Genomic DNA, 56,021 nt, shown 5'->3' with positions numbered 1-56,021 from the left:
GCACATCGGTCAGCCAGGCCAGCAGCAGCTCGCGAGGGCAATCCGGGTGCCCCACGAGCGCGGCTATCAGATCCGCGGAGAGCGGGGTGGCGCGGTGCGCCGCCAGCAGCACGGACCAGGGCGGCTCCATGCCCTCGCTGAGGAGCCACTTCAGTCGCTCCTCCGGCCGGCTGCCCGGCCGGAGGACGAACGCCGCCAGCCGCTCCGGAGACGCTTCCTCGGTGAGCCGTGCCCGCAACCGCTCCAAGCCGTCGGGGACGTCCAACTCCCGCTCAGCCTGGCGGGAGAGGGCGGCCGGGAGACGGCCCATGGCCAGAATCTCCCGTACCGCCTCCGGTCCGCTGCGCTCCCACAGGGCGACCAGCAACCGCAGGCAGGAGGCGGGCAGATGCAGCTGGAGCCGGCCGACGACCCGGCGGGCCACGCTCAGGTCGCCGGATTCCAGGCCGGCTATCAGCTGGTCGCGGTCCTGGCTGACGATGACGTCGTCCAGTACGGCGAGCAGTTCCTGCGGGACCGGGCGGGTGCCGCCACTCCGCAACCGTCCGGCCAGCAACCGCTCCCGCTCGGCCCCGTCGAGGCGTGCGTTCCGGAGCAGCCGGGCGTCCACCGCCGGTTCGTCGAGGTCCAGGAGGTACTCCAGGGTGTCCTGGCCCGGGTTTCCCATGGCCATGGCCAACTGGGCGGGCCGGCCATGGGCGGCCACCACCGCATCGCGGATCCGCGGAGACGGGTTCCCCGCCACCAGGAACTGCTTGACGGCCAACCCGTCGAAGTGCGGGACGACGGCGATCTGCGCCTCCGGCGAGGCGCACCGGAACAGGGCGAGGAAAGCGGCCCGCGGGTCCCGGGAGGACGTGCCGGCCGGGGACTCGGCATCGCGCGGCTCAGGCCAGCTGGTGCAGCGCTTCTTGCGCGACCCCGGTTTGGTGACGTCCGCGATCAGCTCGGCGACGCTGCCGCGGGCACGCCGCATCCGGTCGTAGCACGTAAGCCAGTTGACGGGGTCCGTGCCGAGGGGAGCCACCAGCTCGGCCACCGCCTTGCGGGTCGGTTCGTGGTCGTACGGCAGCTCGCGCAACACGTCCTTCGCGGGCGTCACCTCGCTCAGGACCCGGTGTGGCGGCAGCCAGCCCTCGTCCATACCGCGTTGGAGGACGTTGCCCAGGTGGATGGCGCCCGCGCCGGGCCCCGTAAGGGCCTCGAAGGGCAGCTCGGTGGCGTGCCAGGCGGTTTCGTAGGGGTCGTCGTGGAAGCTCTGCATGACCAGGTCGGTGGGGCAGCCCTCCCACCGGATGAGCCGCTGCATCCCCGTGCATCGCCAGCCCCCTCCGCCACTGGACGAGCCGCCGACGGGCAGCCGTTCGTGCTCGCGCCGGATCAGATCCCAGTCGAGGCCGTCGGGCTTCGTGGCGGGGCCGTCTCCATAGCGGAGCTCCACCAGCGTGCGCACATGCTCCGGGTCGTCCCACTCTCCGGCGGGCCGGTGCTCTCTGAGGAAGGCTTCCGGATCGGGGGCGTCGACGGCCCGCCGCAACACGTCCGGCAGCCACTCATGTCCGGGATCCAGTTCCGGTAGCTCGTCGAGCAGCTTGAGGAAGCGGGTGAACGGTTCGGTGCCGCCCCAGATCTCCAGGAGGCCGAGACAGGCGTCCACGACGACCGGCGGCGGGAGGTGCACGGCGAACACCGCGAGGGCGCCGACGTCCAGTCCGGGGAACCCGCTGGTCAGGATGGGGACGAGACCGGGGCCGGCGGGCTCCTGGTAGAGGAGCGTGAACAGGCCGTCGTCCTCGTACCAGCGTGGATCCCCGAGGTCGGCGGCGTACAGCAGCGTGGTCAGGAGATCGGGAACGTTCTGCTTCGCGCGGTGTGTTCGGCCCGAGTCGTCGCAGTACTCGGCCTGCCACAGCGCCCGCCCGACCACCGGATCGCCGAGCTCCGCAGCGCCCAGGAGCCACTCCTCGGGGGCGATCGTCAGCGCGGCCCGCATCTGCACGGCATCGCCGCCCAACAGCTCCTCGACCATCTCCTCCGGGAGCCCGAACCGGTCGCCGAGGGCGCTCAGCAGCTCCGGCCGCAGCCGCTCGGCGAGCGCGTCGGCGGTGTCCGGACCGGCGAGGTCCAGCGCGGCGCGGAGCGCGAAGTGGCTGCGGTCGGTCATGGGCGGTTCCTTTCGCGGAGCGGCGGCCGGCCGTGAGGTGGCGTTCGCGGTGGTCGGCAGTCAGCCACCATCGATCGGCCCTACGCATTCGATCGTGGCACGCACCACTGACAATGCGCCGTGAGCATCTGAACAATGCGCCGTGAGCATCGAACGCGGCCCCGCGCGGTGGCACGCGCCGGTCGCCTCCGCCCCACCGGCCCCCTCCCACGGCACAGTGGAGGCATGAACGCAGACGACCGGAACACTCTGGCCCAGGGGCGCGTGGCGACCCGGCTTCCCACGCAGGACCTGGCGCGGGCGCGGCGGTTCTACGCCGAGCAGCTCGGGCTGGAGCCCGTCGACGAGCGGCCTGGTGGGCTGCTCTATCGGTGCGGCGGCGTGGAGTTCGTGCTGTTCCGGTCGACCGGGGCCTCGTCCGGTACGTTCACCCAGATGGCCTGGGAGGTCGACGACATCGAGGCGGTCGTGTCGGAGCTCAAGCGGCGCGGCGTGGTGTTCGAGGTCGTCGACCTGCCCGGCCTGCTGGGCGGCGGCCGAACGTCCGACGGGATCGCGGACATCGACGGGAACTACCCGAGCAAGGGCGCACGCGGCGAACGCGGTGCCTGGTTCCGCGACAGCGAGGGGAACATGCTGGGCATCGGTCAGCCGGTCTACTGAGCAGGGAAGTCGCCGAGGCCGATGTTGGCACGTGCGCTCCCGAGCGGTGGAAAAGCAGTGCCCGTCGCGGGGACGGGCGGCGAGGATGGGCGGATGAATCGGCTCTCACGTGCCCACTCGTTCAACACGGCCGCCGCACGCTACGCCGCGAACCGCCCGTCGTACCCGCCCGCGCTCTTCGACGCGGTCGAGGAGTTCACGGGACGTCCCCTCGCCGGGGCCCGTGTCGCCGACGTCGGAGCGGGTACCGGCATCGCCACCGTCCTGTTGCGCGAGCGCGGTGCCGAGGTGATCGCCGTCGAACCCGGCGACGGCATGGCGGCCCAGTTCCGCAGCGCCCTCCCCGACGTGCCCGTCGTCCGGGGCGACGGCAACGCCCTGCCCCTGGCCGATGCCTCCTGCGACCTCATCACCTATGCGCAGTCCTGGCACTGGACCGACACCGCCCGCTCGGTTCCGGAGGCGCTGCGCGTCCTGCGTCCGGATGGGGCCCTCGCCGTCTGGTGGAACACCCCGGCCTTCGACGTTCCGTGGATCTCCGCGCAGCACGCGCGCATTGCACAGTGCTCCGGAGTGAACACCCCCGCCGAGGTGCTCCCCGACGACAGCCGAGCCGTCCAGCTCGCCGGTCTCGCGGGTCTCCACGTCGCGCGCCGCCACCTGCGCTGGAGCCGGACCGTTCCGCTCGACACACATCTCGCCAACATCGGCAGCCACTCGGGGTTCCTCGTCCTCGGCGAGCCCGGTACCCGCGCCTTCCTGGCCGACGAGCGCGCCCGTCTGCGCGAGATCTTCCCCGACGAGAGGGTGGAGGAGACATATGTGGTCGACCTACTGGTCGCCACTCGTGCCGGAACCACGTGAACGACGGTCCGCATGACGCTGCCGGCGTGTCGTGCCGTGACGTCTCACGTCCTCACGCCGCTGCTGGTCCGATCGGGCCTACGCATTCAGACCAACGGACCATCCAAGCGGGCGTGGTCATCCGGGCAGCCGGTCGTGTCACGGGCGCGGAACACACGTCGATCACCGCGTCGATCACCGCACCGATCACTGTGGCGATGCCCATGCCGACCATTATGTCGATCACTATGGGCGGGTATGAGAAGACGCATCGATCACCTCTTGGAGCTGACATGACGACGACACCCGAACAGAACAAGGCACTGGTGCTGAAGGCGTTCGACACCCTCTTCGGCAAGCGCGACTACGTGGCCGCCGAGGAATTGTGGTCCGACCGTTACGTCCAGCACAGCAGACACATCCCGCCGGGGCGCGCAGGCCTCTTCGACCTCGTTCGCTCCCTGCCCGACACGCTGCGCTACGAGAACCAGTTCGTGACCGCCGAAGACGACTACGTCATCCTCTACGGCCGCTACTCCGGCACGGGCAGCCCCAAGGCTGCGGTGGTGGCCGACGTGGTGCGTATCGAAAACGGCAAGCTCGCCGAGCACTGGGACGTCTGGGAGGACGAGGCGACCCACGCCGAGTCCGCCAGCGGCCTGCCGATGTTCGGCGACCACTTCCCGCCGGACCACTGACCGGCATCGGTGCCGGGACGGCGGAGGGCGTCACAGGCCCCCTGGTCGTAGCGGTCCTCGGATGATGCGCAGGTGGATCGGGATCGCCGCACGGGCGGGCGTGATGTCGCGGCGGCCGGGCTCGGCCAAGTGGGATGGCCTGCACGGCAGTTGCTGGCGACCTCCGTTCCGGTCCCCGCGCTGCGCGCCCCGGTCGGGCATCGCTCACGTACGTCACGGCGGCGGGAAAGGGCCCCTTCACCACGGCCACATATGAACAGCCCCACCATGCGGGCGAGCCCGAAACGCGACTGGACGCGGGAAGTCACCTACGGGCCCAACGCCTACAACGAGCGTGTGGCCATGACTGAAAACCCCGTGACGCGATTGGCTGTTCGCAAGAGTGGGTCCCGGCGCCCGAGCCTGTGGCTCGGACACCGGGACCCATTTTCCGTTACTTGCCGGCGATGTTGTTGCAGCCCATGGACGAGCCCATCTTGGTCTGCTGCACACCGGGGGAGCCCTCGCCGCCGAGCACGTTGCCCAGCGCGCCGTTGAGGATCCCGACCGCACCGAGGACATCGACGTTCAGGTCGTGCGACCGGCACGACGTGCCCTGCCTGATGTCGAAGTGGCCGTTGCCCCTCCCGTCTTCCTTTCCGCCATCGGCGTAGGCGGTGCCGGCGCCGAGGAGACCGACACTGCCGAGGACGGCGACCACAACGACAGCCTTGCGAAGCATGCGCATTTCATCTCCGGGGATTGAGCGATACGATCTGCAATCGATCGAATTCGTGTAGTTATGGAAGTTAATGCGTAATTTGCCTATCTGCCCAGCGACGCGCCAGATCCATTAGATGGATCGGGTCGGCGTCCGTCGCGGCTGCATCCCCAACGGCCCCCACCCTCTGCCTTGTTGGGGTCGTGAATCGCGACGAAGCGGGTTACGCGGCAGCTGAGGCCTCCCCATTCCCGAGGCGGGCCTGGTGTGATCATCTTTCGAGAAGTGTGGTGCAGGGGAATGCGTGCCGATCGAGAGGGATTTCCGGGTCTCCGCGTCCAGAGGGAAGGTCGGGGAGTGGATTGGAAGCGGACTGGTCCGTATTGGGGCGGTATGTATTGGGTTGGCGTGTATGTCGGGAAGGGGTGGTGCGGAGCGTGACCCGTCGAGGTGTCCGCCCCTTCTCGCCGACCGCGTCGCCGAACACCCCGCTGCCGGGTTCGGAGCCGTCGGATACTACCGTCCGGCAGGGGGCTGAGTCGGCTCGTCCCGTGCGGGGCTGAAGGAGGGCGATCTGAATGGTTGGTCACGCTATGGTCGATATGTCGGCTGGGCAGCTGACAGCGCTGACCGTGGGGAGTTTGGTGTCCTCGTGGCAGCTGGACGTCCCCGCGCTGCTATTGGTCGTCGCCGCGGCCGCGCTCTACGGCTGGGGCGTGGTCCGGTTGCTCCGGCGGGGGAGTGCCTGGCCGCTCGTCCGCAGCGCCGCCTTCGTCCTGCTCGGACTGGGCGCGCTGGTGGTGGCCACGATGTCCGGACTCGCGGTGTACGACCATGCGGTGTTCTGGCCGGCCGCCGTGCAGAACGTCCTGCTCGACCTGGTCGCCCCGCTGGGCCTCGCCCTCGGCGATCCGCTGCGGCTCGCGGTCGAGGCGCTGCCGGAGAGCGCAGCGGGGCGGGTCCGGCGCGTGATGACGGGCCGGGTGGTGCGCGTGCTGACCTTCCCCCTGGTCAGTACGGCCTTGGTGCTCGCCACCGAGCTGACCGTCTACTTCACGCCGTACTTCGCGACCGCCCTGCGCGTGGGCTGGCTGCACGAGCTGATGTATCTGCACCTGTTGGCGGCCGGCTGCCTGTTCGTCGTGCCGGTGCTCACCCACGAACAGACGCTGCCCGCCTGGTGCACCCATCCGGTACGGGCCGGACTGGTGTTCCTGGACGGCATCGTGGACGCGGTTCCGGGCGTCGTCATCATGACGCACGGCACGTTGATCGCGGGCGCCTGGTACCTGCACCACGCTCCGTCCTGGGCGCCGGACGCGTACCACGACCAGCAGATCGGCGGCGGTGCGATGCTCAGCATCGCGGAGCTGGTGGCGTTGCCCTTCCTGTTGGCGATCCTCGTGCAGTGGGCCCGCGCCGAGCGCGTGCAGACCGCGGCCCTCGACCGCCGCCTCGATGCGGAACTCGTCGCCGTCAGCGCAGCGCCGACCCCAGAGCACGACCGAACGCCGTCCCCCGGCCTTGCCCCGACATCGTCCCCCGGTCTCGCTCCGACCTCGTCGCCCGCCCTTGATCCGGCAGCGTCCCCCGACCTCGTTCGTCCCTGGTGGGAGACCGAGCAGAACGAGGTGGCCGCCAGGGTCCGACGGCATTCACAGGACGACTGAGACGGCTGAGATGGCTGAGACGGCTGAGACGACTGAGACGACAGACCTGAGTCCGGGACCTGGGCGTATGGGAGGGTCCGTGAAGGGGCCTGTCGCTGAGCGTCTCGCTCCCGAGCGATCGACGGGCCCCTCCGAAGCTTCCGCCCGAGCCGTCACCGATGTCCCGGCCGGCTCAGATCGTCCAGCCGTCGGGGTTTCGACCACGACACGGCCGCTTGGCGCAGGAACGCCGCGGTGGTCGCCACGAAGCGGTCGGCGTCGTCGAGCCATGGGTAGTGCCCGGTTCCGGCTTGAACGACAAGCTCGGCGTGCGGAAAGAGAGCCGCGAACTCGGCCATCGTGCGCGGAGGGGCACCCAGGTCGACCTCTCCGGCCAGCAGTAGCACCGGCGGTGTGAAGTGGGCGAGTGCGGTGCGGGTGGTGTCCGGGTCGAATGCGCCTTGGGCGCCGAAGGCAGCCACGATCTGCATGTTCATCTGCTCGTCCCCAGCGGCCTGATGGACCTGGGCCGCCCCGTCCCAACGACCGTAGGAGAACGGGGCGATGGCCTGCCAGCAGTCGCCGGTCGCCCTGCCCGCGAGTATCGTCTCCAGGGCCGTGAACGCGACCGGGAACCACGGTTCGTCCCGGCGGAGCCGAGCCGTCTCACGCCGGAGGTCTCCGGTGATCGTGAGGCCGACGGCGTTGACGCTCGGTGTGATCAATGCCAGCTTGCTGACGCGTTCCGGATGGCGGTCCACGTACCGCGTGGCCAGATTCGCGCCGGCGCAATGCGCGAGCAGATCCATCCGTTCCAGGCCGAGGTGCTCGCGCAGCGCCTCCACGTCATCGATGAGGCGGTCACAGCGGTACGAGGCGGCGTCCTTCGGGATCGCCGAGCGGCCGGTGCCGCGAAGGTCCAGCCTGATCAACTGGTGGTGCGTGGAAAGGCCGCCGAGGTCTCCCAGGTATGCGGAGTCCGTCGGCCCTCCTGGCAGGCAGACCACCGGAGGGCCCGTCCCGGACACGTGGTAGGCGAGCTCGGTCCCGTCATGTGCGGCGAAGGCGGGCATGGCAAAGGTCCCTTCGGCGGGGCAGGTAGCGGATTTCAGGAGCGTTGTTGAGCCGGCGGATTTCAGACGACGGATTTCAGACAACGGATTGAGGCAGCGGTGTTCGGGCAGGCGTGGCGACGCGGTACGGCGACTGGGTCGACGCTGGTCGGTGGGAAGCGGAGGCGGTGAGCACGCGCGAGACACAGGCGTGAGGGCATCGACGTTCCGGGACGCCGTCCGACGTCGTCTCCGTGATGATGTGCACAGGTATGTGGCCTTTCTCGGGATGCCTGCGGGCGCTCCCTGGGCCACCTATGTCAGATGAACCGCACTGCCGCGCGGAAGGAGAGCACCCAGCCTGATACAGCGGTAATGGGTCTCACCTCCTCGGTTGATCATGTGCACGGCGACAGTAGCAGAATCGAGGATGTGGGAAGGGGGCAAGAACGGAGCCCGCCGGTACCACGTCCGCCAGCCGAGCCGGTAATACCGAGGACCAGCCTGGTCCTCCGGCCGGGTTGCCTGCCGTTTACCCGGGGCCGGGGTCCGGAAGGAATGCGACACCGTGCACGCTCCCTCCCGGACGGGTGATCGCGTTGTTCAGATCGAAGCGTTCTGCTGTCTACAAGGGCAGCTCGGACAAGGCGATCCGCCACCACTACGACTTCCTGGGGGACTTCTACAGCCTGGCGCTGGGTCCCGAGCTCGTCTACTCCCTCGCCCTGTGGGAAGAGGGGGACACGCTCGAATCCGCGCAACTGCGCAAGCTCGACTACCACGTCCGCGCGGCGCGTGCCGAGGGCGCAGGGCGGGTGCTCGATGTCGGCTGCGGATGGGGAAGCCTGATGCACCGCCTGGTCGAGACGCATCACGTCGGGCATGTGGTGGGGCTGAATGTGAGCGCCGCCCAGGTCGCATGGATTCGCCGACGAGGATGGCCGCAGTGCGAGGTGCTCCTGGAGAACTGGATCGACCACGAGCCGGCCGCCCCCTACGACGCGGTGTTCTCGATCGAGGTGATGGAGCATGTCGCGGGCAGCACCATCTGGAGGGCACGGCGGGTCGCCCGCTATCGGATGTTCTTCGAGCGCTGCCGTTCGTGGCTGCGGCCGGGCGGGCGGCTGGCGGTGCAGTCCAATGTGTGGAACGAGCGGGGGTGGCTGCCGTCCATGGTGCTGCCGGCGCGCATGCTCACCGGGCCGGGTGAGCCGAGCCGCGGCGGGCGGTTCGGTGTGCGGGACGCGCTGGGCGCGGTGCGGAACCTCCGGGAGGGGTTGCACTCGTCGCGCCGGGTGTTCCGCGAGTGCTTCGTGCCGACGCGGTCGGAGCTGATCGAGGCGAGCCGAGGCCTGTTCACCGTGGTGGAGCTCCGCGACGACGCGGAGGACGGGGCCCGGACGATGGAGTGCTGGCTGGAGCGGTGCCTGACGCACCGGGAGCGAGGTGCAGAACTCATCGGTCGAGACGCCGTGGACGACATCATCCGCGAGCAACGGGCGACGCTCCGCTTCATGCGGGAGCACAGATGCACCGTGCTGCGCATGGTCCTGGAGCGGACCGCCTGATCCGGCTTGAGCAAGCGGCTCGATGTGGCCCGCCCTCTCACGATTCCCGGTCTCTGCGGCCCAGCTGCACCGTGACGGGGTGCCGCCTGGTCCGCCCCGGTGTACGCCCGGGGCGCGATTGGCGCGATGCGCTCCAACTGCGTTCTGTGGACATGTAGTTGACTGGCGCCATCAACGGACTTCTTAGGTAATCTTCGAGTAAAGGACGGTCGCTGCGACCTGGTTGACCTCCGATGCCCGGACGCCGAGGAGTGCATGGTCCGCGACGCCCCGTATCGCCCGGACATCCATCCCAACACCGTAATCGACGCCGCTTTCAACGCCGCTTTCAACGCCGTTTTCCCATGGCGAATTCGATGCGAAATTCGGCGGTGGACTCAACGCTGACCTGACCGTACTGAGACCGAGGCACGCTCACGGACACAGGAGAAAGACCACCATGAAATCCTTGGTAGAGAACGCACGCTCCTTCGCCGAGCAAGTAACCGCACGTGCCGAGGAGTTCCGCGCCCTTGAGTCCGGCCAGCACCCGCTGGCCCTGTTCGTCACCTGCTCCGACTCGCGCGTGGTGCCCTCCTTGATAACGGGTGCACGGCCGGGTGAGCTGTTCGAACTGCGCACGGCCGGCAACATCGTTCCCGAGTACCGCGGCGACCGTCCCACCGGAGAGGCAGCCACCATCGAGTACGCCGTACGCGTGCTGCGCGTCCGCGACATCATCGTTTGCGGGCACTCCCACTGCGGTGCAGTCGGCGCACTGGTGCGGGACGACGACCTGTCCGGCGTACCGGACGTGCGCGACTGGCTCGAACAGGCCGTGCCCCGGCCCGAGATGGCGGCACCTCACGCCCCCGACCTGGCCGAGGCGGTACAGCGCCACGCGGTGACACAGGCCGAGCGGCTCCGCACCCACCCGTGCGTCGCCGAGCGGATCGGGGCCGGGGCGCTGTCCGTGCACGCCTGGTACTACGAGGTGCACACCGGCGCGGTCAGGGAGTACGGGGGCGACGACGGGTGGTTCAGGCCGCTGTGACCAGCAAGCGCCCTTTCCGTCGGTCATCCGGCCCTTTCCGACGGTCATCCGGCCCTTTCCGTTCGGACATCTGGCCCTTTCCGTCGGACATGAGGTCCCTTCCGTCGGCCGTCCAACCCCTTCCGTCCGCCGTCCGGCACTCCCTTCCCGTTCTGTGCCTGGGAATTCAGCCCTTCCCAGCGTGAGATACACAGTCTCAGGAGCCCATGATGTTCGGCCTCAGAGCAGAAGCGGAAATGCGGTTGTACTCGGAGAAGTTGGCCAAAGAACTCGCCGAAAGGCGGCGCCAGAAGACGGGGTGCGGCTCACGCGCCGAGGCCGACTGCGCCCGGCCAACCGTAACGAGCACCACCGCTTCGGATCCGCGGGAAACGCCGCAGGCGAACCGCTGACCGGTGGTGGGCCTCGGTGCCGTATACCAGGGCGCACCGCCCCGCGATCTCCGCGGCGGGGGACGCACAGCCCGTAGGGCCGGGGAGGGGGAGCGTCTGGTAGCGGGTACGGGCACGCCGTAAGTGCTCGGCTGCGCCCAGGCGTTCGCCATCCGGCTTCGGTCGGCGGCCTTGGCGCCACGTCGGCGCTGCCGAGACGGCCGGTGCCCATCTGCCCTCCAGGCCCGCCGCAGCCCTGACGGCTGCGTTGCAGCTGCACCGGTCAGCTGTGCCCCCTCATCCACCACGGGACACACTGATCATTTTCCTCATCGATTTTGATAATGTTCCGAACTGTTCTGCCTCACTCAGTGAGGATTCGGCGATCTGCTCTCGGCCATCCGGCCGATGACGGCGAGGCCGGTGACGAACAGGGCGGCACCGATGAGCCGGATGCTGCCGCCGAGGCGTTCGGTCGGAGCCGGACCGCGCCCGGCACCATCGGCCATTGGGGGGCACAGTGCGGCAGGGTCGCATATCCATATTCCTCTGTCCGGCGGTCCTTGCACTCGCACTGGGACTGTGGGGCATCACGCGCGAGCACAGCATGTGGCGGGACGAGGCGGCGACGTGGCAGTCAGCGCATCGGTCGCTGGCCGAGATAGGGCACATGGTCGGCCAGGTCGACGTCGTCCACGGCCTCTACTACGCGGTGATGCATGGGGTGTTCGCCCTCTTCGGCGACAGTCTGCTCGCCCTGCGGCTGCCCTCGGTGCTCGCCACTGCCACCGCGTGCGGGCTGACCGCGCTGGTCGGCGCCCGGCTGTCAGATCGCAAGGTCGGGGTGGCGGCCGGGCTCGCCCTGGCGCTCGTTCCGGCAATCCAGGAGCACTCCCAAGAGGGCCGGTCGTACGCCCTTGTCCTTGCCTTCGTGGTACTCGCGACCTGGCTTCTCGTACGTGCCCTTGAACGGCCGGACAGTCGGCGGTGGGCCTGGTATGCGGGGGCCGTGCTGATCGCCGCGTGGCTCAACTGGTTCTCCCTGCTCGCGCTTGTCGCGCATGGCGTCACCGTGGTGTGCGTCCGCCCGGACCGAGCTCGTTGTGCGGGGTGGGTTGTTGCCGCCTCCGCGGCCGTTGCCGGCGCCCTGCCGGTGATCCTGACCAGTCGGGACCAGGCCGCGCAGGTCTCGTGGATCAAGCCGCTCGGCTGGTCGACGGTGCTCGGTGTGCTGATCACCGTAACGATCGGAGCCCTCTGCGCGCGACTGCCGTACGCGCGTGTACCGGAGCACACGCGCGCAGGGGAACACGCGAGTGCGGAAGTGCCGCATGCGCGCGTGAGCCTCGCAGCCGTCGCGCTCCCGCTCTGTGCGGTGCCACAGGTCAGCCTCGCTCTGGTCTCCCTCGTCAAGCCTCTCTTCATCACCCGCTATGTGCTGTTCGCGTACGTAGGTCTCGCCCTCCTCATCGGCGTCCTACTGGCCACGGTCGCCGCGCGCCTGAAGACACAGGCCCGCGTACTGCTCCCCGTCGCCGTCGCGCTGGCTCTCCTGGCGCTTCTCCCGATCGAGCTCCGCCTGCGTACCGAACCGAGCCGCGTCGACGACGTGCTCTCCGCGGCAGCCATCGTCGGCCACGTCCGCGAGACCGCCGACGGCGTGCTCTACATTCCCGCCGCGCGCCGCGACACTGCCCTCGTCACGCCCCACGCGTTCGCAGGCCTGCGCGATCTCGCCCTGGCCCAGGGACCGGTGGAGTCGGGCACGTTGAAGGGCATAGAGGCCGGACCGCGCGACATAGAGCGGGCCATGCTGGGCGCACGGCGGATAGTGCTCGTCACCGATCCCGGGCCGTACCAGGCCGACTCCGAACGCGACCGCACCAAGCAGCGTGTCCTGGACGAACACTTCGTGCGCCGCTCGGACCGCATCGAGCGGGGCCGTCGGGTGAGCGTCTACGAACGACATGACCCGGCACGACCCGCCACCGGCGACGCTCGGCACCCGCAGACGACGGGCGGCACCACCAAAGCCCTGCCGGCGTCATAACGGCCCCTGGGCGGGTGGGCGGCAGGCCGCCCGTCGCTGACGGCGGACGTGCCGATCTGACGGTCGGGGCCCACGCCAGGTCTGACGGTTGGTGGTCCCACACCCCGCCTGACGGTCGGTGGTCCCACGACCCGGGGCGGTCCCAGGCCTGCGGCCCTTCGAGCTCAACTGGTCCGAACGACGATCACGTGCATGGCGACACCGCCCCAGACGAGGAGTGGTGGCAGGGATCCCATAGCCTGTCCAACCGAGCTCGAACACGTCAGCCACATCAGACACATCAGTCATGTAGGCGACATCAGCCGCATCAGCCGAATCAACCGCATTGCCACGGGGGACCGAACCGTATGTCCGCGTACTCACCGCCACCCCAAGGCCCTCCTCCCCACGGGCAGCCCGGCCCACTGCCGTACGGGCCGCCGGCCGGCCACGGTGGCCCGGCCCCCTATGGCCCGCCCGCCGGCGGCCCGCTTCCCTACGGCCAGCAGCCGGCATTCGGCCAGCCGCCGGTGTACGGCCAACAGTCGGTCCAGCAGCCGGGGCCACCGATGTTCACGCCGACTGGGCCACCCCGACGCCCGTGGCTGCGGCCCCTCATCGGCATCGGCGCCTTTGTCGCGGTCGCGGCCGGGTACGGGGTGCTGAGCCTGATAGCCGACGACGGCAAGCCACCGGCGGAGACCGCCCGAGACGCGGTCCCGGGGGACTGTCTGGAGAATCGCGGCACGCACTCCGATCCCGTGCTGTTCACCATCCCCTGTAGCGACGCCAAGGCCGACTACAAGGTGATGTTCAGCGCCACTCGCCAAGGGAAGTGCCCGGCCGAATTCGACCAATACACCGAGCGCGGCGGCCGGTTGGGAGATGTCACGCTGTGCCTGACCCGGGTGAAGCACTAGCTACGGGGCCGACAGGGGATTCCCGTCAGCCTCCCCCTCCCGAAGGAAGGTAGGCCCATCGATGGTTGTGCCGAGCGTGCTCGCCGTGTTCGCTCACCCGGACGACGAGTCGTTGTCGGCGGGTGGCGTGCTCGCCCGTCACTCGGCCGCGGGCGCGCGTACCGCAGTCGTCACGGCGACCTGGGCCGCGGACACGCCGCGCGCCGCGGAGCTGGCCGAGGCGCTGCGGATCCTCGGTGCCGGCGAGCCGCGGATGCTGGGCTACGCCGATGCGCGCGTTCCGCAGTCGGCCCCGGGCTGCGCCCGGTTCTGCGACGCGCCGCTCGACGAGGCGGTGCGGCGCAGAGTGCCGTACCACTCGGAGTGCCGCACCACCAGTCCGTTTGCAGGTTCACCATCCCGGGAGCGCCCATCGATGCCAAACCTCATGCCGGCGCTGCCTTCGGGTTACGAGGCGCGCCCTGCGACTGCTGACGACGTTCCTGCGATCCACCGCCTGGTCGCCGCCTGCGAGCGCGAGCTGAACGGACGCGTACACGCCGATCCCGGCGGCATCGCCGCCGACCTCAGCAGACCGGGCATGGTCATGGAGCGGGACACGGTGCTGCTCCACGATCAGGCGGGGCAGCTGGCCGCCTGGGCCTGGGTGAACCGGCGCTCGGAAGTGGATGTCCACCCCCGGCACCGGGGCCGCGGCCTGGGTGCCGCACTGCTGGACTGGGCCGAGACCCGGGCCCGGCAGGCGGGTGACGAACGCCTGGTCCAGACCGTGCCGGACAAGGACACACCGGCCACTGCGCTCCTACGCTCCCGCGGATACGAACGGTGGCCCCGACCTGTTGAGGGCCCCAACTCTGCGCCTTCGCAAGGTCTTTGACGACAGCCAGCAGCTGTTTTGCTGACGGGCCCTGCCGTGGCAGGTGCGGTGCTGCGCTGTCCCGGAGCGTCGGCAGCGTGCGTGAGGTCAGTCTTCGGGGAGCCGCGGCGGCGCGGGTGTCAGCCCGTCCAGGGTGAGGTCGAGGAGGCGCTCGGCTTGGTCTCGTTGCTCGGGCTTCGCCGAGGTGAGCGCGATACCGGCCAGGGCGGCGAACATGTCGGTCGGGCGGATGTCGGAGCGGAGGGCGCCGGCGGCGACACCGGCCTCCATGAGGGTGGAGAGGGAAGTCTGGATCATCTCGTGGCTGTGGGCGTAGGGATCGGTACCCGAGGCAACGACGGCCCGTAGGGCGTCGGCCATGCCCAGTTTGGCGGTGGCGTAGTCGATGAAGCGGCCCATCCAGGCGCGCAGTGCCTGCCGCGGCGGCATCGTCGCCAAGAGGTCGGGGATCGCTTCGCACAACCGGGCCAGTTCGTTGCGGTAGGCGGCCTCGATCAGGATTTCCCGGGTCGGGAAGTTGCGGTAGAGGGTTCCGGTCCCCACGCCCGCCTCCTTGGCGATGCGTTCGAAGTGGGCGTCGAGTCCCTCCTCGGTGAACACGCGCACCGCGGCAGCCAGGATCTTCTCCCGGTTGCGCTGTGCGTCGGCCCTCAGCGGACGCCCCGTCTCCCGTGCCATCGGCGGCTTGCTCCTTCATCCTCGTTTGCGAAGTGGAGGCGCGTCCACTTAAGGTCGATTAACTGGCGGCGCCTCCAGTTTCAGCTTAGGTCATGCGCCTTAGGTCATGCGCCGCACCCACTCCGCTTCGGAAGGACCAACCGTGTCGGGAATCGAAGGCAAGGTCGTCGTCATCACGGGCGCCAGCAGCGGGATCGGAGAGGCGACTGCGCTGCTGCTCGCCGAGCGGGGCGCGAAAGTGGTGCTCGGGGCGCGCCGGCCGGAGCGTCTTGAGGCGCTGGTCGCCCGCATCGAGGAGGCCGGCGGACAGGCCGCCTGCGCGCGCACGGACGTGAAACGCCGCGAGGACCTGTCCGACCTGGTCGACCTGGCCTGCGACCGGTACGGCAGGATCGACGTCCTGGTCAGCAATGCCGGGATCGGCCTGATCTCCCCGCTGGACGAGCTGCGCGTCGAGGACTGGGAGGAGATGATCGACGTCAACCTCAAGGGCGTCCTCTACGGGATCGCGGCGGCGCTGCCCGTCTTCCGGGAACAGGGCTTCGGACACTTCGTCAACACCGTCTCCACCGCCGGACTGCGCGTCGTACCGCTCCAGGCGGTGTACGCCGGCACCAAGAACGCCGTACGCACCATCTCCGAGGGCCTGCGCCAGGAAGCAGGCGACAGCCTGCGCGTAACGGTCGTCTCACCAGGCATCACGCGCACCGAGTTCGCGGAACCCATGGCACCGGAGATGAAGGCCCAGGTCCTCGACAGCATGGGCAGGATCGCGATTCCGCCGGACGCGATCGCCCGCGCCATCGCCTTCGCCGTCGAGCAGCCGGCCGGCGTCGACGTGGGCGACATCGTCGTCCGCCCCACGGCCCAGAACTAGGCGTTCTGCCTCCCGGGCCACGGGGCAAGGGCGTCGGCCGCGGCGGTCCCGGTGTGCGTGCCGTCGCGGCGTTGCGGGTCACCGGCGGCCGATGGGCGCGGTTCGAAGACCCGCGCCACGATCCACCTCCTCGAACACCGCCGACGCCTCCGCGGCGGTGCCCAACGCCCAACGCCGGGTACTGAGCAACGCCAAGACCACGATGCCGACGCCCAGCCCGACCACCATCCACCACATGCCCTGCGCCGCGCCGGTGAACGCGGTCCCGCTGTGGGGCGCGGCCGATCCCACGATGGTTCCGGAGATCGCGACGCCCAGGGTGGTGCCGGTCTGCCGCCCGGCGGAGGCCAACGAGGTGGCCACCCCGGCCATCGAGCGGGGCATTCCGGAGACCGCCGTGTTGGTGATCGGCGGGTTGACGGTGCCGAGGAAGACGCCGAACAGCAGGTAGATCGCCAGCACGGTCGGCAGTGGGGTGGTCGGTGTGAGCCGGAGGGACGCGCCGCCGCCCAGGGCAAGGGCGGCTCCCGCGACCGCCAGCGGCAGTGCGGGGCCGCGCGCGGCGATCAGGCGGCCGGTGACCGGGGAGAGCACCACGACCAGCGCACCGACCGGGAGTAGGCACAGCCCGGCCGCCAGCGCCGACATGCCCCGCACATCCTGTAGGTACTGGGTGGTGAGGAAGAGGAACGCGCCGAACCCGCACAGTGCGAACAGCGCCATCACGATCGCCGAGCTGAACGGAACGCTGCGGAACAGGCGCAGCTCCAGCAGTGGATCGACGCGGCGCGGTTCGTAGCCGAGGATGCCGAGCACGCTGAGCACGGCCACGGTGAGCAGGCCGAGGATGACCGGCGAAGCCCAGCCCAGCCGCTCGGACTCGATGATGGCGAAGACGACGCTGCCCAGTACCAGAATCATCAGGATCTGGCCCACCGGATCGAACCGGCGCGCCCGGGTGGCGCGGGACTCGGGTACGAACAGCGCAGTGCACACCATCGCGGCGGCCACGATCGGCACATTGATCCAGAAGATGGCCTGCCAGCCGAAGCCGTCGACCAGGGCACCGCCGAGGATCGGCCCCAGAGCCAGCGACAGTCCGGCCATCGAACCGAACACCCCGATGGCCCTGGCCCGTTCGGCAGGGTCCGGGAAGGTGGTGGCGACGATCGCCAGCGCCACCGGGTTGAGCATCGTGCCACCGACGGCCTGCACTGCACGCGCCGTGATCAGCCAACCGACGCTCGGCGCCAGACAGCACAGCAGTGAGCCCAGCCCGAAGGCGGCCAGGCCGACCAGGAAGATGCGCCGACGGCCGACCCGGTCCGCGGTGGAGCCGGCCAACACCAGCAAGCTGGCCAGCACCAGGGTGTAGGCGTCGACGGTCCACTGCAAGCCGGTCTCCGAGGCGTGCAGGTCACGACGGATCGACGGCAGCGCGACATTGACGACGGATATGTCCATCACCACGACGATCATGCTGGCGCAGCAGATCGCGAGCACCAGGAGTCGGCGACGCCGGCTGAGTTCAGGCATGCGGGTCCCATCGCTAGGCATGTTGACGATCGGCCGTGAGAGATACGCGGCCACTGACCCGAAGCTAGGATTTAGAGCGTGGTCGAAGTCAATCAGCAGCTGGAATCCAGCCCCGCCCAGCCCGGACCGCAGGCGGGCCTGAGCATCGGCGAGGCCGCCCGTCGGACCGGCGTCAGCGTGCACACCCTGCGCTACTACGAACGCGTCGGACTGGTCGTCACCCCCGTCGACCGCACCCACGGCGGCCGGCGCCGATACCACCAACTCGACCTGGAGTGGATCACCATCTGCACCAGACTGCGGGCGACCGGCATGCCCATCAAAGGCATCCGCCGCTACGCCGAACTCGTCGCGGCAGGCCGGGGCAACGAAGTCGAGCGCTTGGACGTGCTGGAGTCGCACCGCGACCAGGTGCTCGCCGACATTGCCGAACTCCAGGAGAACCTGAAACTCATCAACCGCAAGATCGACGTCTACCGCGGCCGACTCGCCGCGGGCGACGCCGACCAGCTATGGGCGCCACACCGACCACCGGGTGCCCACTGAGCAACCCCCTCAGGCTGCAAGGTCAGTCCGGTTGGGCGACCGTGATCGGCTTACGGAACCCTGCGTCCGGCGCGCCGTGCCCCGCCGCCGTCCCGTGCGCCTTGGCTTCGGCCTTCGCCTCGGCCGCGTACTTGTCGATGTACTCCTGCTCCGACAGCCTCATGATCGCGTACATGATCTCGTCCGTGACCGCCCGCAACACCTCGCGGGACTCCTCCATCCCCTCGTAACGGGAGAAGTTCAGTGGCGCCCCGAATCGGATCGTGAGCGGGGTGAGCCGGGGCAACCGCTGCCCCGCCGGCTGGGCTTCGAACGTGCCGATCACCGCGCAGGGGATCACGGGAGCACCCGACCGCAGCGCCATCGCGGCCACCCCGACCTTGCCCTTGTACATCCGCCCGTCGTGCGAACGCGTCCCTTCCGGGAAGATGCCGAGCAACTCGCCCGAGCGCAGCACCTTCAGACCCGCCTCGACCCCGGCCTGCCCCGCGCCCTTCCCCGAGCGGTCCACCGGGATCTGCCCACAGCCACGGAAGAATCCGCGGGTCAGCGCGCCTTTGATGCCCCGGCCGGTGAAGTACTCCTTCTTGCACAGGTAGGTGAGCCTGCGTCTGGTCACCGTCGCCGTCAGGAACTGGTCGCAGAACGACAGGTGGTTGCCCGCAATGACCGCCGGGCCCGTCTGCGGGATGTGCTCCATGCCCTCCACCCGCAGTCGGAAGAACCACCGGAACAACGGCACCAACAGCACGACCCTGACGAACCGGTAGAGCATGACAGCGATCCCTCCCTCATGACCCCCGTCCCTGCTGAGCTTGCGCCGAGGCACAGTACTTGTTGGTAGGGATCACGGGGGAGAGTGCCGATTGAGCCAAACCGCAGGGTCGACGAGGGTGGAGAAGGAAGGGTGGACGCGGAGCCCCGGGGCGGGGGAGAGGGGCGTGCGGCATGTCGTGCACCGAAGAGCGTGCGCACTGATCGGCGCCAGTACGGCGACCGCGGCCGATGGTGCGAAGGCGATGACTCATAAAGAAGCAGGTTTCCCACACAGGCTGCCGGAGCTCTCATGAAGCTCCATCAGCGACCGGACACAACGGTCACATCCGTTGAGGTGCTCCTCAACACCGCGTCGGCCCCGAGCTCCCAACGAGCGGCGCACATAAGCCCCCAACTTTGAGGCGCACTTACGACACTCCCGCCCCACCTCCTGCTCCGACAGATGTGCCTGGAGATACTCCTTACGGAGCCCCTCACGAGCCCGGCAAGCCAACGCAGCGGTCGCATTCGCCGACAACCCCAGGCTTGGCCCCACCTGCGCCGGACTCTCCCCTTCCACCTCGGTATGCCACAGCACGGCTCGCCAACGCTCGGGCAGAGCGGCAAAGGCCCGCCCCACCAGCGACGCCTCCAGTTCCGCCAACACCGGGTCCTCGAAGGGGACCAGGGCCGCATACATCTCCATCTCCGGCGTGGGCGTGGCCTGCTTCCCCCTCGCCACAGCAGCGACGGCAATGCGCCGCACCACCGTCAACACATACGGCAGGAACGCCTCCCGCGGACCGTGACCGGCCCGGATCACGCCGAGCACGTTGGCGAAACTCTCAGAAACGATGTCCTCGGCGTCAGCCGCACTGCCCGCGTAGAGACGCGCCAGACGACAAGCCGACGCAAAATGCCGCTCGTACAGAACGGCGAAGGATTCATCGTCCCCGCCCCGAGCGCGCACGATGAGTTCGCCATCGGGCAGTCTCCCCGGTTCACCAGTCCCCAGCTCCCCAAGGTCCCCGGGCTCCGGATTCCTTGCCATGGTCCCCAATCCTCGCCAACCGGCTGCACTGGCCGCGTGGTGATCAGCTGCAACTCGCCCGCTCGGGAGACAGGATCGTCAGCGCATTATCCGGGCACGAGAGTCGCCTGACTCGACCAACTCGGAGTGCGTAAATGCTATTCACCCGGCAGTGCGAGTTCGCACCAGACGGTCCTTCCGCCGTGCGCGGGTGGGTAATGACCCCAGGCGCGACTCAGGGTACGGATCAGCTGTAGTCCGCGGCCGAACTCCTCATGTGGTGCGGCAACGCGCAGCTGTGGACGTAGCCCTTTCGAAGCCGGATCCCAGACCTCGATGAACAGCCCACCATAAAGGCGCATCCTGCGCACCGTCAGCAAGATCCGCTGCCCATTTCCGCAAGCCGAGCGCTCGGCAGTCGGACTGCCGTGCCTGACGGCGTTGGAGACCAGCTCGGAAGTCAGCAGGGCGGCGGTTCCACCTATTTCGCCGAGACCCCAGCGGTTCACTACGCCGATCACGAAGCGACGTGCCTTGGGAACCACTTCGGGAACGGGAGTCATCACCAGTTCGAGAAGCCCTCGTTCGCGTTGGGGCACTGCCACGAAGGGCGAGGCTCCGGCGAGCACCGTCGTCGTGGTGTGGCGCTCGGCGGGCTCCGGAGGTTCTTTCCGCACGGCTTCGGCCGGTCGGTGTCGGGGGGTGGCCATAGGCACTCCATGGCTCGCGATCGCAGCAGGGCGCTTCCCTGCCCAGCACGTCACCGTAAGCACGTTCGGTACCCAGAGGAACTGCCACATTGCACATACGGGACCAGCGGGGGGAGCACACTGCACAGCCGCCAGGACCGGTCCGTCGATGAAGGCCGGCCCGGCGGACGCGACCAGCAGTGCACCTTGCACGGGCGGAGGCGTCGCCCCTGGCACATTGCCCACTGCATCAGACCTGGCTGCACCCCTACGATTTGAGAGTTCCCGGTCAATTCGGCCGACTCCGGCGCATACGTGCGCTGCGTCGGTCACTTCAAAGCGGAGCAGCGGTCTCTTTGGAAAATCGAGCTCGGCATCGTGAATCGGTCGGACACGATGATTACGCGCTGGAGCGCATTCCCCCCGAAAGCCAGTACCCGTGGTGGCCCATGGCCATCCAACGATTCGGCCAGCTTTCTGCTCTGTTCCAGTTCTTCATCGGCGCCACTCTCGGCCTGGGGATGTCCTTCCGCAACGCTTTTCTCGCCCTGACCTTCGGTGCGCTGGTCCTGGAGGTGGTGGCGGTGTTCACCGGCATCATCGGACAGCGGGAGGGCCTGTCCACGTCCGTGCTGGCCCGCTGGACCGGCTTCGGGCAAGGTGGCTCGGCGCTCATCGGGCTGGCGATCGCCATCAGCCTGGTTGGCTGGTTCGGCGTCCAGAGTGCGATCGCGGCCCGGGGTCTGGTGGACCTGATCGGTGTCCTGCCCGAGTGGGCGTGGTCGTTGGCGTTCGGACTCGCGGTCACCGCGATCGTCGTACACGGCTTCCGGTGGATGGCCTGGACGGCGTGCATCGCCGCGCCCGCGATGCTCGCGCTCGCCGGGTGGTCCATCATCACCGAGCTCTCCCGGTATTCCCTCGAAGATCTCGTGACGTCGGCGCCCACCGGGCCGTCGATCTCGCTCGCCGAGGGGACGGTGCTGGTGGCCGGAGGCTTCATCATCGGCAGCATCGTCGCGCCGGACATGACGCGCTTCAACCGCTCGACGTCCGACATCGTCAAGCAGACCGTCGTGGGGATCGCCCTGGGCGAATACGTCATCGGCCTCATCGGGGTACTCCTCGCCCATGCGCTCCGCACCACGGACGTGGCAGCCAACGTGACCACCACCTCGGGTGCGATCGGCCCGCTGGTCATCCTTGCGGCGACAGTGAAGATCAACGACTGGAATCTGTACTCGGCGTCGCTGGGTGTCGTGAACTTCGCCCATACCGTGCTCGGCCGCAGGATCGACCGGGCTCTGACGACCATCGGGCTCGGGGTGCTGGGCAGCGTCCTGGCCGCGGTCGGGGTCCTCGACCGGTTCACCGATTTCCTCGCCCTGTTGGGAGTTGCCTTCCCACCCGTCGCCGGGATCATGATCGCCGAGTACTTCGTGGTTCGGGCCTTCGCGGGCGAGTTGGCGGTCGGCGTCGAGGCCGGCAGGGAAGCCCGGGACCTGCCCGAGTCCTCTCCCAGATGGGTTCCCGCCACCTTGCTGGTCTGGCTGGTCGCGGCGCTCGTGGGCAAGTACGTCGTCTGGGGTCTCGGCTCGCTCAACGCCCTCGTCGTGGCATTCATCCTGTATGCGGCGCTGGGGAAGCTGGGACTCGTACGTTCCGTCGGCCGCAGCAGGCGAGAAGAGGGACTGGTCCCCGCTCCCGCGGCAAGTCACTGACCGAGGAGTACTCACCTGATGCGGATCGGTATCGATGTCGGCGGCACGAACACGGACGCCGTACTCATGGACGGCGACGCGGTGCTCGCCGAGGCCAAGGTCACCACGACACCCGATGTGACCAGCGGAATCGTGCAGGCCGTACAAGCGCTACAGGATCTTCGGGCCTTCGACCCCGGTGCACTCACCGGCGTGATGCTCGGTACGACCCACTTCATCAATGCGATCGTCGAGGGGCGTGACCTGGCTCCCACCGCCGCCGTACGTCTGGGACTGCCGGCCACCCAGTCGCTGCCACCGCTGGTGGGATGGCCAAAGGACCTGGTGTCCGCCATCGGCGGCCACACCTATCTGTGCCACGGCGGATACGAGTACGACGGCCGTGTCATCTCCGAGCTCGTCCCCGATGAGTTGCACAAGATCGCCGACGATCTCGCCGCGAAGAAGGTGCGCTCGGTCGCCGTCACGTCCGTCTTCTCCCTCGTCAACCCCGAGTTCGAGTGCCGGGCCGCGGAGATCCTCACCAGGCGGCTGCCGGGCCTGCGGGTGAGCCTCTCTCACGAGCTCGGTCGCACCGGCCTGCTGGAGCGGGAGAACGCCACTGTCCTCAACGCGGCGCTCGGAGAGTGCGCGGAGCGGATCTGCGACGGCATGGTGACGACCCTGCGCGCCGTCGGCCTGCACGCCCCGCTGTACCTCAGCCAGAACGACGGCACTCTCATGGGAGTGGACTACGCGCGCCAGTATCCCGTCATGACGTTCGCGTCCGGCCCGACGAACTCGATGCGCGGTGCCGCGTACCTCTCCGGTGTCGACGATTGTGCCGTCGTCGATGTCGGGGGCACCACGACAGATGTGGGCATGCTGCACCACGGGTTTCCGCGTGAGGCGAGCACCGAGGTGAGCGTGGGGGGTATCCGGACGAACTTCCGTATGCCCGACGTGCTGTCCCTCGGTATCGGCGGGGGCAGCGTGGTTCGGCAGCACGGTTCGGCCGTGCGCGTCGGACCGGACAGCGTCGGATACCGACTACAGGACGAGGCCCTCGTGTTCGGGGGGCAGACCCTGACCGCTACGGATCTTGTCGTCGCTGCGGGCATCGCGGAGATCGGGGAGCCGGAGCGGGTGGCGTCCTTGGACCGTGGCCTTGTCACGGCGGGGCTCGCCTACGCAAGGGAGCAGATCACGGGAACGATCGACCGGATACGGACCAGCAAGGCTCGCATCCCTGTCGTCCTGGTGGGTGGCGGCGGGTTCCTACTGCCCGATGAGCTTCCCCTGGCGTCCTCGGTTCTCCGGCCGGACCACTTCGCCGTCGCGAATGCGGTCGGCGCCGCAATCGCCAAGATCAGCGGCGATGTGGATCGCATCTTCGCGGTACAGCCCGGACAGCGGGACAGCACCCTCGACATTGCCAAGCAGGAGGCCATCGACCGGGCCCTGATCGCCGGTGCGGCCCCCGGGACAGTGGAGATCGTCGAGCTCGAGGAGATCCCCCTGGCCTATCTCCCGGGCAATGCGACGCGGATCAGGGTGAAGGCTGTGGGTGACCTTGCGCCCGACACGTCCGAGGACTTCACTCCGGCTCACCTTCGCGGAGTCCGCTGATGTCCTGGTACCTCACCCCCGCCGACCTGTCGGATCTCGCCTGGGGAGCCTCGCTGCTCGGGGCCGGTGGCGGAGGTGACCCGTATCTGGGGAAGAGCCTGGTTGCCGGTGCGCTGGCCGCAGCCACAGCCACAGGGCGGGTTCAGGTCCTTGATCCCGATGAGCTCGACGACGACAGTCTCGTTGTCACCACAGGGATGATGGGAGCACCCACGGCGCTCGTGGAGAAGCTGCCGAGCGGCAACGAAGCGTCGCTCGCTCTACGCGCGCTGGAGCGCCATCTCGGCCGACCTGTCACCGCCACGATGCCTTCTGAGTGCGGGGGCATCAATTCGATGGTGCCCCTGCTCGCGGCGGCACAGCTCGGGCTGCCCGTCGTCGACGCCGACGGTATGGGCCGGGCGTTTCCCGAGTTGCAGATGACAACCTTCGGCGTCCGCGGTCTGCCGGGCTCGCCCGTGGCGGTCGCGGACGAGCGCGGCAGTGTGGCCGTTGTCGATACGGGATCCGACAACCGGCATCTTGAGAATCTGGTCCGCGGGCTTGCCGTTCGCATGGGCGGCGTGGCATCGACGGCGAGCTACGCCATGAGCGGTGCCGACGTACGACGCACGGCGGTGCCGCGTACCTTGAGCACGGCGACCCGGCTGGGGCGGGCGGTCAGGGAAGCGAACGAGAACCACGTCGACCCGTTCACGATGCTCGGCGAGACGCTCTGCCGCACGGTGTACCAGCAGGGCAGGGTCGTCTTCTCCGGCAAGGTCGTCGATGTGGACCGGCGTACCTCCGGGGGATTCGTCCGCGGTTCTGCCGGCATCTCCGCGGTCGGCACCACATCGGCATGCGAGCTCGTCTTCCAGAACGAGAACCTCGTGGCACGCGTTGACGGCCGAACCGTTGCGATCGTGCCCGATATCGTCACCGTGTTGCACGCGGAGTCCGGGGAACCGATCACCACCGAGAGACTGGCCTTCGGGCAGCGGGTGCGGGTGTTCGTGATCTCCGCACCAGTTCAGCTGTGTACCCCTGAGGCGCTGAAAGTCTTCGGACCGCGTGTCTTCGGCATCGACGAGGACTATCGGCCGGTTGTGCCGGTTCCCTGACGACCTCGCGCCTGGCTGTCCGCGCCACCGCCGACCACCCATGAGGCCATTGGCATATGTCATTTCGGTGGTCGACTGCTTCTGTGCGGTGACGGGAAGCATAATGACGCTATGGCGCAGATCACACTTGAGGACGTGCCAGCGCTCTCCAAGGCCGCGTCACTACTCGGTGCCGGCGGTGGCGGTGATCCGGAGTTGATAGTGCCCATGCTCCGGCGAGTGTTGCGGGAGCACGGTCCGGTCGAGGTGGTCGACCCTGCTCAGTTGCCACCCGGGAGCCTGACAGTGCCTGTCGGGGGCGCGGGCTCGGTCACGGTGATGCACGAGAAGCCGATGGAGGGCACTGAGTTCGTCCGTGCCTTTCGCGCGGTCGAGGGATACGTGGGGGTGAAGGCGCATGCTGTGTCCGCCGTGTGCATGGCCGGCATCATGGCCATGTTCCCGGTGGTCGCCGCCGCACAACTCGGACTTCCACTCGTCGATGCCGATGGCGCCTCACGGGGCACCACCAAACTCAGCCAGACCACGCTGACTCTGGCCGGGATCGACCTCACGCCTGCGGCGTTCGCCGACGACAAGGGAGCCAGCCTCCTGGTCGACGGAGTGAAGAGCGCCGATGCCGAGTTGATCGTCCGTCTGTCCATTCCCGCGATGGGCGGCTGGTCGATCCAGGCCTGGCGGCCGCTGTCCGTGGACGAAGTCGCCCGAGGGTTGATGGTCGGCTCGTACTCCATGGCGCTTGAGATGGGACGCCTGCTCGAAGCCGGCGACCGGGAAGGGCTGGCAGCGTGCTACGGGGCGCGGACCCTCTTCCACGGCAAGATCATCGAGGTGCCACGGCGGCACTTCGGCCAGTCGTCGGCGGGCAGCGTCGTCGTCGAGCACGCCGAGCAACCCGACCGTGCGCTGCGGATCGAGATGCAGAACGAGTTCCTCGTCGCGCTTGAGGACGGCCATGTCGTGGCCTGCGTGCCCGACTTGATCTGCGTCCTGGAACAGGAGACGGGTACGTGCTTGTTGGCGGAGCAGGTGCGCTACGGCCTCTGGGTTGAGGTGCTGGGAATTCCCTGCCAGCGCCCTTGGCGCAGTGCGGCCGGCCTCGACCTGCTCGGGCCGAGAGCCTTCGGCTACGACCTGGACTACGTGCCGCTGGACGAAGCGGTCAGGTGACGTCGTCATGGCGGCCGGTGACGGTCCGCACTCTCTGTGGTCTCGAAGGCCTGGCAGGTGCCCACCTCGCTGCTGGACATGGGGGGCTTGACCAGGAGGTTCACTCGATCGAGGTGGTCTCGAACCTGGCCAGCGCGGAATCGGTGAGTCGAGGCGCACTCGTGATCGCGGCTCCCGGGGAGACCGAGCTCGTCATCCTGGACATGATGCTCAGTGCCGTCCGCACGGCGGGTGCGGTCGGGTTCGTGGTGACGAGGGGCCCGCATATGGTCGGGTCCACCAGCCGCCTGGCGAACAAGCTGGGCATCCCTCTGCTCGTCGCCACGTTCCAAGATCCGGTGCAGTTGGCGCGGCAGCTCGACCGCGTCATCTACGCACCCGAACTGGTCCGCGCGGACGTGCTGAGCCAGCTCGGACGGCAGCTGAGTCGACGCCATACCGAACCCGGCCCGGTCCTCGATGTGTTGGCCCACTTGTTGAGTGCACGGGTGAGCCTGGTGTGCTCGGTCGGCACGGTCCTCTCGGGGAGCACCCTGGAGCTCCCGCAGGGCACCCTGACCGGCAGTACTCCGTACACAGTGCCTCCTGCCCCCGACAGCCCGGATGGCGACCTGGTGGTCGTGCCCATCACCCTCGACATCCAGTCAGGGCCGGACCTTTGGCTCGCCGTGCAACTGCCGCCGGGGCCCCCGACGCGGACCATCACCGCAGAACAGGCCGCGGTGCTCGCCGCCTCCGCGATCATCGTTTGGGCGGCACGGCGCCGGGTGGCGGGGGAGCGCGATGCCCGTGAACGCAGTGATCTGCTCTCCATGTTGTTGAAGAAGCCGAGCTGTCCGAACCGTGAGGTGGCAGAGGGCGGACTGAGGTTCGGCTGGCAGATCCACGGTTGGCACACCGGTGTCCACCTTCGGCTGCTGCGCTCCGCCCCGAAGCAACGGTTGCCGGATGTCCTGGATGCTGCACTGGTCGGACAGAGCTTGAACGGCCACCTTGTGGAGCGGACCGACGGATGGGCGTTCTGGGTCACGGACAAGGGCGAGCCGTCACGCCAGTCATCCGGGGACATAGTCAAGCCGCTGCGCGTCGCGCTCGCCTCCATTTCCGACGAGTTTCCGCTGATTGCCGGAGTGGGGCGTTCGCGTGAGGGCCCGGAGGGCCTGGCCACGACCCTCGCAGAGGCGCGCCAGGCCTGCCTGCTGGCGTCCACGGGAAAGCGGGGCGTGCGTGTCGCGCACATCGACGAGTTGGACCTTCAGCAGCTACTCGCCGACTGGTACAGCCTGGAGTCGTTCCAGACGTATGCACGGCAGATCCTCAAGCCGCTCTACGACCGTGGTGAAGCGGAGCTGATCCGGACCGTAGAGGCGTATCTTGAGCACGAGTCGTCCGCGTCGTCGACAGCCGCGCATCTGGGGATCCACCGCAATACCGTCGCGGAGCGGATCGCACGCGTCGAGAACCTGCTCGATGTGAACCTCGCGCTCCCCGACCACCGTCTCGTCGTGCAGCTGGCCTGCCGCACGCTGCGGTTCGGCGGTCGACGGTCCGCGGCCCGAGATCGACCTGCGGAGGGCACTCGGCCCCGATTCACCGATCAATAGCCGGTCGAGAGCCCGGACATGAGGGCGCGGATGCCCTCTGGCGTCGGCGGTCCCTGCCGTCTTCGACGAGCCGGCCCTGTGCGACGGGTCGCCTGGCCGGTCCACTGTCGGATCTGCGCTGACGGCGGTGCTCATGCGGGGGTTACCCCCACCCCCAAGTGGTGGCCCGCCGGATGGGCAACGGCATCTGTCTGCGGCGATCGTGTCCTATACGGGTTCTCCGGTCACCCGGCGGCGACGACTCAGACACGCAGTGCCGAAGTCGACCGTGCGTCAGGCGTTCCGGAAGACCAACCGAAGGACCATAGAGGGGGAACAGTGAATCGTCCCATGGAGCGCGCGCTTTCGCGCCGTACGCTGCTGGCCGGCGCGGCGGCAGCCGGTGCGGGAGTCGTGTGGGGAGCCACCGGAAGGGCCGTCGCCGGCGGGCGGGGACTGCCGGTCGCGCAAGGGGCGGTGGATGCCGAGGTGGCGCGCCTGGAGCGGGGCCTGATCGAGCTGCGGCGGGACATCCACCGGCACCCCGAGGCGCCGGGGCAGGAGCAGCGCACCGCCGGTGTGGTGGCCCGGGAGCTGCGGGCGGCCGGGCTGACCGTCACCACCGGGGTGGGCGGCAACGGCGTCGTCGGCGTCCTGCGGGGCTCGCGTCCGGGCCGGACCGTCGCGTACCGGGCGGACATGGACGCGGTGCCGCCCAAGGACATCGTTGGCGGCGGTCAGGCGGTGGCCCATCTGTGCGGGCACGACGTCCACACCGTTGTGGCGCTCGGTGTCGCACGGGTTCTGGCGCGGCTGCGGCGGCAGCTGCACGGAACGGTGGTGTTCCTCTTCCAGCCCGCCGAGGAGGCGCTGACCGGGGCCCGTGCGGTGATCGACACGGGCGTGCTGGAGCGCACCGGCATGGAGGAGATCCACGCGCTGCACTGCGGACCGTTCCCCGTCGGCCAGTTCGCCGTGACCGCGGGCTATGGGCTGCCGGGCCAGGACAAGGCCGAGGTGACTCTCCAAGGGCCGGACGCGCCCGATGCCGCGCGACGACTGGCCGCCGACATCGGCGCGCTCGCCACGGTGGCACCGCCGCAGACGCCCGCGGACATCGAGCGGATGATCGCCGACGCCCAGACGCCCAACGGGCCGCTGGCCCGGTTCGTGGCCATCCGGGCCCGAGCGCAGGAGGCCACGGTGAGTGTGTCCTACCGCTGCTGGCCGCAGGAACGGTACACGGAGGTACGCGAGAACATCCGCCGACTGGCCGCGTCATACACGGGGGCCGCGGTGAGCTTTCCCGCCGAGCCGTTCCCGGCCATGGTCTGCCCAGAGCGCGACGGTCGCATGCTCGCCCACCACCTGCGGCGAACACTCGGCGGAGACGCGGTCACCGAACTCCACGCCGCCTTCCCTCCGTTCAGCGGCGAGGACTTCGCGCTCTACTTGAACCGCGTCCCCGGCACCTACACCTTCCTCGGAGTCCGTGCCCCGAACGCACCCATCACCACCAGCTACCCCCACTACCCCGAATTCGCCCCGGACGAGCGGGCCATCGGCCACGGCGTACGAGCAATGGCAGGCTGGCTCGCGGAGCGGGCCCACGGGGCGACGGCGTAGCGCCTGCCCGGGGCCCGGCTGCTCGGGTATGTCCGGCATTATGAGCCGAACTGACCGGATCAGAGGCGTGGCTCTGAAGTCCTCCCAATTGCATGCCAGTTGACGTGCTCGGCTGCGGGATCACATCCCGCAGCCGCGTCGCGGGGGAGCGGCCGGTTTGCAGTTGTCGACTCCGGCCGCCGTCCGAGGCCGGTCAGCTGCCGGAGGCCGACCGGCCGGCGCGCCGGGACCGAATCTGCCTCAGGCCGAGGGGTCCCCGATGAAGTCGAGCAGGTCCTGGTTGAGTTCATCGGCGTGGGTGATGAAGATGCCGTGACCCGCTCGTGGGTACTCCTTGTAGACGTTGTCCGGCACGATCTTTGCCAGCCGTCGCCCGCTGAGTTCGATGAGGGCGGAGGCGTCGGCGTCACCGTGGATGATGAGGGTCGGCACCTGGAGTGCGCCGGCCTCCTTGCGCAGGTCGGTGCAGAATCCCGTTTTGAGCACCTCGACGGCCGCCTTGGCCGAGCAGTCGAGGCATCTCTGCACCGTCCACTCGATGAGCTCGGTGGAGATCTTGTTGCCCAGATGCGTTGCGAAGAATGCCTGTGCGTTCTGGGCCATCCATCTCGGGCGGTCTGCGGTCCGCTCCGCCAGCACGGCATCGAAGATGCTCTGATCGATCCCTTCCGGGTTGTCCGGTGTCCAGATCATCAACGGTGCGGTGACCGCGAGCATTACCACCTTGCTCACCCGGTCGTAGCCGTGGCGGGACAGGTATCGGATCACCTCGCCACCGCCCATCGAGTGCGCCACCAGGGTCACGTCGCGGAGGTCGAGGCGATCGAGCAGCGCCGCGAGGTCATCGGCGAGGGTGTCATAGTCGAAGCCGTGACCGACCCAGTCGGAGCGGCCGTGCCCCCGCTTGTCATAGGCGACGCAGCGCAGGCCCCGTTCCGACAGCGGGAGCATCTGGAACTCCCAAGAGCTGCTGCTGAGCCAGGCCCCCGTCACGAACACCACCGGCTTGCCCTGTCCCCAGTCGGTGTAGAAGAGGCTTGTTCCGTCGGAGCCTTCGAAGTACGGCATGTGGGAATCCTTCCTAACTGATGAGGTTTTGCTGTGCTGTGCCAACTCTCGTTCACTGGAGATCACTTCGTCTATTACTTCGGAGGTAACGCTTGCCGCGAGCACCCTCACGGCAAGGTGCGCCGGACAGTGTGTGGGGCGCCTCGCGTACGGCGGCGCGCTCAACAGCTGCGTGCCGGCCCCCACATCCAGGCGATAGAAAGGGAGTTGAGAGCGGACAAAGCCCCGTCGACCGCGCCGGGACAGGCAGCCGGTACCACCTGATCACCGACACCATCGGCATCCCGCTCACCTCCACGCTGCAACAAGTGCCTTGGCTGACTCGGAACTTGGAACTTGGAGTTTGGAGTTTGGGGCTTGGGACTTAGGTCTGGGCGGCAAGGAGGGAGCGGAAGGTCCGCGCGGGCCGACCGGTGAGGCGCTGGACGGTGTCGGTGATGCGGTCCTCCGACCCGTCGGCGATGGCACGGTCCATGCCGGCCAGTATCGCGGCGAACTCGGTCGGCATCAGTGCCGTGAGGCGGTCGCGCAGCTGCTCGTAGGACAGCCGGTGGTGGACTACGGGCCGACCGGTGACCTCGGTGATGATCGTGGCGATGTCGTCGTAGCTGAGCGCTTCCGGTCCGGTGAGGACGAGATCGGTGTTGGGGGCCTGCTCGTCGGTCAGGGCGTGGACGGCGACGGCTGCGATGTCCTCGGCGTCGACGAAGCCGACCCGGCCGTTCCCGGTGGCGGTCAGGATGGTGTCGTCCTCACGGATGCTCAGGGCGTGGGTGTGTGTGCCGGTGAAGTTCTGCATGAACCATGAGGGCCGCAGTACTGCCCACTGTTCGAAGAGTTCGGGCAGGGCCTGGTGCACCATTCCCACCGCCGGGCCGCCTTCGGGGATGGCCGAGGAGCTCAGGAGCACCGCGCGCCGCGTACCGGCGGAGCGGGCCTGATGGAGGAAGGGCAGCATGATCGCTGCCGGGTCGGAGTCGCCCAGGGGCGGTATGAGGTAGACGCGGTCGACTCCGTCGAGGGCGGCCGCGTGGGTGCCGGGGTCGTACCAGTCGAAGCGGACCGGCTCGGCGCCGGGCACCGGGCTGGCGTGACGGCTGGCGGCTTTGACTCGGTGACCGGCGGCCGTCAGCTGCGCGGCGGTGCGGCTGCCGGTGGTGCCGGTGGCGCCGATGACCAGGGTGGTGCCGGTGGCGGTCATCGGCTGCTCCCGGTGAAGTCGGTGCCGGGATCCAGTGCGGCGAGGGGGTTCCAGTAGTCACGGTAGGAGGTGAAGCGCCCGTCCTGAACGGTGACGACGGCGATGTAGGTCATGTCGAAGGGGCGGTCGGTCTCCGTCAGGCGGCCGACGCCGCGCATCTCGACCACGATGGTTTCCGGGTCGGTGGTCTGATGGATCCGCAGGGTGGGGAAGTCGTGCAGATCGATGTGGTCGGGGTACGGGCGCATATAGGAGGCAATGGCCTCCCTGCCCTCCAAACGCCTGGGCCAGCCGTCAGGGGCGAAGGGAAACTCCATGAGGCCGTCCTCGGCCCACAGGTCGACCCACGCGGGAATGTTCTTGTCCAGGAGCAATCGCAGGCTGTGGCGGTACAGATCCGCCGGAGAAGTCGGTGCGGACATGGGTGTCCCCCATCTCGTAGAATACGGACCCTGGGTCCGTTTTTGAAGATACGGACCTGGGGTCCGCTTTGCAAATGAGGAGCCGCATGCCCGAACGCAAGTCCCGCAAGGACGCCGTCCGTAACCGGGAGGCCGTCCTCTCGGCCGCCGACGCCCTCTTCGCCCGATGCGAGAGTCCCGAGGACATCACCATGGCCGACGTCGCAGCCGCGGCCGGCGTAGGCAAAGGAACGCTCTTCCGGGCCTTCGGCGACCGCGCCGGGCTGCTCCGCGCGCTGTACGAGGCACGGCTCGAACCGATCAGGGAGGCCGTCGAAGCCGGCCCGCCGCCCCTGGGGCCCGCCGCTCCACCGCGGCAGCGCGTACCCGCCCTGCTCGACGCCGTCCTGTGCTTCAAACTCGACAACCGGCGCCTCGCGCTGGCCCTGGAGGAGAGTGGGGGCAGTAGTCCTTACCAGGCTGAGCATTACGAGCGGTGGCACCGCCTGCTCCAGACCGTACTGGAGCAGATTCCCGGCCTGACCGACAGCGACTTCACCGCCCATGCCCTGCTCGCCGCCACCCGAGCCGATCTCGTCGAGCACCTGGCCGGGCATGAGCGCGTGCCGCGCGAAGAAATGCGGGCGCAATTGGCGAACTTCACCAGCAGAGTCCTGGGATCTGGCCCGGCACAGGGACCGACCGCCGGGAGCTGATCGGGCATTGGGCGGGCCCTTGACGGGCGACGGACCTCTCGCGAATATCCGCGCGCCTTCGAGGTATTGCATCGCGGGCCGAGGATCTTCTGCCAACGCCCACGAAGGACACAGGCCGGGGCAGCCGGTAGCCGGCAGTCGACACCCGGCACCCGGCATCTCTGGCGCGGAACTCGCGGCCAGGCGGGCGGACATCCGGCTGGACCGCCAAGCTGTGGGGCTGAGATGCCCGGCCGACCTCGACCTGTGAGGTGGATCGCCGCTGACGCGGAACGGACATTCGGCTGATCTGGCGGAGCCTCAGGTAGGGGTTCTACCCTCGTGGGGCGAACGCGCCGGACGAGCGAGTCGCGGGGTATCCCGGGGGCGGCAAGACGAGGGGGAGCGGTTCATGTCGAGGGCAGCATTTCGGTATCCGGAACTTCAGTCGCACGATCCGGACACTCTCGGGGGCTTTCGGCTGATGGCGAGGCTGGGCGAGGGCGGTATGGGGCAGGTGTTCCTTGCCCTTTCCCCCGGCGGGCAGCCGGCTGCTGTGAAGGTGATCCGCAACGAGTTCGTCAGGGACGCGGAGTTCGGGCATCGGTTCGCCCGTGAGGTGGGCGCCGCGCAGAAGGTACGCGGCGCCCACCTGGCACCGCTGCTGGACGCCGACCCCCGAGCCGAGCGGCCGTGGCTGGCCACGACGTACGTGGCCGGGCCGTCCCTGCGGGACCTGGTGGTCGACCACGGTCCGCTGCCGGTCAGTCAGGTGATGCTGCTGGCCTGGGGCATCGCCCACGCCCTCGCTGACATCCACGCGGCGAAGGTGGTGCACCGGGACCTCAAGCCTGGAAACATCATCCTGGACGAGAGCGGTCCGAAGGTCATCGACTTCGGCATCGTCAAATCCCTGACGCAGTCGGTGACTTACAGCAGTCACTCCACCCGCATCGGCACCCCGCTGTACATGTCGCCCGAGCAGGCCGCGGGTCGCGCCGTGGGTGCGGCGTCCGACGTCTTCGCCCTCGGCTCCACCCTGTACTTCCTCGCCACCGGCTGTGAGGCGTTCGCCGCGGAGAACGAGTGGGCCGTTGCCCACCGCATCGTCGCGGACACCCCGGACGTCTCCGCCCTCGCCTCGCCGCTACGCCAACTGGCCGCCGCCTGCCTGCACAAGGACCCCGACCAGCGGCCGACACCGCTACGTGTGCGGGAGTGGTGTGAGGAGGAGTTGGGTGACGCCCTCGGTCCGGGCACCTGGATGGGGATCACCGGTGCCCGTGCGGCAATCCAGGACCGCACCAGCGCTTTGCGTGCCCTCGCCCTCCCCAGTGTGGAGACGGTCGGCACCGCCTCCCGCGATCAGCCCGATTCCCCCCGTACCACAGCAGACAGCAAACCCGGCAAGACACTGAAGGCCCCGCCTGCCGCATCAGCGGTTCCCACTGCCGTTCCGGGCACTCAGAACCCACCGGAGCAGGCCCAGAAACGGACCGGGCCCGCCGCGGTGACCGGCGTCATCGCCACACACGTGACGGAGATCCTCCTGGCAGCGGGGGCGCTCGTCTGGGCGAGCTTCCTGCCGATCATGTCGGAGACCTGGAAGGTGAAGTCCTCCGGGGCCCAAGCGGCGCATGTGATCCTGACATTCAACTGGCACCATCCATGGGAACCAGTTCCCAGCGGCATCCCGGGAGTGACGACGGACTGGCTGCCGATATCGATCTGGATCATCGGCACAGCGGCCGGGCTCGCCTTGGCAGTCCTGTTCCTGCTGAGGTTGGCCGCCGACCATGACCTCAAAAAGTGCGGCCTGGCGGCAGGCATGATCTCTGCCGGCTGGATCACCCTCGTCACGCTCCTCGGCCTGTGGGTGCTCGCGATGACACTCGGCCTGGAAACCTCGGATGACGGCAACACGCCCGGATACACGATTCGCGCCGTGTACTTGCCTGGGGGATGGTTGCTGCTCCTGGCAAACGGCCTGATGGCCGACGCGCTCCGGCGCACACAGGAATACGTCGCGACGCGGGCAGTGGGCAGCGACTGACGCCAGGACTGGCCGGACCGTCTTCACGCTCTGCGAGCCTTGACGACCTGGACGCGATCACTGACCTGCATACTCAAACCCGCACCGCGTACTACCCAGCAGGTGGGCTGCCAGAGTCGGCACTCGCCTCCTCTGAAGCGCGCTCTCGGCGGCGGGAGGATTGGATGCGTGCCATCCGATCCGATGCCAAGACGGTGGTGTGCGCCAAGGAAGACGGCGAAATGGTGGGCACCTTGGCAATGGGCCCTCCATTGAAGGCCGACGTAAATGCCGCAACTGTCGGCCAGCTCCACCAAATTCACGTCCGCCCAAGCCGTTGGGGACGAGGCGTCGGTGGCCAACTGCGCGCTGCATTTGTTCAGTTTTTCCGAGATGGGTCACTGGCCATGGGGCTGCTCGAAGCGTGGGAGGGCAACGGTCGAGCTCAAGCCTTCTATGCCTGGCACGGATGGAAACCGGACGGGTACCAAAGGCCCGGCCCAGGAAACGCGAGCTCCGTTTGCATGTGTCTGAACTCGGTTCCCGCTCCTTGTCGCAGCGCGATGGTCCGGCAGCCTGCGTGCGTCTGCGGCTGGTGGCACGGTTCCTACCTGCACCCTGAGTTGACCTTCACCATCACAGGTACGCCTCTGACCTGAGGTTTCGTGGAAGGAGGTGCGCGTCAGCGCTCGCGATGCAGGAAGTCGCGGGCACCGCGCAGTGTGGTACGCAATGTGTGTTGCGTCCGAGTGCTGTCCAACCGGACGTTCAGCGCCCCCGGGGAATCGGAGTCGGCGCGGCGGCCGGCGGTCAGCATGGTGGCGTCCAATTCATCGCGTTCGGCGATCAGGACGCCGAGTTCATGGCGGCTGACTGCGTCTGTTCCCGCAAGGTGGCACACGCCTGTGTGATCGGAGGAGGCCAGCTCGAGAAGGGCTCGGGCGAGGTCGGTGACGTGGACGGGGCACCGAATGTCATCGGTGTACAGCACGCCCTTGCGTCGCCCGGTGGCCAGATCGTGGACGAGAGCCTCGTGCCCGGAGTCACCGTCGCCGATGATCAGCGAGGTGCGAGCGACGACGGCGGCCGGGGCGAGCTGGCGGATCGCAGTTTCGGCCGCAGCCTTCGCAGCCCCGTACGGTGTGATCGGATCCGGCGTGGCGGATTCGTCGTAGTGGACGTCGGCGCCGGAGAAGACGGCGTCACTGGACACATGCACCAGTCGGCATCCGTGCTGAGTGGCGGCCATCGCCAGGCAGATCGCGCCGTCGGCTGTGGTTGCCCAGTCGGCCTTGCGGTACGCCGCGTTGATGACAACGTCCGGCTCGGTCTTCCTGAGCGCCCGTGTGATCTCCTCTCCGCGGCGCAGGTCCATGGCCAGCCAGTGGATCCCGGGGATGTCGCCGGCACGGGTCGTGAAGGTCGCCGTCACCGTGTGCCCGCTCGCCGATGCCTGGTGAGCCAACTCGCGGCCCAGGAAGCCACTGCCACCTACGATCAGGATGTCCATGATCCGCCAGGTTAGGCCGCCGCGTTTCGTCACGCCATCCGGCCATCCGGCCATCCGGCCATCGGTCACTGAGCCCGGGTGCCCTCCCATGACCCGGCCGAAGTCGCAGCCGTCTCGAAGAACCACGCGTCGACCGCCGGCCCCAGGTCGATCGTGCTCACCGCCCCGGAGGCCGAGACACGAACGGGCACCGAGCGCCCGATGAGGCGTCCCCGACGGACACATTGCGGACACCAGCTGTCTGCGATCTGGTGCACTCTCCAGTTGCTGACGCATCCGCCGCGCTTCGGATGGAGGTCAGCCTGCGAGCCTCACGGCCCCTTGGCCACGCAGGCTTTCCCACTTCATTCGACGGAGAGACGCAAGCACTGTGTTCCAGTCCCTCGGAGGGGCTTCCCGGGCACCCCGGACGTGGCCCACGTTCCTTGCCCGTGCTCGCACTCGTTCCCCTCGGTCAAGGCGGCGTGTGGTTCGGGCAGGGGCCAGGCCAGGTGGCGGGAGAACCGGGGCGCGACGCTCGCCACCGGTGCGCACCCAAGCGCCGGGGCTTTGCCGAGAGACGCACTTCGACCTGGTCAGCTGCTATTGAGGTGCGATCGTGGTGAGCCAGCCGTCGACGGTGAGGACGTCCGCCCACTGCGGGAACAGTCGCTCGACGAGGACCCGGTGCACTTCTGGGTCGGTGTCCAGACAGGCGTCGGAGAGGACGGTGAGGCCGATGTCCAGGTCGTTCGCCTGGCACACGGTGGACAGCACCACAGCGCTGGTGGCGATGCCGGTGAGCACGAGGCTGTCGATACCGCGTGCCCTCATCACCACGTCGAGATCGCTGCCCGAGAACGCACTCGCCCGTCTCTTGGTGACCACCACGTCGCCCGGCCGGGGCGCGACCTCGGGGTGGATCTCGGTGCCGGGGGCGCCCTCGACGAAGAGGCCGGCCCGTGCGATGGCGGTGAGAGCCCTGTTGCGCGTGCCGACTTCCGGGAAGCCGGGACGTAACGCGATGACCACGTAGATGACGGGGATGTTCGCCACCCGGGCCCCATCGATCGCTCTGCGCAGGCGTGGCAGGTATCCGGAGCCGTCGTCGGCGATGTCCACGATGGCCTGTTGGACGTCCATCACGAGAAGGGCGCTGGTCATGTTGTCTCCAGGAACGAAGTCGGTTCGGCGTTGAAACGGGCCGGGTTCTCCAGGTTCGGATCCTGCGCGGCCTCGGGCACAGTGGTGTTGCGCCCGTCGGGCAGGACGAGACGGGCACGGGCGCTCGGCCGGGAGTTCGTGCGACGCCCTGATGAACGCCGCCGCCCGGCACGGCCTGGTGGAGAGCCTAGCCAACCCGGCACGCTGCCGGTCGCGCCCATCTGGCCCACCAACGAGGGCCGGGCCGCGATCAGTTCGGTACTCGGTTCAGTGAGCACGCACAGCTGCGTCAAGCCGAAAGGATCAGGCGGCGGCGGGCGGCTGCTCTTTGCGGGCCGCGTACTCAGGGGCCGGCGAGGATTGCGTGGCCGCCGATGCGGCGCCAGATGATGTGTGATGCGCCCGGGGACTATGTGCGGCCCGTAGGTCCAGGTGGCGCGGCCGTTGCCGTCCCAGGTGAGCTCGGAGACACGGGTGCGCACTGGACGCGCTTGATGCGGAGGCCGGTGCGAAGGTCCCGGTGCGCAGGTCGTCGGCGAAGGAGGTGATGGCCTGGTGGACGCCAAGACTGTGACCGCCGGGGAGGCAGCAAGCCCTGCCATCGCTCCAACGCGGCGCAGGAAGCGCTCCATACCGACCTGTCCGACGCCACGCATCGGCTACTCGCTCAGCTCAGCACGGCCCGCAGTTTGCGGGAGACGGAGGCGTTCACCCCGCACAGCGCTGCGCGATGTCGCGCAGGTACGCCTCGGTCCCTTGGAGGGGCCCCCAGCGTGGCTACGTGATGACCACGGCTTTGCGGGTGCTGCTGCCCAGAATTTGGCTCCAGGCGTCCCCGCGGGTCTTCCGCTGCATCAGCGCCGAGCAGCCCCTTGTCTGCGGCGCGCCAGCTGGCACGCACATGGGTCCACGGTAGGGAGTCGACCTCGTGCACGCGTGAATGCCGGAGTACAGCCCGAATTGCGATGAGTCCGGGGCCGGCTTCCTGACGGACGGGCATCCCGCGCTCGAGTTCCGCATTGGTCGGCAGCGATGGGCGGTCGAGCAGAAGTTCACTGCGTGCAGCTTCGATGAGCCACAGCAGAACTCCTTCCCTGAGTGCTTGCGCACACTCAGGGTCGATCTCGTCAGGGCCAAGCGGATTGACAAACTCGAAGCCAAGCTTGCCGTCCTCCAGGGGTTCGAAGTTGATCGTGAACCAGGCGAAGCCGCCCATGCAACGGGGAGCGACGTAGCGGACTTGGACGTCTCGGTGTGCTTCGGGCGGGAATCGCATGACATGCCTTGCACACGCTGGCACGCCTCTTCCACACGGGGAACATGCTGCGCAGTCACCCACCGCTCCGGCTACGCCGCTGCTGGGTCCGGAACTGGCTTCGTTCACTTTCAGCAGCAGCGTTTTGTCCACCGGTTCGGGAGGTGAGGGAGTGGCCGAGCCTCCGCAGATGTTCATGAGTTTTGAAGTCCCCGGGGTTCTTGCCGAGCATCGGGATGTTCCTGGTGAATGGTCCTGGTCATGCTTCAGAGGCTGCCCACGGGGGCGGACCAGCCAAGCTCATGACCCGTTCATTCAAGGAGTGCGAACGACGTCCGCTTTTGCCACTTCGTGCCGTCATGCACCATGAGGTCAACTGACCCGCAGGTCAAAGGCGTGATGACTGCCGATCACCTCAGTGAGAGCCGAGCAGACACGCGCATCTATTCGGCTCTCGTCGAGGAACGGGAAAAGCACCGTGACATGTGCGGGAACCCCTGCTCGGGCGGACGGATCGAACCGTGCGCGCAACGCGCGGGCCGCCGGCTCCGCGTCCGGAATCCTGACGATGAGTGCCGTCTGGCCTGTCTGGAACCTATACGTGCTCTCGTCTGCCATGACACGGCATGTTGCCATCTCAGAAGCCGGCGACGGTACTCGTTATGCGGCCATGACCATGTGCGATCCGCCGCACAGGGCAAGTGGGGAAGCCGACGGCGCCGGAACGCGATTGCCGTCATTTCCCGTGTACATCCAGAGGGCGGACGATCACCAAACGCCGACGGAACCCATGAGCAGACGCTGCCGGTTGAAGTGAACGAAGCCAGCTCGGCCTTGCGTTCGTAGGGGCGGTGCAGACGTCGGCAGCAGGCCAGCCACGAGACGGTTCTTTCGATCACCAGCGGTGGCGGCCAAGCCGCTGAGAGGGCTGGATGATGCCGCGCGTGCGATGTGATGAGGGATACCGCTGCTCAGCGGGCTGGGGTCAGTGCCTCGGCGCGCACTGGGAGTTGTCCAGGCCGGTACCACACGGTGTGGTCACCCCCTGCGCTGCACGTCGTGCATCACGGCGCTTCGACCCTCAAGGCATGAGGGTGTTCCCACTGCGATGCTGCGTTCTTGTCAGGTTCTTGACGCTGTCACGCAGCCACACGCTGTCGCCTTGTTCTATAAAAGCTATAACAGGGCGACGGTGTGGGAGTGGGAGTGGAACCTGGCGGCGTTCGTCGACCTGACGATGCTTGGTGGGGCATGGGCGACGTGACATGGGGACCAGCGGGTGTCCCCGCTCCTGCTGCCCATCCTGCCCATCCTGCCCATCCTGGCTGGGCTCGGCTGGGCTGGGCCTGGTCGTGGTCATCGGCGTCACGGTCCGTACCGGACAAGGCGGCAGCCGACTGCCTGCGCAGGCAGACGCGGCACCGCAGACGCTCACCCCTCGCCACAAAGACTCCCTCTCCCGTTCGTTCTCTCACTTGCGTCGCTCACCATCACCTCAACTCACCTGGAGACCACATGCGTTCACGCACCCATCGACGCAGCAGAATGCTCGCTGTGCTCACGGCGGCGGCCGCCATCGCCACAGCCTGGCCGGTGTCAGGCACGGCCGAAGCGTCCACGGCGGCTCACCGAGCCGCCCTCGTGCCCGCCGTGGACCGTGAGGTCCGCTTCGCCGCGGACGGCATCACCGCCTACGGCACGGTGCACATACCCGCCCACCGTGCGGGCCGCAGAATGGCCGCGGCTCTGCTGCTGCCCGGCAGCGGCCCGACCGACCGCAACGGCGACGAGCCGCCTGGTTTCACCCCGCACACCCTGGCCCTCGTCTCGGACGTCCTCGACGGTGACGGCGTTATGAGCCTGCGGTTCGACAAGTACGGCACCGGACGGACAGGGCTGGGCGGACGGCGCAGCGCTCCCGACATGGCCGCCTACACCCGCCAAGCCGCGGCCGCATACAGCACCCTGCGTGCCCAGCCGGAAGCCGACCCGCAGGCGCTGCTCGTGGTCGGACACAGCGAGGGCGGGCTGCAAGCCCTGCTCGTCGACCGCGCCGTGACGGCGAAGCCCGCCGGGCTCGCGCTCATCGCCCCGCAGGACATGCGGCTGCTGGACATGGTCGACCGCCAGCTGGCGGACCAACTCGACCTGGCGGTCGCCGCAGGGCAACTCACCGCGCAGCAGGCGCGGCGGAACAAGGACGGGGTGGCCAGGGCCATCGCAGACTTCCGCGCCAAGCGCCCGGTGGACACCTCGGGGCTGCTGCCCTCCCTCGCCACCCTCCTCAAGGGCATGTTCGGCCCGGTCAACGCGCGCTTCGTCCGCAGCGACGACGCCATCTACCCGCCGTCCGTCGCCCGAGGCATCGCGCACGGTACGCGTACGCTCGTCACCTGCGGCACGGCCGACACCAATGTGCCCTGCCGGACCACGCCGCCGCTGCTGTCGGCCCTTGCTGCCGCCCGGACCACGGGCCCCGGGCTGCGGGTCCTGCCCGGACTCGACCATCTGCTCCACCCCGCCGGCACCCCGGCCGACGACCGGGTGATCGCCCCGGCCGCGCAGCGGGCCCTGCACGAGTTCGTCCGGCCCTGGCGGCAGGTCACGACCGCCGCGCTGAACTCCTATGGGCGGGCGGGGTGACGGACCTCGGCCTCCAGGGGCGGCACGCGCGCGGGGCACTGCGGGGTGCCCTGCGTGTCCGCGAGGGCGCCGCCGCGGTTCAGTTCGTGAGGCGCCCGGGAACCACCAGTCCGGTCTCGTAGGCGGCGATCACGGCCTGGACCCGGTCGCGGAGCCCCAGCTTGGTGAGCACATTGCTGACATGTGTCTTCACGGTGTGCTCGCTCACGACCAGCGCCGTGGCGATCTCGGCGTTGGACAGGCCGGCGCCGAGCAGCCGCATCGTCTCGCGCTCGCGGGCGGTGAGGACGTCCAGGCGTTCGCTTCGCGGCGGCGGTACGGCGGCGCCGGAGGTGAAGGCGGCAATCAGGGTGCGGGTGACGGAGGGGGCGAGGAGGGAGTCGCCCGCGGCGACCGCGCGGACCGCGTGGACGAGGTCGTCCCGCCGTACGTCCTTGAGCAGGAAGCCGCTTGCGCCCGCGCGCAGGGCGTCGAAGAGGTAGTCGTCCTGCCCCCAGGTGGTCAGCATGATCACCCGGCAGTCCGTTTCGCCGCAGATGATCCGGGCCGCGTCGATGCCGTCCATGCCCGGCATCCGGATGTCGAGCAGGACGACGTCGGGGTGGTGTGCGCGGGCGGCGCCGACCGCCTCGAACCCGTCTCCGCTCTCCGCGACGACCTCGATGTCGGGCTGCGCTGCCAGGATCATGGCGAATCCGGCGCGTACGAGCTCCTGGTCGTCTGCCACCACCACGCGGATCGTCACGTCACCACCCTCGATTCCGGCGCGGCCAGGGGCAGCCGCGCCCTCACTTCGAATCCCGGGAGGCGGTCCTCCCGGGGGCCTGCCGTCGCGGTCCCGCCGCAGGCGGCGGCGCGCTCGCGGAGGCCGATCAGCCCGTTCCCGCCGGACGGGAGGTCTTTCCCCGCGCCGCGGCCGTCGTCGACGACGCGTACTTCCAGCCGGTCGTCATGCCAGCGCAGCCGCACCTCGGCGTGACTGGCGCCGGCGTGCTTGACGATGTTGGTTAGTGCTTCTTGCACGATGCGGTACGTCGCGCCACCGCAGTCGGCGGGCACCGGGCGTGGCTTGCCCTCGACTGTGCTGGACACCTTCAGGCCGGCCCCTGCGACCTGGCGGACGAGTGCGGGCAGGTCGTGGATGGTCGGCTGCGGGGTGCGCGGATCGTTCTCGTCCTTGAGGACGGCCAGCATCCGGCGCAACTGGTCCAGGGCGTCGCGGCCGGTGCCGGCGATTGCGCCGAACGCGGCCGCGGCGCGGGTGGGGTCCGTGTCCAGGACCACCGGCCCGGCCTCGGCCTGGACGACCATCAGGCTGATCGAATGGGCCAGTACGTCGTGCATGTCCCGGGCGATCCGGGCGCGTTCGCGTTCGGCGGCGCGTTCCTCGTCCACCTGACGCTCGCGTTCGAGGCGGGCGGCGCGTTCGGTCAGAGCGGCCGCCTCGGCGCGGGAGCCGGCGGAGGCGCGGCCGAGGGCGTACGCGGCGACGTACAGGACGACGCCGCGTGTCGCGGTGTTCGGCGAGCCGACCGAGGCGAGGCCGCCCGCGCAGATCGCCAGGAACACCGGTATCCGTACCCGGGGTGGCGAGACGGACGCCATCCCGTGCAACGCGATGAGAGGTCCGTACCAGAGCGGCTGCGGAGCGAGCGGGGTGGCGAGGTCGTAGAGGCTGGAGAACGTGGCGCAGACCAGCAGGACCGGCGCGGGCGCGCGCCGCTGCACCGCCAGGGGAAGCGATGCCCCGACCGCTACCACGTACCCCCACCAGTGCCAGGGGCGTCCGCTGTCGCTGTGCACGAACAGCAGGGGCGCCATCTGGGCGACGGCGGTGACGACGGCGAGCGTGACCCCGGACCAGGGCGAATCCGCCAGGCGGCGGAGCGAAGGGGATATGGGCAGCGCGGGCATAGGGGATGGATTCTTCCACGGGGGGTGTTCGACGGCCTGTCAGCTGTGCGCGGTGGCAGGAGGGGTGCCGCGACGGGGGAACGGCGCGAGTCCGGCGCACAGCAACAGGCCCACCGCCGGCAGCGCGTCCAGTCCCAGGAGGGAGACCAGCACGGCGAGCACCACCGCCGCTGCCCGCCATACGGGAACGGCCCGGGCCAGCGCGAGTTGGCAGAACAGGACGACCAGGCCGAGGTAGAGCAACACGGGTCCCACGGCGTAGACGAGGGGGTTCACCCCGGGGACGCTCTGGACGGCGGCGAACATTGTCCGCATGGCCTCGTGGTCCGCGGCGAGCGCTCCGACGACGATGTCGACGGAGATCTGGACCATGGAGCAGACGGCGCCGACGAGGCCGACGACGGTCGTCGCCGTGGCGAACAGGCCGCGGCCGGCCAGCCGGCGCAGCTCCAGGAACACCGGCACGAAAAGGATCAACGAGGCGAGGAACGCGAGGTGACCGGACGTCCAGGCCGGGCCCGGACCGCGTTCGCCGTCCAGGCCGTCCAGGACGCGGAAGCCCGCGTAGACGGTGACCAGGAGTGGGGCGGTGGTGAAGGCGATGGTTTTGTTCATGGCGTGGATCCTCGCCGCGGCAGCCCGCCCCGGGCATCGCCGACGTGACCGATCTCCTCCTTCCCCCGTAGGAGGGAGGAGGAGCTGTCGGCCTGGAAGGAGGCCGAGGAGGGACTCCTCAAGCCAGCTCCCCGGCTTCGGCCTGCTCCCGCAAGGACTTTGCCGTCCGACACGACGGCCGGGAGCCCGGGGCGTCACCGCGGTGCTTCAAGAACGATGCGTGCTCTGCGAGCGGCACAACCGACGTCGGTAACCCGCCGTACAGCCCATCGTGCCGGGTGCACTGCCGGCGCAGACACCGTCAGCGAGCTTTCATCCTCGTCCTGGTGGCCGGGCGGGCCGCCGTACTGGCAGGAGGGCAGGAGGGCAGGACCGGCCTGCCCTCCTGCCGCTGCTTCTGGCCCTGCAGTGCTTGATGCGTTCCGGATGTCCGAGATCAAGAATTTGAAACCGTAACAAGCGGCACGTGATGTCTGTAGGCTTCTGCCGCTCATCAGCACTCTTGAGGGGGGACCTCACCATGCGTACCCGTACCCGTACCCGTACCCGTACCGCGGCCCTCGCCACCGCTCTCGCGGCCGGAATGCTCGCCGCGCTGACCGTGAGCCCCGCCCAGGCTTCCGAGTACTCCTCCGCCCTGAAGGTCCGCGGAGTTCAGTACGACGCACCGGGCCGGGATTCCAACAGCTGCCGCACCGGAAACACCCGGGACGAGTACCTGACCGTCAAGAACTACTCGCGTACGGCGACCGTCAACCTTCGCGGTTACGTCGTCAAGGACGCCACGGGCAACCGGTTCACGTTCACCGCGAACCACTATCTGCAGCCCGGCGACTACGTCAGGCTCCGTGGCGGCGACGGCACCGACTCCGACAGCGCCAATGTCGTCTACCGCGACAACTGCAACTTCATGTGGAACAACGACCGCGACACCATCTACCTCTACAAGCCCGGCGGCAGCCGCGCCGACATCCACTCCTACACCAGGAACGGAAACGACCGCGACGGCAACGGATACATCACCTTCCACTGAGCAAGCGCGCTGTCCCCATCGCCGAGTGCAACGGGGCCGGCTCGTGTTGCCCCTCGGATGCGTGCACACCCGCGCCACTCTTCTGGATCCTGGGGAAAACAGCGATCCGGCGGATGCAGCGTTCGGCGACGAGCACACACTGGGATCGGTGGGATGACGAACCGGGTCCGGCAGCTTCACGTGCCGGACCCGGCAAGTTCACATTCCGGACCCGGCAGTATCAGCCATTCATGGCTGCCCAGAACTCCTCGAAGGACATCTGGCGGTCGCCGTTGGTGTCGAGCGAGTCGATCAGCTCCTGGGCCTGCGACTCGGTGATCTCCGAGCCCTCCAACTCCGCCACGACCTTTCGGTATTCGTCCGCGGTGACCTGGCCGTCCCCATCGACGTCGTAGCGCTCGAAGACCTTCCGCGCCGCCGCCTTCACGATGTCTGCCATGTGCTCCGTCCTTCTGTGATCTTCGCTGACGGGCCCAGGTTAACCGTCCGCCCAGAGCAACGCGGGCGCGCCCAACCTGCCCAGCTGTTGCGGGCCGTGCCGCGGCAGAGGGGGCCTCAGCGGGCTGTGACCGTCACCGTCACCGTCACCGTCACCGACACCCGTCATCTGTGGCAAGGCGACCGCCCGGGCTTGGGGTTGGCTGCGTCCGCGGCTGACCAAGCGGTGGCCTGGATCGACCACGAGGGGCTGCTGAGCGTGGGTAGAGGGTGATTTCCGGCCACGGGCGGTGCGGTGGCAGGCCGGGCACACGGTGGCAGGCCGGGCACAGCGGGCGTGGGCGAGGGCTTGTTCCTGGGATGTCGTTGTGAGGCGGCGGCTTGGCGGGCGCTGGTGGAGAGGTGCCGGCAGGTGATGTGCCAGACGTGGTGCGCATGAGCCGGGCACAGGTGTAGCAGGGCCGGGGCGGCGGGTAGGTTGTCCAGGTCGGCGCGATGGGACACGGCGATCGGGACGGCCAGCAGGATTGTGAGCAGCAGTTGCTGGCGCAGTGGGACGACGAGGCCGGCCGCCGCGAGCAGCCGCGCCAGGGTCGGCGGGCTGAGGCCGCTGTCGTGTCCTTGTAAGGTCGTGGTGGGTCAACGTTCTGGCGTGTCTGCACGGGCTCTGAAGCACGGGAGGGGGACAGATGCTCATGTCGTTGTTTGTGCTGTTGGTGGGCTTGGGCGTGCTGGTCGCGATTGTGGTTGTTGTCGTTGTGGCGGTGAGTAAGCGGGGTAGGGGCGCGCAGTCGCAGGTCGCTCCCGGGGGGTGGGGCGCGGGTCCGGGTATGCCGACTCAGATGCCGTATCCGCCCGGCCAGCAGCCTGGCCAGGGGTTTCCGCCGGTGCAGTATCCGGGCGCGCAGGCGTATCCGCCGGTTGCTCCTCCCGGGCAGCCACCGCAGAACCCTGGACCGTATGGCGCCCAACCGCCACAACAGCCGCCTTATCAGGGGCAGTGACACCCGAAGATCGCCGTGACCGGCCGCGGAGTCTCCGCGGCCGGTCGACGTGTTTGAGGGGCGTGCAGTCATGCGCGTTGAGCGGTGAGTGGGAGCAGTGCTCGGGACCTGTGGGTCAGGTCGGTGAGGGCGTACTTTCCCGGGTGATTGGTCGATAGGTCACTGGCCAAGAGCGGTGTTCGCAGCACCGGTTGGGAAGGCGCCTCGGTACTCGGTGTGGTGAACGACGACGTCACCACCGCCAACGGCTCTTCCTCGATCGACGAGATCGTCCGGGAGAGCGCGCGGCGGATGCGCGCGATGTGCGCTCCGGCCCTGGCTGTCGGTGACGGCGCGTTCGGCTTCTGGATGGCCCTGGCCGGGGTGTTCCCGAGGTCCGGCGTCTCAGGTGCTGGTTCACAAGATCGCGAATGTCAGGGCGCCTCTTCGGAGTCCGCGTGGCTCGGGGCCGAGAAGGCCCTGCATGGGATCCGTAACGCCGAGGACGGCGACCACTGCTCAAGGCGGTTGCGGTGTTCGAGAAGGCGTATGGCGCGAGGTCTCCCGAGGCTGCCAGGAAGGTCAGCGACGACGTGTGCGAGCTGCCGGCGTTCTGCGCCCCCCCGCCGAGCACTGGATCCGCCTGCCCGCCCCGAACCCGATCGAGTCGACGTTGGCCACGGTCTGTCCACGAACCAAGGTATCCAAAGGCGCTAGCAGCGCAGCCGATGCCCTTGCGGCGGTCCTCACGCTTGTCGAGGCCGGCCAGGCTCGCCGGCGGGCCGTGAACGCACCTGACCTCGTCGCCCTGGTCAGGCCAACGGGGCGGTGGTGCGACAAAGGTCGTGGTCACGACGGTCTCTCCAGCGGTCATGAGAGACATCCTGCTGCCACGCCCGTTGCGTTCCGTCAGCCTGTGCGCCTGGTTCAGTCCACCCGCCCGGGGGAGGCCGGCTCGTGGGGCTCAGCCCTGGGACGGCGCCCCTCTCAGACGCCGAGATGAAGTACTCAGCACATCCGGCCGAGCATCACGGGACCTGGCAACCACTGTGGTGGCGGCCAGTGGATACCGAGTCACGCCGCGAGCGGGAGCAGCTGCACCGGACACCGCTGGCACGATCGGTCCACCGGCGAACGCGCCACCTGTCGCCCGCGCTCGGTGCGTTCGTCGCACGCCCGGCGCAGCCCGTCGCTGAACCGCCTGATCGGCGTCGGGTTCTGGAAGACGGTGTCGCTTTCCTGGCACGTGCGCCTGCGCCTGCGTAGGTCAGCAGCTGGGGACCCGGCCGCCCCTGCCCAGAGCGCGCAGGGTGTGCACCGCCTCGCGGAGGGTGGTGACGGGGATCAGCCGCAGTCCGGCCGGGGCGGGCTGGACCTGCTCGCACTCCGCCTTCGGAACCAGGAAAACACTCGCCCCATCGCGCTTGGCCGCCTGGGCCTTGAGTGCGGCTCCGCCGACCGCGCCGACCTTCCCGTCGGCGTCCATCGTCCCCGTCCCGGCGATGGTGCGTCCTCCGGTGAGATCGCCGCCTGTGCCGTCGCTGGCCAGTTTGTCGACGATGCCGAGCGAAAACATCAGACCGGCGCTCGGGCCGCCCACATCGTCGAGCGCCAGCTTGACCTTCACCTGTCGCGGGTCCTGTTTGAGCAGCCGGAGCGCGGCGGACGTGGCAGCGTGTTGCGAGGACTTCATTTCGGCGGCGTTGTGCCGCGCGACTTCCTCGTCGGATGCGCCGGACGGGAACACTGCGTCCTTCGGCATAACGGCGCGGTCCTTACGGAACCAACCATCGACCAACTCGCCCAGGCGCATGGTGACATGCGGTCCGGTGGCCCGGATCGCCGCCATCCGCAGTTGCCCGCTGGTTTTGCGCACCGGAGCGCCGCTGATGGAGATGACTTCGGTGCCGTGGTAGAGACCGAGGACGTTCGTGGTCTGTCCGGGCCGTGCGATGGAGTACGGAAGCGGTGCGAACGCCGCGACGGCAAGCAGCACAGCCACAAGCCCGGTGCACAGGGCAAGGACGCGGAAGCGTGCGGGAGTGGTGGGGCGAACCGGAGTTGCTTCGGGGGAAGAGCGAGTCGTCACCCGGTCAATCTAGGACGACGCTCCACGGCGGCTGCCGCCGGCCTCCAGAGAGAGGGCTTTGCCCCTGATTGCTGTGCCTTGGGCCGGCCATGTCGCCCCGACTGGACCGACCGACTGGACCGGCCGGCCGGGACCCAACCGCGCTCGCCGCTCAGCGATGCACGTCGTGGTGGGCGCCGAGGGCGTTGTTCATGACCGCAAGGATCCGGATGGCGGTGCGCAGGCCGTCGGGTTGCTGCTGGTTGAGCGGCCCACGGCGGGCGTTGATGACGGAGAGTGGTTTCACGAGCCTCCCAGGCCTGATCACTGCCGCTGGTGGGGCTCCACCCCTTCAAGGAAGGGCCCCACCAGAACCGCAGTGGTGTGACGTCAGACCGCCGCGTAGGTGCCTCGTCCCGGACGGGTCACGCCGTTTTGCTGCTTCGCGACACGGTCGAGGGTGTTGCGGACGGATTCGATCTGTCCTGGCGTGGCCTCCCGCCCCAGGGCCGCGTTGATTTCATGGGCACGCATCGGCACGCTGGACTTCTTGAGCACAGCCAGCGCCGCATCGATGAGCCTTTCCGTGCTCTTTTCCGCTGACCGAGTGGTGGCAGCCCGTTTCGAAGCCGCTTTCTTCGCCTTCGACTTAACGGGTGCGACAGCCTTCTTCGCTGCCGCCTTCTTCGTGGTGCGCTTTTTGGCGGAGCTGGACCGGGCGGCAGAAGGAGCCGCCGTACGTGGCTGCGGCACGGCAGATGCTGTCCGTCCCGGCTCACCGGCCGACTCAGGTGCGACGGCGGTGTCGGTTCCGGGGGAGTCCTGGCCGGAGCCAACTGCCGGCTCGATGGGAGCCCGCTCACCGGATGCTGAATCCGGTGAGGCGGTGAGGGGCGCAGACTGTTTGCTGGCGGTGGCGGTGGCGGTGGCGGTGGCGGTCAGGACACGCAGATGCTCCAGAGCGTTGCGGGCGGCAGTAACGCGTTGCACCACGTCGTCGAGTTGGCCTCGCAGTTGTCTTTCCTGCTCTTCAAGCTCCGGCAGTGCATGTTCGAGGTTCTCGATTGTCTGAAGGAGTACGGAGTCAGGCATGAGCTTTCCTCACCTTCGCTGCGATCAACGTGATCGCAGTCACCGTACCCTTCCATCAACCAATACAGAGCTGGATGCGCAGGTGGATATCGGCGGGTGGTGGAGCGAACCGTGGCGTGGCTGAACGGCTTCCGCCGGCCGCACCTCCGCTGCGAGCGGAGAACCGATCACTTTCTGACGTTCGTTGGCATCGCCGCAGCCCTCATCCGCTCCCGCCGGTGCCGGACCAGAAAGCCCTCGGTCGGTGCCCCGTCCTCTTCGGCGACCGCCCGGCGGCGGGCGGTGACGAAGTCCCGCACCGTGGTGTACGGAAGCGTGACCCCGCACTCCGCCTCCAGCCGCGCACCGATCCGCTCGGCCGTGTGCGGCTGCTTGCGCGGAGCGTTCAGATCCGCCCGCAGTCACTCGTCGACGGTCTTCTTGTACGGTTCCATCCGCGGCGAGGTCCGCACCGGCCGCTTGCGCGGCTTTGGCACCGGCGGGACCGGCTCTGGGGCCTGCTGTCGTTCGGCCACTGGCTTCTCGACGAGGGGAAGCGTCGAAGACGCTGGCTGCCCCTGAGGCTTCCGGCTGCTGCGAGGCTGCGAGTTGTCGACACTGCCCACTCCCGGGCCGGTCGGCTAGCTCGGGCGGATTGCGGCCTCGATGTGGGCGAGTTGGGCGGCGAGGATCTCTTCGAACGCGGCGCGGCGGTCCGCCCCGAGGGGGCGGACGTCGCGGGCGAAGTGGGCCAGGGCCGGGAAGCGTTCGGGGTCGGCGCCGAGTACCGCGACGCGAAACAGCTCCATGCCCTGTTCGTGCTCTCCGGGGGTGACGGTGCTGACCCCGGCCTCGGAGGCGATCAACGCGGCGATGAGGACCGCGATCCGGTGGTAGCGCACCGGGATCTCCTCGTCGGGCAGTCCCGACGCGCGCAGAGCCTGCAGCACCTCTTCCATGACCAGCCGGGAACCGGTGCCGCTTGACGCGTAGCGTCCCCAGACCGCGGCGAGCTGGGGCTGCTGGCCGAAGGCCTCTCTCAGGCGCAGGGCCAGGGCCGTGATGCGCTGCTTCCAGTCACCCTCGGGGCGATAGCCGTCCATGGCGGCCAGGAGGATCCGGTCGGCGACCGCGCGCAGCAGTTCGGTCTTGCTGCGGAAGTGCCGGTAGAGGCTGGAGGAATCGGTCCCGAGTACCGCGGCGAGTTTGCGCACGCTGAACGACTCGGCGTCGCTCGTGCGCAGCAACTCCGCCGCCGCCTCCAGGATCTCCTCGGTCGACCAGCGCCTTCGGCCCGCCATCTCACCCCTCTCGCCGGGGCTCAGTCTAACCTATGCACTTGGTGTTGCACGCACCGCGTGCATAATGAGGGCATGAGAGTGCCGAGCGGCCCGGAAGCTGGCGGGCCGGCGTGCCACTCGTGCCCTGGTTACCCGGGTCAGGCGGCCGGCGTGCAGCTCACCCCGGGGAATACGAAAGGACGCATGTCGTGAGGAACCCGCTGGATCACGCGGAGCTGAACGCCGCCATGGAAAACGTCCATCGCGCCGGGATACCGGGCCTGTTCGCCGAAGTGCGTGACGGCGACCAGGTCTGGCGCGGCGCCGCCGGGGTCGCCGATGTCGCCACCGGTCGCCCCGTCACCGCCGACATGCGGCACCGCGTCGGCAGCGTCACCAAGACCTTCACCACCGCCGCGGTTCTGCAGCTGGTCGAGATCGGTCAGATCGGTCTCGACATGCCGATCGGCCGGTACCTTCCCCGGCTGGTTCCCGGGGAACGCGGTGACGCGATCACGGTCCGGATGTTGATGAACCACACCAGCGGCTTCCCCGAGTACCTCCCGTATGCCTACGCCTCCCTCAAGGCGTACCCCGTCATCGCGGATACCCGACCCCAGAGCCTGGACGACCACCGTTTCACGCGGTTCGACCCCACCGAACTGATCGAGATGGGGGTCACCGCACCTGCCGTCCGCGCCCCGGGCGATACGCCGGGGGTGTACTCCAACACCAACTACCTGCTCCTCGGCCAACTCCTGGAAGAGGTGACCGGCACCACGGCCGAGCAGTACATCACCCAGAACGTCATCGAACCTGCCGGGCTCCGGGATACGGGATTCCCCGCCGGACTGTACGTCGACGGGCCGCACTCGCAGATCTACGAGGCATGGTTCGGCATGATCGACCCGCCGCGCGACTACAGCGTCTACGACATGTCATGGGTGGGGCCGACGGCCTCGCTGATATCAACCGTCACGGACCTCAACCGCTTCTTCGCCATGCTGCTTGCCGGCGAGATCGTCAGCCCGTGGTCGCTGGCGCAGATGCAACGCACCGTCCCCGTCATTTCCCAAGAGGGAAAAACGATCGACTACGGCCTCGGTCTGCACCCGATGGAGGCTCCCGGTCAGAGCACCTTCTGGGGCCACGGCGGCACGGTCTGGGGTGCTGGAGCGCTGGCCATGACCAGTGCCGACGGCAAGCGGCAGATGTCCGTCGCGGTGAACCTGCAGAGGTGGAACGGACTCGACTCCTCGGGCAGGCCGCAGCCCCATCCCATCGACGACGCGCTTGCGGCTCTCTACCGTGTGGCGATGTACGCCTGACCGGGCCGGAGAGAGTCGCTTTCACCAAGCCGGCAAGTATGCCGAGACGGGAGAGTCGAGAGGGCAGCAGGAATGACCGCAGCACGTTCGGCACGGCGACGCCGCACGCGAGTTCCGACCGCGCTGCGCCATTCCTCCCTCGGGAGCTTCAGTGCCCGGGCATCGTCGAACGCGTCGACGCCCCAGGCCGTCGCGGCGTCGTCCGCCGAGGCGCACCGACTGGTGGCCACGGCGCGCGGTCGGTAGCCGGACAGGGCCTGCAAGGCGCCTGATGTGCGGCCTGGTATCTGGCGAATACCGGTTCTACGGCCATTGGGCCGGCCCGGCGAGGCAGACAAGAAGGCATTTCGAAGAGCCCTGGTATCACCGGAGGCACCGATGGGAACGACCGTCGACGAGTCGGCGCACTGGCACACAGCGCAGGAACGGGCGGTCTTCGTGCGCGACATCCTCGACCGCATCGGTGACAAGTGGTCGGTCATCGTCATCTGCCGCCTCGGGAAGGGATCCCATCGTTTCAACGAGCTGCGCTGGGCCAGTGGTGGAATCACCCAGCGCATGCTCAGTGCCACGCTGCGCGCTCTGGAACGCGGCGGCATCGTCACGCGCACGGTCCACCCCACCGTGCCGCCCCGCGTCGAGTGCGCCCTCACCGAGACCGGCCGCACCCTGCTCGACGTCGTGAAGGTCCTCGCCCGCTGGGTCGACCAGTACGTGGACCTGATCCGTGCCGTCCGCGCGGACTGCGACCGGCCTGTTCCCGCACAGTGCCGTGACCGTCACTCCGCAGCGCAGGTCCACGCCGTGGGCCCGCGGCATACCGGCCGCGAGCTTCGCCAGTGTGCCGCCGAGTGCTCCCACCAGCGGTGCGGTGCCACGTTCCGCGACCGTGACCTCGATGCCCCGCTCCCGGCAGGCCGAGGCGATCTCCGAGCCGGTGAAGCCTGCGCCGATGACCAGCACCCGGCGCGGCCCGGCGGCCAGCCGCTCGGCGGGTGTCAGGTTTGGCATGCCCATCGCGGCCCAGCCTGGAGTCAGCCGATCGCGAGCTGTCCGCCGCGCGCCTCAAGAACCGCGCCGGTGATGTAGCTGGCGCGGGAGGAAGCAAGGAACACAACCGCTTCCGCGATTTCTTCAGGGTCTGCGACCCGCCCCAGTACGGTGGTTCGCCCGATCACCTGGAGGGTTTCATCTCCCATCTCCTCCGTCCCGGAGGTATAGACGGGGCCCGGGGCCACGGCGTTCACGCGGACGCCCTGGGCGCCGAACTCGTCAGCCCATACTCGTGTGAGCAGTTCGAGTGCAGCTTTGGAGGCCCCGTAAGCGCCCGCTTCCCGCACCGGCGTGGTAGCCGCCGCTGTGCTCACACTCACGATGGCGCCACGCCCCCGGGCAGCCATTCCCGGGGCGAGGGCACCGACCAGGAGCATCGGCGCGCGTGAGTTGACGGCCATCTGGGCGTCGAACATCTCGGCGGTGGTGTCCGGCGTACTGGCGAACCAGTAGATACCGGCGTTGTTGATCAGAATGTCCACCTCACCTGCTTCAGCGGCAAGACGCAGGACATCTTCAGAGCTGCTCAGATCCGCAGCAACGAACCGGGCCTTCCCGCCTGCGGCAGCGATCTCTTTGACGGTCTCAGCACCTCGCTGCTCGTCCCGCCCGTGGACGATGACCGAGGCCCCCAACGCTGCCAGGCGAAGGGCAACGGCCCGGCCGATGCCAGCGGTGGCGCCGGTGACAAGAGCGGTGGATCCGTCCAGTTCTGCAGTCATGGAAAGCTCCTCCAAGCCGAGAGGAACGACATGCTGTCCGTTGTTCCTCGTGCAACTGATGATCCTGATGGTTCATTCCAGGGCGGGGACGGACCCACGCCGAGCCGATCGTTGATCATGGTCCAGCCCGGGCCGGGGCCCACGTGGTCTTGGGAGGCCAGTGAGCTCGCCTTCGCTGATCACCTCCGCGGGCGACTGGAGCGCGCGGCACTGCTCGTGGAGATCGGCGGGTGCGCTGCGTCCGGACTGGTGACGACGAATGACTGGTCGAGCACATCGGTGAGGCCACTGTGGCGCCGTTCAACAACCGGCTGGACCGCGGTGTCCGTCTCACCCTGTTCCCGGCCCAGTCGTAGGGTGCGTCAGTCCTCGCAGCCATCGCCGTCCTCGCTCTGCTCGGGCGCGTCCGAGTTACGAAAGCGCCGCAGAACGCCGGCCGCGGGAGTGGGGAGGGGGAGGCACGGCCCCGCGCTGTCCGGCCTGCCAGTGCCCCGGCCCTGACGGCGGCGCAGACTTCCGGGTCCCCGACCGGCGAGCGTGACGGCCCCGCTCGGGCGCCTGGCCACCTTCACCGCACCCACTCGTACTCGTCGTCCGCATCCCATCCGGCGTCGCGGTCACCGTCGAGCAGACCGTTGATCTAGCCTGATCTCGTCCTCAGTGAGGACGTCGCGCACATCGTCCATGGCCATCATGATGCCGACCTGACCCCTGGCCTTCATCCGGCCTGGCTGAAGCCCGCCGCGGCCGGGTCCTGATCACGCAGCTGCGTGAAATCCACATCCAGCTTCGGGTCGCACGCCGCCAGCCGGATGCCGAGCTCGTGCGTGGAGTACTCGCCGAACCGCTGGTGGTGCTCGGTCAGGTACGGGGAGACCTGGGCCAGGTCCTCCGGGGTGACCTCCCAGCCCTCCTCCGCGTGGCACTCACCCTCCGGGGCGATCGTGGATCGCACCCCTCCATCCCGGCGCGCACGTACGGGCGGTCGCGGAAGTGGCGGTCGCCCTCCCTGACGGCCGAGGATCGCAACGTCGCCCCTGCGAAGTTCTGAGGAAAGTGGCATCGGTCCGGGTGACGTCAGCCCGGGTGAGAGAGCTCCGGCAATGACTGGCAGGGAGCCGCTCGGCCGCGGAGCGTAGCTCGCCAGCAGGTTCTTGGTCTGCTGGTGGTGCACCCACCGCAGCTGCGTTGACCTGCCGAAACCGTGGCGCTGGCTTCGGTGCTCTGGGTGCTGGTCCGCGAATGGTCCGGATCTTGGCCCTACGCGTGCCCGTACGTCGTGGGGAGGGCTCACTGTCGCGCCCCGGAGAAGGCGAGGCCAGCGCCACTACTGCGCAACGCCGTGGCGGATCCCCGCGTCCCCCCAACTCGTCGTCGCCGAGGCAGGATGACTGGGCCCGGGCTCCGATCTCGGCTCTGGCCTCATTCACCCACGTCCAGCGCAGTCCGAAGCCCGACGGGTGCGCCCACGGTACCCGCCTCAAGGTTGCCTGGTGAGGTCTTGGGTGGGGAGCTCTGGAGCGGCACCGGTAAACCCTTTGCTACTGCTGGAGGGGAGCAGCTATCTTCTCCAGGCCGCCGGCCGCCCAGGCCGACGCCGTCGTCAAGGAGGTGTGCAGCACATGCGCACGAACGGTCAGCAGTCGATCCCAGGTCCTGACAGCTTGCACCTCTCAATGACGGAGACACCTTGTCCGTTCGCATCACCGCGCTGACCGACCCCGACACCAGTCTGGCCAGCCGCCGCCTGGCGTGGCTGGCATCCGACTCCGACGGAATCCCTGTCGGGTCGGCGTTCTTGCGTTTTTACACCAAGACCGGGCAGGACCATCTCGCCGCGCTGGAACTTCACGTCCATGCGGCTGAGCGGCGGAAGTGCACCGGCTCCCGGCTCCTGGACGCGGCGGTGGCCGCTGCCCGCCAGGACGGCCGACGCTGTGTCATCACCCAGGCGGAGGCCGGCTCTCCAGGCGACTGGTTCCTGTGGGCTCGTGGCTTCTGCAAGGTTCTGACCTTGATCTACACGCGGCTTTCGTTGGCGGAGGTGGACGTCTCCGCTCTCGCCGAGATCGCTGAGC

Annotated in this window: 52 protein-coding genes and 4 pseudogenes (1 of these 56 running past the window's edge); 26 read left to right on the top strand and 30 right to left on the bottom strand. The window is 68.7% G+C overall.

What is annotated here, in order from left to right:
• Window positions 1-2,164, bottom strand: partial view of a hypothetical protein gene (locus AB0C96_RS36060; protein ID WP_362923557.1) — the 5' portion only. 302 nt of this gene lie to the left of the window's left edge; only the first 2,164 of its 2,466 coding nucleotides appear in the window; its start codon is at window positions 2,162-2,164; the stop codon falls past the left edge of the window.
• 225 nt (window positions 2,165-2,389) lie between these two features.
• Here AB0C96_RS36060 and AB0C96_RS36055 point away from each other — a divergent pair, with 225 nt between their 5' ends.
• The 3 genes from AB0C96_RS36055 (at window position 2,390) to AB0C96_RS36045 (ending at window position 4,368) form a co-directional block, all read left to right on the top strand.
• A complete protein-coding gene (locus tag AB0C96_RS36055) occupies window positions 2,390-2,827 on the top strand; it encodes a VOC family protein (RefSeq protein ID WP_362923555.1) in 438 nt (145 codons plus the stop codon).
• 93 nt (window positions 2,828-2,920) lie between these two features.
• Window positions 2,921-3,691, top strand: coding sequence for a methyltransferase domain-containing protein (locus AB0C96_RS36050; RefSeq protein WP_362923553.1), 771 nt, complete (start codon window positions 2,921-2,923; stop codon window positions 3,689-3,691).
• A gap of 272 nt (window positions 3,692-3,963) precedes the next feature.
• Window positions 3,964-4,368, top strand: coding sequence for a nuclear transport factor 2 family protein (locus AB0C96_RS36045; RefSeq protein ID WP_362923551.1), 405 nt, complete (start codon window positions 3,964-3,966; stop codon window positions 4,366-4,368).
• Between the two features lie 433 nt (window positions 4,369-4,801).
• Here the strand turns inward: AB0C96_RS36045 and AB0C96_RS36040 are convergent, their stop codons facing one another.
• Entirely contained in the window at window positions 4,802-5,095 is a 294-nt protein-coding gene (locus AB0C96_RS36040; RefSeq protein ID WP_362923549.1) for a hypothetical protein, read from the bottom strand.
• Window positions 5,096-5,646: 551 nt separating this feature from the next.
• On the opposite strand from AB0C96_RS36040, the gene AB0C96_RS36035 reads away from it, so the two are divergent.
• The gene (locus AB0C96_RS36035; protein WP_362923548.1) at window positions 5,647-6,738 is read left to right on the top strand and encodes a cytochrome c oxidase assembly protein; all 1,092 of its coding nucleotides are present in this window, start codon (window positions 5,647-5,649) and stop codon (window positions 6,736-6,738) included.
• Window positions 6,739-6,890: 152 nt separating this feature from the next.
• Here the strand turns inward: AB0C96_RS36035 and AB0C96_RS36030 are convergent, their stop codons facing one another.
• A complete protein-coding gene (locus tag AB0C96_RS36030) occupies window positions 6,891-7,790 on the bottom strand; it encodes an alpha/beta hydrolase (protein ID WP_362923546.1) in 900 nt (299 codons plus the stop codon).
• 569 nt (window positions 7,791-8,359) lie between these two features.
• Here AB0C96_RS36030 and AB0C96_RS36025 point away from each other — a divergent pair.
• Window positions 8,360-9,337, top strand: coding sequence for a class I SAM-dependent methyltransferase (locus AB0C96_RS36025; RefSeq protein ID WP_362923544.1), 978 nt, complete (start codon window positions 8,360-8,362; stop codon window positions 9,335-9,337).
• Between the two features lie 439 nt (window positions 9,338-9,776).
• Complete coding sequence (locus AB0C96_RS36020; RefSeq protein ID WP_362923542.1) at window positions 9,777-10,370, top strand: carbonic anhydrase; 594 nt, start codon at window positions 9,777-9,779, stop codon at window positions 10,368-10,370.
• 739 nt (window positions 10,371-11,109) lie between these two features.
• Here the strand turns inward: AB0C96_RS36020 and AB0C96_RS36015 are convergent.
• Entirely contained in the window at window positions 11,110-11,250 is a 141-nt protein-coding gene (locus AB0C96_RS36015) for a hypothetical protein (RefSeq protein WP_362923540.1), read from the bottom strand.
• Here AB0C96_RS36015 and AB0C96_RS36010 point away from each other — a divergent pair.
• The 3 genes from AB0C96_RS36010 to AB0C96_RS36000 all read left to right on the top strand — a co-directional run bounded on the left by AB0C96_RS36010 (window position 11,250) and on the right by AB0C96_RS36000 (window position 14,567).
• Window positions 11,250-12,791, top strand: a complete 1,542-nt coding sequence (locus AB0C96_RS36010; protein WP_362923538.1) for a glycosyltransferase family 39 protein — start codon at window positions 11,250-11,252, stop codon at window positions 12,789-12,791. The two genes, AB0C96_RS36015 and AB0C96_RS36010, sit on opposite strands and share 1 nt — an antisense overlap.
• Before the next feature lie 548 nt (window positions 12,792-13,339).
• Window positions 13,340-13,690, top strand: a complete 351-nt coding sequence (locus AB0C96_RS36005; protein WP_362923536.1) for a hypothetical protein — start codon at window positions 13,340-13,342, stop codon at window positions 13,688-13,690.
• Between the two features lie 61 nt (window positions 13,691-13,751).
• Window positions 13,752-14,567 (top strand): GNAT family N-acetyltransferase, encoded by an 816-nt coding sequence (locus AB0C96_RS36000; protein WP_362923534.1) that lies wholly within the window; start codon window positions 13,752-13,754, stop codon window positions 14,565-14,567.
• Between the two features lie 87 nt (window positions 14,568-14,654).
• On the opposite strand, the gene AB0C96_RS35995 is transcribed toward AB0C96_RS36000, so the two are convergent.
• Window positions 14,655-15,245 (bottom strand): helix-turn-helix domain-containing protein, encoded by a 591-nt coding sequence (locus tag AB0C96_RS35995; protein ID WP_362923533.1) that lies wholly within the window; start codon window positions 15,243-15,245, stop codon window positions 14,655-14,657.
• Between the two features lie 142 nt (window positions 15,246-15,387).
• Between AB0C96_RS35995 and AB0C96_RS35990 the strand changes: the two genes are divergently transcribed.
• The gene (locus tag AB0C96_RS35990; RefSeq protein ID WP_362923531.1) at window positions 15,388-16,122 is read left to right on the top strand and encodes an SDR family oxidoreductase; all 735 of its coding nucleotides are present in this window, start codon (window positions 15,388-15,390) and stop codon (window positions 16,120-16,122) included.
• Window positions 16,123-16,200: 78 nt separating this feature from the next.
• Here the strand turns inward: AB0C96_RS35990 and AB0C96_RS35985 are convergent, their stop codons facing one another.
• Complete coding sequence (locus tag AB0C96_RS35985; protein ID WP_362923530.1) at window positions 16,201-17,658, bottom strand: DHA2 family efflux MFS transporter permease subunit; 1,458 nt, start codon at window positions 17,656-17,658, stop codon at window positions 16,201-16,203.
• A 78-nt stretch (window positions 17,659-17,736) separates the two neighbouring features.
• On the opposite strand from AB0C96_RS35985, the gene AB0C96_RS35980 reads away from it, so the two are divergent.
• The gene (locus AB0C96_RS35980; protein WP_362923528.1) at window positions 17,737-18,204 is read left to right on the top strand and encodes a MerR family transcriptional regulator; all 468 of its coding nucleotides are present in this window, start codon (window positions 17,737-17,739) and stop codon (window positions 18,202-18,204) included.
• A 22-nt stretch (window positions 18,205-18,226) separates the two neighbouring features.
• Here AB0C96_RS35980 and AB0C96_RS35975 read toward each other — a convergent pair whose 3' ends face one another.
• The 3 genes from AB0C96_RS35975 to AB0C96_RS35965 form a co-directional block, all read right to left on the bottom strand.
• Window positions 18,227-18,979 (bottom strand): lysophospholipid acyltransferase family protein, encoded by a 753-nt coding sequence (locus tag AB0C96_RS35975; protein ID WP_362923527.1) that lies wholly within the window; start codon window positions 18,977-18,979, stop codon window positions 18,227-18,229.
• Between the two features lie 249 nt (window positions 18,980-19,228).
• Entirely contained in the window at window positions 19,229-20,011 is a 783-nt protein-coding gene (locus tag AB0C96_RS35970; RefSeq protein WP_362923526.1) for a sigma-70 family RNA polymerase sigma factor, read from the bottom strand.
• A gap of 137 nt (window positions 20,012-20,148) precedes the next feature.
• Complete coding sequence (locus AB0C96_RS35965; protein ID WP_362923524.1) at window positions 20,149-20,700, bottom strand: ATP-binding protein; 552 nt, start codon at window positions 20,698-20,700, stop codon at window positions 20,149-20,151.
• Between the two features lie 179 nt (window positions 20,701-20,879).
• On the opposite strand from AB0C96_RS35965, the gene AB0C96_RS35960 reads away from it, so the two are divergent.
• From AB0C96_RS35960 to AB0C96_RS35935, 6 genes are all read left to right on the top strand, one after another.
• Window positions 20,880-22,400 carry a cytosine permease gene (locus AB0C96_RS35960; protein WP_362923522.1) on the top strand — a complete coding sequence of 507 codons (1,521 nt, stop codon included), beginning with the start codon at window positions 20,880-20,882 and terminating at the stop codon, window positions 22,398-22,400.
• 18 nt (window positions 22,401-22,418) lie between these two features.
• Window positions 22,419-24,008 carry a hydantoinase/oxoprolinase family protein gene (locus AB0C96_RS35955; RefSeq protein WP_362923520.1) on the top strand — a complete coding sequence of 530 codons (1,590 nt, stop codon included), beginning with the start codon at window positions 22,419-22,421 and terminating at the stop codon, window positions 24,006-24,008.
• Window positions 24,008-25,111 (top strand): DUF917 domain-containing protein, encoded by a 1,104-nt coding sequence (locus tag AB0C96_RS35950; protein ID WP_362923518.1) that lies wholly within the window; start codon window positions 24,008-24,010, stop codon window positions 25,109-25,111. The genes AB0C96_RS35955 and AB0C96_RS35950 overlap by 1 nt, the downstream gene beginning before the upstream one ends.
• A gap of 111 nt (window positions 25,112-25,222) precedes the next feature.
• Complete coding sequence (locus AB0C96_RS35945) at window positions 25,223-26,281, top strand: DUF917 domain-containing protein (protein ID WP_362923516.1); 1,059 nt, start codon at window positions 25,223-25,225, stop codon at window positions 26,279-26,281.
• A gap of 161 nt (window positions 26,282-26,442) precedes the next feature.
• Window positions 26,443-27,885, top strand: coding sequence for a helix-turn-helix domain-containing protein (locus tag AB0C96_RS35940; protein WP_362923514.1), 1,443 nt, complete (start codon window positions 26,443-26,445; stop codon window positions 27,883-27,885).
• Window positions 27,886-28,215: 330 nt separating this feature from the next.
• Window positions 28,216-29,490 carry an amidohydrolase gene (locus AB0C96_RS35935; protein ID WP_362923512.1) on the top strand — a complete coding sequence of 425 codons (1,275 nt, stop codon included), beginning with the start codon at window positions 28,216-28,218 and terminating at the stop codon, window positions 29,488-29,490.
• A gap of 240 nt (window positions 29,491-29,730) precedes the next feature.
• Here AB0C96_RS35935 and AB0C96_RS35930 read toward each other — a convergent pair whose 3' ends face one another.
• The 3 genes from AB0C96_RS35930 to AB0C96_RS35920 all read right to left on the bottom strand — a co-directional run bounded on the left by AB0C96_RS35930 (window position 29,731) and on the right by AB0C96_RS35920 (window position 32,181).
• Window positions 29,731-30,558 carry an alpha/beta hydrolase gene (locus tag AB0C96_RS35930; RefSeq protein WP_362923510.1) on the bottom strand — a complete coding sequence of 276 codons (828 nt, stop codon included), beginning with the start codon at window positions 30,556-30,558 and terminating at the stop codon, window positions 29,731-29,733.
• Window positions 30,559-30,922: 364 nt separating this feature from the next.
• A complete protein-coding gene (locus AB0C96_RS35925; RefSeq protein WP_362923508.1) occupies window positions 30,923-31,759 on the bottom strand; it encodes an NmrA family NAD(P)-binding protein in 837 nt (278 codons plus the stop codon).
• Complete coding sequence (locus AB0C96_RS35920; RefSeq protein WP_362923506.1) at window positions 31,756-32,181, bottom strand: nuclear transport factor 2 family protein; 426 nt, start codon at window positions 32,179-32,181, stop codon at window positions 31,756-31,758. The genes AB0C96_RS35925 and AB0C96_RS35920 overlap by 4 nt, the downstream gene beginning before the upstream one ends.
• A gap of 86 nt (window positions 32,182-32,267) precedes the next feature.
• Here AB0C96_RS35920 and AB0C96_RS35915 point away from each other — a divergent pair, with 86 nt between their 5' ends.
• From AB0C96_RS35915 to AB0C96_RS35905, 3 genes are all read left to right on the top strand, one after another.
• Window positions 32,268-32,876, top strand: a complete 609-nt coding sequence (locus tag AB0C96_RS35915; RefSeq protein ID WP_362923504.1) for a TetR/AcrR family transcriptional regulator — start codon at window positions 32,268-32,270, stop codon at window positions 32,874-32,876.
• Between the two features lie 463 nt (window positions 32,877-33,339).
• Window positions 33,340-34,908 (top strand): serine/threonine-protein kinase, encoded by a 1,569-nt coding sequence (locus AB0C96_RS35910; RefSeq protein ID WP_362923502.1) that lies wholly within the window; start codon window positions 33,340-33,342, stop codon window positions 34,906-34,908.
• Window positions 34,818-35,546 (top strand): GNAT family N-acetyltransferase, encoded by a 729-nt coding sequence (locus AB0C96_RS35905; RefSeq protein ID WP_362923500.1) that lies wholly within the window; start codon window positions 34,818-34,820, stop codon window positions 35,544-35,546. The genes AB0C96_RS35910 and AB0C96_RS35905 overlap by 91 nt, the downstream gene beginning before the upstream one ends.
• Before the next feature lie 23 nt (window positions 35,547-35,569).
• Here the strand turns inward: AB0C96_RS35905 and AB0C96_RS35900 are convergent, their stop codons facing one another.
• From AB0C96_RS35900 to AB0C96_RS35875, 6 genes and pseudogenes are all read right to left on the bottom strand, one after another.
• Window positions 35,570-36,397 carry a sugar nucleotide-binding protein gene (locus AB0C96_RS35900; protein WP_362923498.1) on the bottom strand — a complete coding sequence of 276 codons (828 nt, stop codon included), beginning with the start codon at window positions 36,395-36,397 and terminating at the stop codon, window positions 35,570-35,572.
• 582 nt (window positions 36,398-36,979) lie between these two features.
• Entirely contained in the window at window positions 36,980-37,540 is a 561-nt protein-coding gene (locus AB0C96_RS35895) for an isochorismatase family cysteine hydrolase (RefSeq protein ID WP_362923496.1), read from the bottom strand.
• The gene (locus tag AB0C96_RS35890; RefSeq protein ID WP_362923494.1) at window positions 37,537-37,833 is read right to left on the bottom strand and encodes a hypothetical protein; all 297 of its coding nucleotides are present in this window, start codon (window positions 37,831-37,833) and stop codon (window positions 37,537-37,539) included. The genes AB0C96_RS35895 and AB0C96_RS35890 overlap by 4 nt, the downstream gene beginning before the upstream one ends.
• Window positions 37,834-38,207: 374 nt before the next feature.
• The gene (locus AB0C96_RS35885) at window positions 38,208-38,756 is read right to left on the bottom strand and encodes a hypothetical protein (RefSeq protein WP_362923492.1); all 549 of its coding nucleotides are present in this window, start codon (window positions 38,754-38,756) and stop codon (window positions 38,208-38,210) included.
• Between the two features lie 411 nt (window positions 38,757-39,167).
• Complete coding sequence (locus AB0C96_RS35880; RefSeq protein WP_362923491.1) at window positions 39,168-39,413, bottom strand: 2'-5' RNA ligase family protein; 246 nt, start codon at window positions 39,411-39,413, stop codon at window positions 39,168-39,170.
• A 191-nt stretch (window positions 39,414-39,604) separates the two neighbouring features.
• A pseudogene (locus AB0C96_RS35875) lies at window positions 39,605-39,720 on the bottom strand (IS5/IS1182 family transposase); the annotation flags it as partial.
• Between the two features lie 629 nt (window positions 39,721-40,349).
• Between AB0C96_RS35875 and AB0C96_RS35870 the strand changes: the two are divergent.
• Entirely contained in the window at window positions 40,350-41,438 is a 1,089-nt protein-coding gene (locus AB0C96_RS35870; RefSeq protein ID WP_362923490.1) for an alpha/beta hydrolase, read from the top strand.
• A 79-nt stretch (window positions 41,439-41,517) separates the two neighbouring features.
• Here the strand turns inward: AB0C96_RS35870 and AB0C96_RS35865 are convergent, their stop codons facing one another.
• From AB0C96_RS35865 to AB0C96_RS35855, 3 genes are read right to left on the bottom strand one after another with little or no spacing between them, the layout of a single operon-like run.
• Complete coding sequence (locus AB0C96_RS35865) at window positions 41,518-42,183, bottom strand: response regulator transcription factor (RefSeq protein ID WP_362923489.1); 666 nt, start codon at window positions 42,181-42,183, stop codon at window positions 41,518-41,520.
• A complete protein-coding gene (locus AB0C96_RS35860) occupies window positions 42,180-43,352 on the bottom strand; it encodes a histidine kinase (protein ID WP_362923488.1) in 1,173 nt (390 codons plus the stop codon). The genes AB0C96_RS35865 and AB0C96_RS35860 overlap by 4 nt, the downstream gene beginning before the upstream one ends.
• 39 nt (window positions 43,353-43,391) lie before the next feature.
• Window positions 43,392-43,967, bottom strand: a complete 576-nt coding sequence (locus tag AB0C96_RS35855; RefSeq protein ID WP_362923487.1) for a hypothetical protein — start codon at window positions 43,965-43,967, stop codon at window positions 43,392-43,394.
• A 520-nt stretch (window positions 43,968-44,487) separates the two neighbouring features.
• Between AB0C96_RS35855 and AB0C96_RS35850 the strand changes: the two genes are divergently transcribed.
• Window positions 44,488-45,000, top strand: a complete 513-nt coding sequence (locus AB0C96_RS35850; protein WP_362923485.1) for a lamin tail domain-containing protein — start codon at window positions 44,488-44,490, stop codon at window positions 44,998-45,000.
• A 220-nt stretch (window positions 45,001-45,220) separates the two neighbouring features.
• On the opposite strand, the gene AB0C96_RS35845 is transcribed toward AB0C96_RS35850, so the two are convergent.
• The 4 genes from AB0C96_RS35845 to AB0C96_RS35830 form a co-directional block, all read right to left on the bottom strand.
• Complete coding sequence (locus AB0C96_RS35845) at window positions 45,221-45,439, bottom strand: EF-hand domain-containing protein (protein WP_362923484.1); 219 nt, start codon at window positions 45,437-45,439, stop codon at window positions 45,221-45,223.
• Between the two features lie 2,249 nt (window positions 45,440-47,688).
• Window positions 47,689-48,423 carry a S16 family serine protease gene (locus AB0C96_RS35840; RefSeq protein ID WP_362923482.1) on the bottom strand — a complete coding sequence of 245 codons (735 nt, stop codon included), beginning with the start codon at window positions 48,421-48,423 and terminating at the stop codon, window positions 47,689-47,691.
• A gap of 238 nt (window positions 48,424-48,661) precedes the next feature.
• Window positions 48,662-48,796 carry a hypothetical protein gene (locus AB0C96_RS35835; RefSeq protein WP_362923480.1) on the bottom strand — a complete coding sequence of 45 codons (135 nt, stop codon included), beginning with the start codon at window positions 48,794-48,796 and terminating at the stop codon, window positions 48,662-48,664.
• An 83-nt stretch (window positions 48,797-48,879) separates the two neighbouring features.
• On the bottom strand, window positions 48,880-49,581 hold the full coding sequence (locus AB0C96_RS35830; RefSeq protein WP_362923478.1) for a hypothetical protein: 702 nt from the start codon (window positions 49,579-49,581) through the stop codon (window positions 48,880-48,882).
• A gap of 81 nt (window positions 49,582-49,662) precedes the next feature.
• On the opposite strand from AB0C96_RS35830, the pseudogene AB0C96_RS35825 reads away from it, so the two are divergent.
• A pseudogene (locus AB0C96_RS35825) lies at window positions 49,663-49,800 on the top strand (IS5/IS1182 family transposase); the annotation flags it as partial.
• 401 nt (window positions 49,801-50,201) lie between these two features.
• Here the strand turns inward: AB0C96_RS35825 and AB0C96_RS35820 are convergent.
• Complete coding sequence (locus AB0C96_RS35820) at window positions 50,202-50,861, bottom strand: TetR/AcrR family transcriptional regulator (RefSeq protein WP_362923476.1); 660 nt, start codon at window positions 50,859-50,861, stop codon at window positions 50,202-50,204.
• 188 nt (window positions 50,862-51,049) lie between these two features.
• Here AB0C96_RS35820 and AB0C96_RS35815 point away from each other — a divergent pair, with 188 nt between their 5' ends.
• Both AB0C96_RS35815 and AB0C96_RS35810 read left to right on the top strand, forming a co-directional pair.
• Complete coding sequence (locus AB0C96_RS35815) at window positions 51,050-52,168, top strand: serine hydrolase domain-containing protein (RefSeq protein ID WP_362923474.1); 1,119 nt, start codon at window positions 51,050-51,052, stop codon at window positions 52,166-52,168.
• Between the two features lie 378 nt (window positions 52,169-52,546).
• A pseudogene (locus AB0C96_RS35810) lies at window positions 52,547-52,828 on the top strand (helix-turn-helix domain-containing protein); the annotation flags it as partial.
• Between the two features lie 96 nt (window positions 52,829-52,924).
• Here the strand turns inward: AB0C96_RS35810 and AB0C96_RS35805 are convergent.
• The 4 genes and pseudogenes from AB0C96_RS35805 to AB0C96_RS35790 form a co-directional block, all read right to left on the bottom strand.
• Window positions 52,925-53,161, bottom strand: a pseudogene (locus AB0C96_RS35805) (FAD-dependent oxidoreductase); the annotation flags it as partial.
• A 41-nt stretch (window positions 53,162-53,202) separates the two neighbouring features.
• Window positions 53,203-53,943: an SDR family oxidoreductase gene (locus AB0C96_RS35800; protein ID WP_362923472.1), complete on the bottom strand. Its 741-nt coding sequence runs from the start codon at window positions 53,941-53,943 to the stop codon at window positions 53,203-53,205.
• 718 nt (window positions 53,944-54,661) lie between these two features.
• Window positions 54,662-54,898 carry a hypothetical protein gene (locus tag AB0C96_RS35795; protein ID WP_362923470.1) on the bottom strand — a complete coding sequence of 79 codons (237 nt, stop codon included), beginning with the start codon at window positions 54,896-54,898 and terminating at the stop codon, window positions 54,662-54,664.
• A gap of 586 nt (window positions 54,899-55,484) precedes the next feature.
• Window positions 55,485-55,613 carry a hypothetical protein gene (locus AB0C96_RS35790; RefSeq protein ID WP_362923469.1) on the bottom strand — a complete coding sequence of 43 codons (129 nt, stop codon included), beginning with the start codon at window positions 55,611-55,613 and terminating at the stop codon, window positions 55,485-55,487.
• A 20-nt stretch (window positions 55,614-55,633) separates the two neighbouring features.
• Here AB0C96_RS35790 and AB0C96_RS35785 point away from each other — a divergent pair.
• Window positions 55,634-56,021 (top strand): GNAT family N-acetyltransferase (locus tag AB0C96_RS35785; protein ID WP_362923467.1); only part of this gene is annotated, 388 nt, incomplete at its 3' end.

Source organism: Streptomyces sp. NPDC048506 (assembly GCF_040651315.1).
Classification (GTDB): Bacteria; Actinomycetota; Actinomycetes; order Streptomycetales; family Streptomycetaceae; genus Streptomyces.
This window is presented reverse-complemented; position numbering and strand designations above follow the sequence as displayed.

Coding starts and splice junctions, on each gene's coding strand:
- AB0C96_RS35930 (WP_362923510.1), bottom strand. CDS start 30,558: ATGCCGTACTTCGAAGGCTCCGACGGAACAAGCCTCTTCTACACCGAC.
- AB0C96_RS36000 (WP_362923534.1), top strand. CDS start 13,752: ATGGTTGTGCCGAGCGTGCTCGCCGTGTTCGCTCACCCGGACGACGAG.
- AB0C96_RS35900 (WP_362923498.1), bottom strand. CDS start 36,397: ATGGACATCCTGATCGTAGGTGGCAGTGGCTTCCTGGGCCGCGAGTTG.
- AB0C96_RS35895 (WP_362923496.1), bottom strand. CDS start 37,540: ATGACCAGCGCCCTTCTCGTGATGGACGTCCAACAGGCCATCGTGGAC.
- AB0C96_RS35970 (WP_362923526.1), bottom strand. CDS start 20,011: ATGGCAAGGAATCCGGAGCCCGGGGACCTTGGGGAGCTGGGGACTGGT.
- AB0C96_RS35855 (WP_362923487.1), bottom strand. CDS start 43,967: ATGAACAAAACCATCGCCTTCACCACCGCCCCACTCCTGGTCACCGTC.
- AB0C96_RS36045 (WP_362923551.1), top strand. CDS start 3,964: ATGACGACGACACCCGAACAGAACAAGGCACTGGTGCTGAAGGCGTTC.
- AB0C96_RS35915 (WP_362923504.1), top strand. CDS start 32,268: ATGCCCGAACGCAAGTCCCGCAAGGACGCCGTCCGTAACCGGGAGGCC.
- AB0C96_RS35965 (WP_362923524.1), bottom strand. CDS start 20,700: ATGGCCACCCCCCGACACCGACCGGCCGAAGCCGTGCGGAAAGAACCT.
- AB0C96_RS35945 (WP_362923516.1), top strand. CDS start 25,223: ATGGCGCAGATCACACTTGAGGACGTGCCAGCGCTCTCCAAGGCCGCG.
- AB0C96_RS35950 (WP_362923518.1), top strand. CDS start 24,008: ATGTCCTGGTACCTCACCCCCGCCGACCTGTCGGATCTCGCCTGGGGA.
- AB0C96_RS35860 (WP_362923488.1), bottom strand. CDS start 43,352: ATGCCCGCGCTGCCCATATCCCCTTCGCTCCGCCGCCTGGCGGATTCG.
- AB0C96_RS35975 (WP_362923527.1), bottom strand. CDS start 18,979: ATGCTCTACCGGTTCGTCAGGGTCGTGCTGTTGGTGCCGTTGTTCCGG.
- AB0C96_RS36040 (WP_362923549.1), bottom strand. CDS start 5,095: ATGCGCATGCTTCGCAAGGCTGTCGTTGTGGTCGCCGTCCTCGGCAGT.
- AB0C96_RS35850 (WP_362923485.1), top strand. CDS start 44,488: ATGCGTACCCGTACCCGTACCCGTACCCGTACCGCGGCCCTCGCCACC.
- AB0C96_RS35880 (WP_362923491.1), bottom strand. CDS start 39,413: ATGGCAGACGAGAGCACGTATAGGTTCCAGACAGGCCAGACGGCACTC.
- AB0C96_RS36020 (WP_362923542.1), top strand. CDS start 9,777: ATGAAATCCTTGGTAGAGAACGCACGCTCCTTCGCCGAGCAAGTAACC.
- AB0C96_RS35955 (WP_362923520.1), top strand. CDS start 22,419: ATGCGGATCGGTATCGATGTCGGCGGCACGAACACGGACGCCGTACTC.
- AB0C96_RS36050 (WP_362923553.1), top strand. CDS start 2,921: ATGAATCGGCTCTCACGTGCCCACTCGTTCAACACGGCCGCCGCACGC.
- AB0C96_RS36035 (WP_362923548.1), top strand. CDS start 5,647: ATGGTTGGTCACGCTATGGTCGATATGTCGGCTGGGCAGCTGACAGCG.
- AB0C96_RS35995 (WP_362923533.1), bottom strand. CDS start 15,245: ATGGCACGGGAGACGGGGCGTCCGCTGAGGGCCGACGCACAGCGCAAC.
- AB0C96_RS35910 (WP_362923502.1), top strand. CDS start 33,340: ATGGCGAGGCTGGGCGAGGGCGGTATGGGGCAGGTGTTCCTTGCCCTT.
- AB0C96_RS35885 (WP_362923492.1), bottom strand. CDS start 38,756: ATGGGCGGCTTCGCCTGGTTCACGATCAACTTCGAACCCCTGGAGGAC.
- AB0C96_RS36005 (WP_362923536.1), top strand. CDS start 13,340: ATGTTCACGCCGACTGGGCCACCCCGACGCCCGTGGCTGCGGCCCCTC.
- AB0C96_RS35845 (WP_362923484.1), bottom strand. CDS start 45,439: ATGGCAGACATCGTGAAGGCGGCGGCGCGGAAGGTCTTCGAGCGCTAC.
- AB0C96_RS35925 (WP_362923508.1), bottom strand. CDS start 31,759: ATGACCGCCACCGGCACCACCCTGGTCATCGGCGCCACCGGCACCACC.
- AB0C96_RS35920 (WP_362923506.1), bottom strand. CDS start 32,181: ATGTCCGCACCGACTTCTCCGGCGGATCTGTACCGCCACAGCCTGCGA.
- AB0C96_RS35935 (WP_362923512.1), top strand. CDS start 28,216: ATGGAGCGCGCGCTTTCGCGCCGTACGCTGCTGGCCGGCGCGGCGGCA.
- AB0C96_RS35830 (WP_362923478.1), bottom strand. CDS start 49,581: ATGCCTGACTCCGTACTCCTTCAGACAATCGAGAACCTCGAACATGCA.
- AB0C96_RS35985 (WP_362923530.1), bottom strand. CDS start 17,658: ATGCCTGAACTCAGCCGGCGTCGCCGACTCCTGGTGCTCGCGATCTGC.
- AB0C96_RS35800 (WP_362923472.1), bottom strand. CDS start 53,943: ATGACTGCAGAACTGGACGGATCCACCGCTCTTGTCACCGGCGCCACC.
- AB0C96_RS36030 (WP_362923546.1), bottom strand. CDS start 7,790: ATGCCCGCCTTCGCCGCACATGACGGGACCGAGCTCGCCTACCACGTG.
- AB0C96_RS35820 (WP_362923476.1), bottom strand. CDS start 50,861: ATGGCGGGCCGAAGGCGCTGGTCGACCGAGGAGATCCTGGAGGCGGCG.
- AB0C96_RS36015 (WP_362923540.1), bottom strand. CDS start 11,250: ATGGCCGATGGTGCCGGGCGCGGTCCGGCTCCGACCGAACGCCTCGGC.
- AB0C96_RS36055 (WP_362923555.1), top strand. CDS start 2,390: ATGAACGCAGACGACCGGAACACTCTGGCCCAGGGGCGCGTGGCGACC.
- AB0C96_RS35905 (WP_362923500.1), top strand. CDS start 34,818: ATGGTTGCTGCTCCTGGCAAACGGCCTGATGGCCGACGCGCTCCGGCG.